Origin of the sequence: Microbacterium sp. PA5 (assembly GCF_049860775.1) — a bacterium.
Lineage (GTDB): Bacteria > Actinomycetota > Actinomycetes > Actinomycetales > Microbacteriaceae > Microbacterium.
Genome location: NZ_CP187567.1, coordinates 2,771,443 through 2,827,564 on the forward strand (window position 1 = coordinate 2,771,443; position 56,122 = coordinate 2,827,564).

At 72.0% G+C, this 56,122-nt stretch carries 50 protein-coding genes and 2 tRNA genes (2 of these 52 running past the window's edge); 26 read left to right on the forward strand and 26 right to left on the reverse strand.

All coding sequences use genetic code 11. The features are described from left to right. Window positions 1–865, forward strand: the 3' portion of a protein-coding gene (locus tag ACPWUT_RS13120; protein WP_425838358.1) for an FAD-dependent oxidoreductase. It extends 665 nt beyond the left edge of the window; 865 of the gene's 1,530 nt are visible here — the last part of the coding sequence; the start codon falls outside the window, past its left edge; the stop codon is at window positions 863–865. On the opposite strand, the gene ACPWUT_RS13125 is transcribed toward ACPWUT_RS13120, so the two are convergent. After that, the gene (locus tag ACPWUT_RS13125) at window positions 816–2,183 is read right to left on the reverse strand and encodes an APC family permease (RefSeq protein ID WP_425842287.1); all 1,368 of its coding nucleotides are present in this window, start codon (window positions 2,181–2,183) and stop codon (window positions 816–818) included. The two genes, ACPWUT_RS13120 and ACPWUT_RS13125, sit on opposite strands and share 50 nt — an antisense overlap. 62 nt (window positions 2,184–2,245) lie before the next feature. Continuing rightward, complete coding sequence (locus tag ACPWUT_RS13130; RefSeq protein WP_425838361.1) at window positions 2,246–3,571, reverse strand: cytochrome P450; 1,326 nt, start codon at window positions 3,569–3,571, stop codon at window positions 2,246–2,248. A gap of 179 nt (window positions 3,572–3,750) precedes the next feature. On the opposite strand from ACPWUT_RS13130, the gene ACPWUT_RS13135 reads away from it, so the two are divergent. Next, window positions 3,751–4,044, forward strand: coding sequence for a hypothetical protein (locus ACPWUT_RS13135; protein ID WP_284530467.1), 294 nt, complete (start codon window positions 3,751–3,753; stop codon window positions 4,042–4,044). Window positions 4,045–4,053: 9 nt separating this feature from the next. Next, complete coding sequence (locus ACPWUT_RS13140; RefSeq protein WP_425838365.1) at window positions 4,054–4,812, forward strand: DUF72 domain-containing protein; 759 nt, start codon at window positions 4,054–4,056, stop codon at window positions 4,810–4,812. 4 nt (window positions 4,813–4,816) lie between these two features. Here the strand turns inward: ACPWUT_RS13140 and ACPWUT_RS13145 are convergent, their stop codons facing one another. Further along, window positions 4,817–5,713 (reverse strand): SDR family oxidoreductase, encoded by an 897-nt coding sequence (locus ACPWUT_RS13145; RefSeq protein WP_284530462.1) that lies wholly within the window; start codon window positions 5,711–5,713, stop codon window positions 4,817–4,819. Between the two features lie 192 nt (window positions 5,714–5,905). Between ACPWUT_RS13145 and ACPWUT_RS13150 the strand changes: the two genes are divergently transcribed. Continuing rightward, on the forward strand, window positions 5,906–6,181 hold the full coding sequence (locus ACPWUT_RS13150) for a hypothetical protein (RefSeq protein WP_284530461.1): 276 nt from the start codon (window positions 5,906–5,908) through the stop codon (window positions 6,179–6,181). A 70-nt stretch (window positions 6,182–6,251) separates the two neighbouring features. Next, complete coding sequence (locus tag ACPWUT_RS13155) at window positions 6,252–7,148, forward strand: zinc-ribbon domain-containing protein (RefSeq protein WP_425838370.1); 897 nt, start codon at window positions 6,252–6,254, stop codon at window positions 7,146–7,148. A 13-nt stretch (window positions 7,149–7,161) separates the two neighbouring features. Here ACPWUT_RS13155 and ACPWUT_RS13160 read toward each other — a convergent pair whose 3' ends face one another. After that, window positions 7,162–7,611, reverse strand: a complete 450-nt coding sequence (locus ACPWUT_RS13160; RefSeq protein ID WP_425838373.1) for a GNAT family N-acetyltransferase — start codon at window positions 7,609–7,611, stop codon at window positions 7,162–7,164. Between the two features lie 174 nt (window positions 7,612–7,785). Between ACPWUT_RS13160 and ACPWUT_RS13165 the strand changes: the two genes are divergently transcribed. Continuing rightward, window positions 7,786–8,130, forward strand: coding sequence for a protein-L-isoaspartate carboxylmethyltransferase (locus ACPWUT_RS13165; RefSeq protein ID WP_425838376.1), 345 nt, complete (start codon window positions 7,786–7,788; stop codon window positions 8,128–8,130). A gap of 129 nt (window positions 8,131–8,259) precedes the next feature. Here the strand turns inward: ACPWUT_RS13165 and ACPWUT_RS13170 are convergent. The 5 genes from ACPWUT_RS13170 to serS all read right to left on the reverse strand — a co-directional run bounded on the left by ACPWUT_RS13170 (window position 8,260) and on the right by serS (window position 12,306). Continuing rightward, a tRNA-Ser gene (locus ACPWUT_RS13170) sits at window positions 8,260–8,351 on the reverse strand. Between the two features lie 173 nt (window positions 8,352–8,524). Further along, complete coding sequence (locus tag ACPWUT_RS13175) at window positions 8,525–9,841, reverse strand: LCP family protein (protein ID WP_425838379.1); 1,317 nt, start codon at window positions 9,839–9,841, stop codon at window positions 8,525–8,527. Between the two features lie 35 nt (window positions 9,842–9,876). Beyond that, a tRNA-Ser gene (locus ACPWUT_RS13180) sits at window positions 9,877–9,961 on the reverse strand. A 135-nt stretch (window positions 9,962–10,096) separates the two neighbouring features. Further along, a complete protein-coding gene (locus ACPWUT_RS13185; RefSeq protein WP_284529150.1) occupies window positions 10,097–11,026 on the reverse strand; it encodes an HAD family hydrolase in 930 nt (309 codons plus the stop codon). After that, entirely contained in the window at window positions 11,023–12,306 is a 1,284-nt protein-coding gene (gene serS, locus ACPWUT_RS13190; protein ID WP_284529148.1) for a serine--tRNA ligase, read from the reverse strand. Before serS ends, ACPWUT_RS13185 begins: the two co-directional genes overlap by 4 nt. Before the next feature lie 144 nt (window positions 12,307–12,450). Between serS and ACPWUT_RS13195 the strand changes: the two genes are divergently transcribed. The 4 genes from ACPWUT_RS13195 to ACPWUT_RS13210 all read left to right on the forward strand — a co-directional run bounded on the left by ACPWUT_RS13195 (window position 12,451) and on the right by ACPWUT_RS13210 (window position 16,598). Continuing rightward, window positions 12,451–13,035: a hypothetical protein gene (locus ACPWUT_RS13195; protein WP_425838384.1), complete on the forward strand. Its 585-nt coding sequence runs from the start codon at window positions 12,451–12,453 to the stop codon at window positions 13,033–13,035. Between the two features lie 17 nt (window positions 13,036–13,052). Beyond that, window positions 13,053–13,490 carry a hypothetical protein gene (locus ACPWUT_RS13200; protein WP_425838387.1) on the forward strand — a complete coding sequence of 146 codons (438 nt, stop codon included), beginning with the start codon at window positions 13,053–13,055 and terminating at the stop codon, window positions 13,488–13,490. 578 nt (window positions 13,491–14,068) lie between these two features. After that, window positions 14,069–15,238, forward strand: coding sequence for a diacylglycerol/lipid kinase family protein (locus ACPWUT_RS13205; protein WP_425838390.1), 1,170 nt, complete (start codon window positions 14,069–14,071; stop codon window positions 15,236–15,238). Between the two features lie 10 nt (window positions 15,239–15,248). Further along, entirely contained in the window at window positions 15,249–16,598 is a 1,350-nt protein-coding gene (locus ACPWUT_RS13210) for a cryptochrome/photolyase family protein (protein WP_425838393.1), read from the forward strand. Between the two features lie 179 nt (window positions 16,599–16,777). On the opposite strand, the gene ACPWUT_RS13215 is transcribed toward ACPWUT_RS13210, so the two are convergent. The 5 genes from ACPWUT_RS13215 to ACPWUT_RS13235 all read right to left on the reverse strand — a co-directional run bounded on the left by ACPWUT_RS13215 (window position 16,778) and on the right by ACPWUT_RS13235 (window position 23,157). Beyond that, entirely contained in the window at window positions 16,778–17,671 is an 894-nt protein-coding gene (locus ACPWUT_RS13215; RefSeq protein ID WP_425838396.1) for a carbohydrate ABC transporter permease, read from the reverse strand. Next, entirely contained in the window at window positions 17,668–18,633 is a 966-nt protein-coding gene (locus ACPWUT_RS13220) for a carbohydrate ABC transporter permease (protein ID WP_284529139.1), read from the reverse strand. The genes ACPWUT_RS13215 and ACPWUT_RS13220 overlap by 4 nt, the downstream gene beginning before the upstream one ends. Before the next feature lie 188 nt (window positions 18,634–18,821). Next, window positions 18,822–20,192: an ABC transporter substrate-binding protein gene (locus ACPWUT_RS13225; protein ID WP_284529138.1), complete on the reverse strand. Its 1,371-nt coding sequence runs from the start codon at window positions 20,190–20,192 to the stop codon at window positions 18,822–18,824. Between the two features lie 52 nt (window positions 20,193–20,244). After that, window positions 20,245–21,897 carry an alpha-amylase family glycosyl hydrolase gene (locus ACPWUT_RS13230; protein WP_425838401.1) on the reverse strand — a complete coding sequence of 551 codons (1,653 nt, stop codon included), beginning with the start codon at window positions 21,895–21,897 and terminating at the stop codon, window positions 20,245–20,247. Window positions 21,898–22,149: 252 nt separating this feature from the next. Then, complete coding sequence (locus tag ACPWUT_RS13235) at window positions 22,150–23,157, reverse strand: LacI family DNA-binding transcriptional regulator (protein ID WP_284529136.1); 1,008 nt, start codon at window positions 23,155–23,157, stop codon at window positions 22,150–22,152. A gap of 111 nt (window positions 23,158–23,268) precedes the next feature. Here ACPWUT_RS13235 and ACPWUT_RS13240 point away from each other — a divergent pair, with 111 nt between their 5' ends. Together ACPWUT_RS13240 and ACPWUT_RS13245 are read left to right on the forward strand one after the other, a co-directional pair. Continuing rightward, window positions 23,269–25,593: a hypothetical protein gene (locus ACPWUT_RS13240; protein WP_425838404.1), complete on the forward strand. Its 2,325-nt coding sequence runs from the start codon at window positions 23,269–23,271 to the stop codon at window positions 25,591–25,593. A gap of 61 nt (window positions 25,594–25,654) precedes the next feature. Then, on the forward strand, window positions 25,655–26,716 hold the full coding sequence (locus tag ACPWUT_RS13245; RefSeq protein WP_284529180.1) for an LLM class flavin-dependent oxidoreductase: 1,062 nt from the start codon (window positions 25,655–25,657) through the stop codon (window positions 26,714–26,716). A gap of 23 nt (window positions 26,717–26,739) precedes the next feature. Here the strand turns inward: ACPWUT_RS13245 and pheA are convergent, their stop codons facing one another. Both pheA and ACPWUT_RS13255 read right to left on the reverse strand, forming a co-directional pair. Then, window positions 26,740–27,693, reverse strand: a complete 954-nt coding sequence (pheA, locus tag ACPWUT_RS13250; RefSeq protein WP_425838407.1) for a prephenate dehydratase — start codon at window positions 27,691–27,693, stop codon at window positions 26,740–26,742. 118 nt (window positions 27,694–27,811) lie between these two features. Next, window positions 27,812–28,717 (reverse strand): EamA family transporter, encoded by a 906-nt coding sequence (locus ACPWUT_RS13255; protein WP_425838410.1) that lies wholly within the window; start codon window positions 28,715–28,717, stop codon window positions 27,812–27,814. Between the two features lie 73 nt (window positions 28,718–28,790). Between ACPWUT_RS13255 and ACPWUT_RS13260 the strand changes: the two genes are divergently transcribed. Next, window positions 28,791–29,711 carry a LysR family transcriptional regulator gene (locus ACPWUT_RS13260; protein WP_284529131.1) on the forward strand — a complete coding sequence of 307 codons (921 nt, stop codon included), beginning with the start codon at window positions 28,791–28,793 and terminating at the stop codon, window positions 29,709–29,711. 146 nt (window positions 29,712–29,857) lie between these two features. After that, on the forward strand, window positions 29,858–31,555 hold the full coding sequence (pgm, locus tag ACPWUT_RS13265) for a phosphoglucomutase (alpha-D-glucose-1,6-bisphosphate-dependent) (RefSeq protein WP_425838414.1): 1,698 nt from the start codon (window positions 29,858–29,860) through the stop codon (window positions 31,553–31,555). A 171-nt stretch (window positions 31,556–31,726) separates the two neighbouring features. On the opposite strand, the gene ACPWUT_RS13270 is transcribed toward pgm, so the two are convergent. The 5 genes from ACPWUT_RS13270 to ACPWUT_RS13290 form a co-directional block, all read right to left on the reverse strand. Beyond that, window positions 31,727–33,241, reverse strand: coding sequence for an alpha-N-arabinofuranosidase (locus ACPWUT_RS13270; protein WP_425838417.1), 1,515 nt, complete (start codon window positions 33,239–33,241; stop codon window positions 31,727–31,729). 1 nt (window position 33,242) lies between these two features. After that, complete coding sequence (locus tag ACPWUT_RS13275) at window positions 33,243–35,018, reverse strand: glycoside hydrolase family 35 protein (RefSeq protein WP_425838420.1); 1,776 nt, start codon at window positions 35,016–35,018, stop codon at window positions 33,243–33,245. 108 nt (window positions 35,019–35,126) lie between these two features. Then, window positions 35,127–36,476, reverse strand: coding sequence for an ABC transporter substrate-binding protein (locus tag ACPWUT_RS13280; RefSeq protein ID WP_284529125.1), 1,350 nt, complete (start codon window positions 36,474–36,476; stop codon window positions 35,127–35,129). A gap of 67 nt (window positions 36,477–36,543) precedes the next feature. Continuing rightward, a complete protein-coding gene (locus ACPWUT_RS13285) occupies window positions 36,544–37,455 on the reverse strand; it encodes a carbohydrate ABC transporter permease (protein ID WP_425838424.1) in 912 nt (303 codons plus the stop codon). Beyond that, window positions 37,452–38,387, reverse strand: coding sequence for a carbohydrate ABC transporter permease (locus tag ACPWUT_RS13290; protein ID WP_425838427.1), 936 nt, complete (start codon window positions 38,385–38,387; stop codon window positions 37,452–37,454). Before ACPWUT_RS13290 ends, ACPWUT_RS13285 begins: the two co-directional genes overlap by 4 nt. A 132-nt stretch (window positions 38,388–38,519) precedes the next feature. On the opposite strand from ACPWUT_RS13290, the gene ACPWUT_RS13295 reads away from it, so the two are divergent. Further along, complete coding sequence (locus tag ACPWUT_RS13295) at window positions 38,520–39,596, forward strand: LacI family DNA-binding transcriptional regulator (RefSeq protein ID WP_425838430.1); 1,077 nt, start codon at window positions 38,520–38,522, stop codon at window positions 39,594–39,596. Further along, the gene (galE, locus tag ACPWUT_RS13300) at window positions 39,593–40,570 is read left to right on the forward strand and encodes a UDP-glucose 4-epimerase GalE (RefSeq protein ID WP_284529120.1); all 978 of its coding nucleotides are present in this window, start codon (window positions 39,593–39,595) and stop codon (window positions 40,568–40,570) included. The genes ACPWUT_RS13295 and galE overlap by 4 nt, the downstream gene beginning before the upstream one ends. A 153-nt stretch (window positions 40,571–40,723) precedes the next feature. On the opposite strand, the gene ACPWUT_RS13305 is transcribed toward galE, so the two are convergent. Continuing rightward, complete coding sequence (locus ACPWUT_RS13305; protein ID WP_284529178.1) at window positions 40,724–41,695, reverse strand: LacI family DNA-binding transcriptional regulator; 972 nt, start codon at window positions 41,693–41,695, stop codon at window positions 40,724–40,726. A 137-nt stretch (window positions 41,696–41,832) separates the two neighbouring features. On the opposite strand from ACPWUT_RS13305, the gene galT reads away from it, so the two are divergent. From galT to ACPWUT_RS13325, 4 genes are all read left to right on the forward strand, one after another. Then, window positions 41,833–43,008 (forward strand): galactose-1-phosphate uridylyltransferase, encoded by a 1,176-nt coding sequence (gene galT, locus ACPWUT_RS13310; RefSeq protein ID WP_425842292.1) that lies wholly within the window; start codon window positions 41,833–41,835, stop codon window positions 43,006–43,008. Continuing rightward, on the forward strand, window positions 43,005–44,189 hold the full coding sequence (galK, locus tag ACPWUT_RS13315) for a galactokinase (RefSeq protein WP_425838434.1): 1,185 nt from the start codon (window positions 43,005–43,007) through the stop codon (window positions 44,187–44,189). Before galT ends, galK begins: the two co-directional genes overlap by 4 nt. Before the next feature lie 150 nt (window positions 44,190–44,339). Then, window positions 44,340–45,188: an alpha/beta fold hydrolase gene (locus tag ACPWUT_RS13320; protein ID WP_284529118.1), complete on the forward strand. Its 849-nt coding sequence runs from the start codon at window positions 44,340–44,342 to the stop codon at window positions 45,186–45,188. A gap of 4 nt (window positions 45,189–45,192) precedes the next feature. Continuing rightward, entirely contained in the window at window positions 45,193–45,873 is a 681-nt protein-coding gene (locus tag ACPWUT_RS13325; RefSeq protein ID WP_284529117.1) for a YdcF family protein, read from the forward strand. A gap of 86 nt (window positions 45,874–45,959) precedes the next feature. Here the strand turns inward: ACPWUT_RS13325 and ACPWUT_RS13330 are convergent, their stop codons facing one another. The 3 genes from ACPWUT_RS13330 to ACPWUT_RS13340 all read right to left on the reverse strand — a co-directional run bounded on the left by ACPWUT_RS13330 (window position 45,960) and on the right by ACPWUT_RS13340 (window position 48,935). Further along, window positions 45,960–46,907 (reverse strand): DNA-methyltransferase, encoded by a 948-nt coding sequence (locus tag ACPWUT_RS13330; protein WP_425842295.1) that lies wholly within the window; start codon window positions 46,905–46,907, stop codon window positions 45,960–45,962. Between the two features lie 65 nt (window positions 46,908–46,972). Then, a complete protein-coding gene (locus ACPWUT_RS13335) occupies window positions 46,973–48,022 on the reverse strand; it encodes a lipoate--protein ligase family protein (RefSeq protein ID WP_425838439.1) in 1,050 nt (349 codons plus the stop codon). A 46-nt stretch (window positions 48,023–48,068) separates the two neighbouring features. Next, entirely contained in the window at window positions 48,069–48,935 is an 867-nt protein-coding gene (locus ACPWUT_RS13340) for an alpha/beta hydrolase (protein WP_425838442.1), read from the reverse strand. Window positions 48,936–49,104: 169 nt separating this feature from the next. On the opposite strand from ACPWUT_RS13340, the gene ACPWUT_RS13345 reads away from it, so the two are divergent. From ACPWUT_RS13345 to ACPWUT_RS13365, 5 genes are all read left to right on the forward strand, one after another. After that, window positions 49,105–49,491, forward strand: a complete 387-nt coding sequence (locus tag ACPWUT_RS13345) for a MarR family winged helix-turn-helix transcriptional regulator (protein ID WP_425838445.1) — start codon at window positions 49,105–49,107, stop codon at window positions 49,489–49,491. Between the two features lie 5 nt (window positions 49,492–49,496). Next, window positions 49,497–50,828: an MFS transporter gene (locus ACPWUT_RS13350; protein ID WP_425842298.1), complete on the forward strand. Its 1,332-nt coding sequence runs from the start codon at window positions 49,497–49,499 to the stop codon at window positions 50,826–50,828. 239 nt (window positions 50,829–51,067) lie between these two features. After that, window positions 51,068–52,675: a carboxyl transferase domain-containing protein gene (locus ACPWUT_RS13355; RefSeq protein WP_284529111.1), complete on the forward strand. Its 1,608-nt coding sequence runs from the start codon at window positions 51,068–51,070 to the stop codon at window positions 52,673–52,675. A 59-nt stretch (window positions 52,676–52,734) separates the two neighbouring features. Next, window positions 52,735–54,795, forward strand: a complete 2,061-nt coding sequence (locus tag ACPWUT_RS13360) for a biotin carboxylase N-terminal domain-containing protein (protein WP_425838449.1) — start codon at window positions 52,735–52,737, stop codon at window positions 54,793–54,795. Then, on the forward strand, window positions 54,792–55,295 hold the full coding sequence (locus ACPWUT_RS13365; protein ID WP_284529109.1) for a MaoC family dehydratase: 504 nt from the start codon (window positions 54,792–54,794) through the stop codon (window positions 55,293–55,295). The genes ACPWUT_RS13360 and ACPWUT_RS13365 overlap by 4 nt, the downstream gene beginning before the upstream one ends. Window positions 55,296–55,420: 125 nt before the next feature. Here the strand turns inward: ACPWUT_RS13365 and ACPWUT_RS13370 are convergent, their stop codons facing one another. Next, a complete protein-coding gene (locus tag ACPWUT_RS13370) occupies window positions 55,421–56,002 on the reverse strand; it encodes a TetR/AcrR family transcriptional regulator (protein WP_284529106.1) in 582 nt (193 codons plus the stop codon). Between the two features lie 103 nt (window positions 56,003–56,105). Here ACPWUT_RS13370 and ACPWUT_RS13375 point away from each other — a divergent pair, with 103 nt between their 5' ends. Beyond that, on the forward strand, window positions 56,106–56,122 hold the start of the coding sequence (locus ACPWUT_RS13375) for a hypothetical protein (protein WP_284529101.1). Its footprint extends 133 nt past the window's final position; the window shows 17 of its 150 coding nt (coding positions 1–17); it begins with the start codon at window positions 56,106–56,108; the stop codon falls past the right edge of the window.

Below are 56,122 nucleotides of genomic sequence, written 5' to 3' on the forward strand. Positions count from 1 at the left end.
GACCGAGCGCGGCGATATCGTCGCCGAGCGGCTGATCCTCGCCACGGGCACGCCCATCCTCGACCGCTCACTGCTGTTCGCGGCGCTCGTCCCGCAGCGGCAGGCCGTCGTCGCCTTCCGGCTGCCCGCCGGTCCGGGCGGCGGCTCCCCCGACGGCATGTACCTGTCCGTCGACCCGGTCGGCCGCTCGATCCGCACCGCGGTCGACCGCGACGGCGCACCGGCGATCGTCGTGGGCGGCGGCGGGATCGTCACCGGCCGCGAGGACGGGATCGGCGACCTGCGCGACGGCATCCTCACGTGGACCGCGGAGCACTTCCCCGGCGCGACGCCCATCACCTGGTGGGCGGCGCAGGACTACCGGATGACCACGCACCTCCCGTACGCCGGCGCCATCCACGGCGGGCACGACCGCGTCTTCGCGATGACGGGCTTCGCCAAGTGGGGCATGACCAACGCTCCTGCCGCCGCGCTCGCGGTGGTGGGCGAGATCACCGGCGAGACCCCGGCCTGGCACCGCACCCTGCGCGATCAGCGCCCCGGGATCCGCGATCTCGGCGAGACGGCCACGGCCAACGCCGAGGTCGGCGCCCACCTGGTCGCGGGGTGGGTCGCTCCGCGCAGCCACTCCGACAGCGGCCGCGCCGAGATCGTGCGCAGCGGCGTCCGCCCCGTCGCGCAGTCGCGCGTGGACGGCGCGCTCTGCCGCGTGTCCGCCGTCTGCACCCACCTCGGCGGCATCGTCCGCTGGAACGACGCCGAGAGCACGTGGGACTGCCCGCTGCACGGATCCCGTTTCGCCGCGGACGGCCGCGTCATCGAGGGGCCGGCGACGCAGGACCTCGCTCCGGTCGACGCCGACTGACGCGGCGCCGTGCGACGGTGGCGACGAGGTGCAGCACGACGCCGACGGCCAGGAGCGCGGCGCCGAACAGCCAGACCGTCGCGCTCTGCTGGCTGAGGAGCAGGACGCACGATCCGATGCCGAGGACCGGGATCGCCGTCCAGACCCGGAAGTGCTCGTGGGCGACCCGGTCGCGGCGGAGGACCAGGACCGCGATGTTCGTGCTGAGGAACACGAACAGGAGGAGCAGGACGACGGTCTCGGCGAGCAGCTGGAGATCTCCGGCCAGCGTCAGCAGGCACGCCACCGCGGTCGTCGCGAGGATGGCGACCCACGGCGTCCTGCGGTTCGGGAGCACCCGCGACAGCACCGACGGCAGGAGTCCCTGATCGGCCATCCCGTAGGCGAGGCGGCTGGCCATGATCATCGTGAGGAGCGCCCCGTTGGCGACGGCGATGAGGGCGATGAGGCTGAACAGCCAGGACGGGACCGCGACGCCGCTCGCCTCGACGACCGCGAGGAGCGGACCGGACGACTCGGCGAGGCGTTCGGGCGGGAGGGCGATGGAGCTCGCGAGCCCGACGAGCACGTAGACGGCCCCGGCGACGATCAGAGCCCCGAACAGCGCGACCGGATAGCTCTTGCGCGGCTCGCGCACCTCCTCGATGACGTTCGCCGAGGTCTCGAACCCCACGAACGAGTAGTAGGCGATGATCGCGCCGCCGAGGACGGCGGTGGCGACACCCGCATCGGGGTTCGGGGAGACGACGCGCGACAGCTCGCCACCTCCCGAGCCGACCAGGACCGCGACCACCACCACGACGATGACCAGTCCGCTCACCTCGATCACCGTCATGACGACGTTCGCGGCGAGCGACTCGCGGATTCCGCGCATGTTCAGCGCGCCGATCACGAGGAGGAAGACGATCGCGACCGGCACGGCGGGCAGCGCGATGAAGGTCTGGAAGTACTCCCCGGCGAAGGCCAGCGCGAGTCCCGCGGCGCTCGTCACCCCCGCGGCGAGCATGCTGAAGCCCACTAGGAACGACACGAGCGGGCGCCCGAACGCGCGCTGGGCGAAGACGGCGGCGCCGCCGGCCCGCGGATACTTCGTCACCAGCTCCGCGTAGGACCCGGCGGTGAGCAGGGCGAGCAGGAGCGCCACGACGAGCGGGGCCCACAGCATCCCGCCGACCTCTCCCGCGAGCACCCCCATGAGCGCGTAGATGCCCGCGCCGAGGACGTCGCCGAGGATGAAGAAGAAGAGCAGGGGTGTGGTGATGCTCCGCTTCAGTCGGTCGGACTGCGGGGGTGCCCCGAAGCTCTCGCTGGTCGCCATGGGGCCGGTCTTCTCTCTGTCGGGCATGAATCTGGTCCTGCGGGTCCGCGGTCGCGGGCCCGTCAGCGGCGGCGGTGGAACGGGCACCTGCCGCGCTCGTCGGCATCCTCCCGGCGACGCACCCGCGCGCCCGAGGCGGGCTTGGTCGGCAGCCGGCGCCGGTTGACGTCGAGGCCGTCGCCGAGGATCGCGAGCCGCGGATCGCTCAGCACGCCGATCGCCGCCGCGAGCCCCGCGATGGCGAGCTTCTCGCCCGGGCAGCGATGGCCCGTGCGGACATCCGCACCGCCGTGGGGGATGAACGCGGCGAGTGCCTCGTAGTCGTCGACGCCGACGAACCTCTCGGGCTCGAACGCGTCCGCGCGCTCCCAGGACGCCGCATCGGTGTCGGTCCCGAGGATGTCGAGCACCACGCGACCACCGGTGTCGACGCGCTGACCGTCGAGCTCGACCGGCACGAGCGCCCGCGCCGGCAGCACGGGCACGAACGGCGCCGTCCGCCGCACCTCCTGGGCGAACGCCGTCGCGAGGGGACCGCCGGCGAACGCGCCGCGCGCTTCCACCTCGTCGGCGATCCGCTCCCGCCAGTCCGGCCGCTCGTGCAGCTCGCGCGCCGCGAAGGCCACGAACCGCGCGACGGCGATCATCGGCCGGAGGACGTTCTGCAGCTCCACCCCGGCGAGCCGGGCGGGGAGGAGGTCGCCCCGGGGGTCGCGATGCCAGGCCCAGGCGTGCAGGGCGGTCCGCCGGGCGGGCTGGAGCCGCCCCTCCCGCACCGCGGTGATCAGCCGCTCCGCGTGACGATCCGACCACCAGCGATGTGCACCGGCCAGGACGAACTCCGGGGAGTACGGCACCCCGAACCCGTCGACGATCTGCGCGAGACGCGCCGCCCAGCGCGTGCGCGCGTCGGCGGTGCCGGGAAGTCCGGCCCAGCGCATCACCGCGCGGCCGAGAGCGCCGACGGCGGCGTCGTAGGCGGTGCGGGTCCCGCCGGCCAGCCAGGCATCGCGCTCGCTGCGCCACTCCTCGTCGAGCAGGGGGAGCAGGCGCTCGACCTCCGCGTCGCGATAGGCGACGTCGACGAACGTCGCCTTGCGGTGCCGATGCTCGCCGCCGTCGAGGCTGTGCACCGAACCGTGCCCGAAGAGGGTCTCCTGCACGAGCGCGGGCATGGCGCCGTGCCGGGCGACGCGCGACTCGTCGTAGAAGAGCGCCACGCCCTCCGGGCCGCGCACGAGCATCGCGTCGTGCCCGAGCAGCCGCAGCGGAGCCGATCGCGCGCCCTCACGCACGCGACGCCAGATCCGGTCGGCGAAGCCGTAGCCCTGGGTGAGGAGCGTCGGGGCGTCGTCGGCGAGGAGGCGAGGGGAGATCTGCGGGGTCATGCGGCCACGCTGTCAGGAGGACCCCGGTACGCGCACCGGGGCAGACGCGGGCGAGGCGGTGTGGTAGACCCGCGGCCGGAACGCAGGCGCGCGGCGGCTTGTCAATCCCCTGCGCATCCTTCCCCGTGGGCCGCAGGGTGGGGTGAGGGCGCTCTCGAGGCTCCCGGAAAGCACCACACATGACCTCCCCCCACCGGCTCACGCTGGATCCCCTCACCGATACGACCTGGCGTCTGCGCGACCGATCCACGGCGGACGGCGACCCGGACGGTGTCGTCGTCGCCTGCATCGAGCTCAGGCCCGACGGGCGCTATGCGGTCACCTGGGTGGCCCACGGCATCGCGTCGGCGACCTTCGCCACCCTGGGCGAGCTGCTCGACAGCGCCTCCGCCGTCCTCCACCCGCGCCCGCGCCACCCCGCGAGCAAGCCGATCCCGATCGCCCACCGCCCGCCGCCGCTGGGCTCGGCGTAGGAGGGTGCGGTGACCGGCGTGCCAGGGCTGAGTCCCGGCGACGTGCGCATCGGGACCTCCGGGTGGAGCTACGACCACTGGCGAGGTCATCTGTACCCGCCCGGCACGGCCTCGTCCCGCCGGCTGGCCGCCTATGCGGCCGAATTCGACACCGTCGAGCTCAACACGAGCTTCTATCACTGGCCGCGGGTCGACACCTTCCGCGGCTGGCGCGCGCAGCTGCCGCCCGGGTTCCTCGTCTCGGTGAAGGCCCCGCGCGGCCTCACCCATGCCGGGGCGCACCTCGACCCCGCCCGGTGGACCGAGCGACTGGCGGACGGGCTGTCGGGGCTGGGCGACGCCGCCGGTCCGCTGCTCCTCCAGCTCCCGCCCGGCGCGGAGCGCGACGACGAGCACCTGGCGCGCCTGCTGGCGGCCGTGCCCGAGGGCCGGCACGCCACGGTGGAACTGCGGCACCGGTCCTGGGTCGACGACAGCGTGTTCGCGGTGATCGAGGCGTTCGACGCCTCGTACTGCGTCGTGAGCGGCGCGGGCATGCCGTGCGTGCTCCGCGCCACCTCCGACGTCGTCTACGTGCGCTTCCACGGTCCCGATCCCGACGTGCTCTACGCCGGGGGCTACTCCGACGCCGACCTGGACTGGTGGAGCGACCGCATCCGCGAATGGCAGGCCCTGGGCACGGCCGTGCTCTGCCACTTCAACAACGACGGCGACGGCCACGCGGTGCACGACGCCCGGCGCCTGCGCGCCCGGCTCGCATCCGGGTGAGCGCCTACGGCGTCGGCATCCCGCCGTTGACGTTCAGCGTCTCGCCGATCACGTAGCTCGACTCGGCCGAGGCGAGGAACACGTACGCCGGGGCGAGCTCGGCCGGCTGGCCCATCCGCCCGAGCGGGGTGTCCTCGCCGAAGACCGCGATCTTCTCCTGCGGCTGGCCGTCGGTGACCTGCAGCGGCGTCCAGATCGGTCCCGGTGCGACCGCGTTCACGCGGATGCCCTTCGGTGCCAGCTGCTGGGCGAGCGCCTTGGTGAACGCGTTGATCGTCGCCTTGGTCGAGGCGTAGTCGACCAGGATGTCCGACGGCGAGTAGGCCTGGATCGACGTCGTGTTGATGATCGCCGAACCGCCGGGAAGGTGCGGGACCGCCTCCTTGGTGATCCAGAACATCGCCGAGACGTTGGTGGCGAAGGTGTCGTCGAACTGGTCGTCGGGAAGCGTCGTGATGTCCTCGTTGAAGACCTGCTTGCCGCCGTTGTTGACGAGGATGTCGAGACCGCCCAGGCCCTCGACCGCCTCGGCGACGAGCGCGCGGCAGTACTCCTTGTCGCGCAGGTCGCCCGGGATGGTGAGCACCGTGGCACCGGCCTCGCGCAGGATGCCGGCGATGCGCGCGGCGTCCTCCTCCTCTTCCGGGAGGTACGACATCGCCACGTCGGCGCCCTCGCGGGCGAACGCGATCGCGGTGGCCGCGCCGATGCCGGAGTCGGCGCCGGTGATGAGGGCCTTCCGGCCGGCGAGCCGGCCCGTGCCGCGGTAGGTGTCCTCGCCGAGGTCGGCCTTCGGCGCGAGCTCGGCGTCGAGGCCCGGCTCGGGCTGATGCTGCTTCTTCGGATCGATGTCGGCGTAGAGGTCTGCGGGGTTCACGAAGGTGTACTGGTCACGGGACATGCCGCCAGTCTGCGGTGCGCGCACACGGATGCCGAGGGGCGTTGACAGCGGTCGCCGGTCTGTGATCTCCTGGCCGCGACCGGGATCGCGACGCGGGCGGCGCGCTGCACGAAGAGGCAATCCATCCGGTCACAGTGACCCGTCGCTGTCAAGACCCCTCACGATGCGAGCGGATGGACGTAACGTCTCCTCATGGACACCGATGAGCCGACAGGAATCACGCGGATCTTCATCAACGACAAGAACTTCGAGCTCTCGCCGACGGTGGATATCCCCGAGCTGAAGGCTGCGATCGAGACCGCCGTGAAGACCTCGGGGACCTTCGTCGAGTTCACCGTCGCCGACGGCAGCAGGGTGAACGCCCTCGTCGGCTCGCCGTGCAACGTGTTCATCTCGCAGAGCGCCGGCTCCGCCGACGCGAACGGCATCCGCCTCTACGCCGTGGATCTCCCCGAGTTCGACTTCTGACGCGTCCGTCGCCGGTCGGCGATGTCTCCCGCGGCGCGGCGATGTCCGCGGCGGGCCGTATTCTCCCGGCATGGCGGAGCGGGTCGAGGCGTGGTGGGCGCGGCGCCAGTGGTCGAAGGGGCGGAGCGAGCCCTACGCCGTGGGAACCTACCGCGAGGCGTGGGCCGCCTACCCGGCGCTCATCCGTCAGTACCATCCGGAGCTCAACGCCGGGATCACCCTCACCCAGATCCCCCCGGCGGCCGACGTCCTGCTGCTGTGGGAGTGCGAATCGGGGCACCGGTTCGCCGCGACTCCAGCCGAGCAGCGCGCACGACCGGGCCGGGAGCGGCGCCGGAGCGCCTGGTGTCCGGAGTGCGCCGAGCGCGCGAACCCGACGCGGATCCTCCCGCTCCCCCAGCGCGAGACGGTGCTGCCGCCCGGCGCGCTGCTGAGCGGGCCGCCGGCCGCCGAGCCCGGCGTCCTGCGTGAGCGCCCCGCGCGGCGGCCGCGGCCGCCCGCACGGATCTGCGACAAGACCCCCGCGGTGCCGATCGGCGAGGCGTTCGTCTCCGCCTGCGCACCCGTGCCCGCCTCCGCTGTCGAGGACCGCGTGCGCGCCGACCTGTTCGCCCGGCTGGATGTCACCCCCGGACGCAACGCGGTGCGCGTCGCACGCCCCTTCTTCCAGCATGTCGAGGTCTGGCCCGACTTCCTGCTCCCCGAACTGCGGATCGCCGTCGAGTACGACTCCATCGGGCGCCACGGCCTCGAGCACGTCGGCGCGAGGGAGGAGGCGGATCGCCGCAAGGACCGCACGCTGCGCGCCAGCGGCTGGGAGGTGGTGCGGCTGCGCACCGGCAAGCTCCTGCCGCTCGGACCGCACGACATGCAGCTGGCCGCGTGGAACGCGCGCGCCCTCGACCGGCTCATCGACGTGCTGCGCGACCTCCGGGGGCCGCTGCTGGTCGACGCCTACCTGCGGTGAGTCCGCCGCGGGGCTAGCCGATCATGAAGACCTGCGTGCTGCCCTCGCGGAACCCGAGGCCCCGGTAGAAGTCGAACGCGGGCACGTCGCGATCGGTGAGGAGGGTCAGGTCCGCCGCGCCGATCTCGGCGGCCGCGTCGCGGATCGCCGCGACCAGGGCGCGCCCGACGCCGCGGCGCTGCGCATGCGGGAAGACGAAGAACTCGTCGATGTAGATCTCCGACCCGTCCTGCCACGTCCGCGCGTGCAGGTACGCCGCACCGACCACGCGGTCCCCGAGGTGTGCCACCAGAGCGATGGCCCGCGGCATCGCACGGAACTCGGCCAGGTACTGCGCGGCCGTCTCCGGCACCCAGGCGTCATTCCACGGCTCGCCGTTGTAGGTGTCGATGAAGCCCGCCACGACGGCTTCCTCGTCGCCGGGCGCCCACCGGCGCACCTCGGGGTCGACAGCAGCGGTCATGACGCCCTCACTTCCTCGCCGATGCCCGGTGCTCGACACCGCGTCGGTCGGTGTCCGGTGGCCTCGGCGGCCCTGCCATCGTGTCATGTTCCCCGGCGCGCCGCGGGCGCGGATCGTTTCGGGATCCGGATATCCGGCCCCACGACCCTGTCGCTGGTTCTACACTCACCTTCGATGCCGTACCGTGATCGCGCCCACGTCGAACGCTGGCTCTCCGATTTCTGGGACACGCACAGCGTGTTCGCCGGTGAGCTGAGCGTCGTCGACAACGACTTCGTGCCTCACACCGACAGCGGTCTCGTGGTCGCGCACCTCGACAACTCCCCCGGCATCGCCTACATCAGCGTGCAGATGATCGACGACCGACCCCGCTGGATGGTGACCTTCGAGCCGCGCCCCGAGGCGATCGACCTCGACGCCGCCGGCGTGCGCGGCCTCGCCGACGAGGTCGGCGCCCTCGGCGTCCTGTGCGCCTACCTGCAGACGCGCACCGACGAGGCCATCGCGCAGCTGCGCTGACCGCGCGGCGGCTATGGGATCCGGGGCCGCCGGCTCCGGTGCGGCCGGGCAGCTCCACACGCCCGAGACGCAGGATCCGCGCCCGATCCTTGCCCGTGAACGCCGAAAGCCCCGGATGACCGGGGCTTGTGGCGGAGACGGAGGGATTTGAACCCTCGGTCCCCTTGCGAGGACTCCACCTTAGCAGGGTGGTGCACTAGGCCTGACTATGCGACGTCTCCAGGGTGTTCACGCGAGACGGCGCGAACACACCCGGCAATCATAACCGTTCCTTCACCCGATGCCGAACCCGCGGTGCCCACACGGTGGAGCGCCCGAGAAGGTGGCGCAGATGAGCGCTATGGATGCCGGGAGGCCACCGGATGCGCCACTTCGGCGCGGCGGCCGGCGCGGGTCAGCGCTCGGCCTGGGTGCAGGTGACGTCGGCGGCGGTCGAGCCCGAGATCGTCGAGGGGAGGTCCACGGCGGTCTCGGTCGGCTCGGGGGTCTCGCCGGCGTCCGGCGTTCCCGAGGCGTCCGGAGTGCCGGTCGCCGACCCGGTCGGGGTGGGCGTCGGCGACGCTTCGGCCTCCGCCTCGCCGATGACCTCGACGCCGTAGCCCGAGCTCGCGCTGCCGGTGATCTTGATGGGCTGGTTGTCCTCCAGCGCCTGGAAGAGCACCGACGCGGCGTCGGTCACGGGCAGCACGCGGCCGCCGCCCGGCGCGTAGACCGTCGGGTACTGCACGAAGACGATGTCCTTGTACGGCACGCTCTTGACGGCCATGGCGATCGACACCATGCGCTGGGGGTTCGTGAGCGAGTCGCTCAGCACGAGCTGCTGGGACTGCACCTGCGCGACCGCCGTCGTGGCGAGGTTGAACAGCACGGACGGGTTCGCGAGCACGCCGTCGGACTGGAGCTTGCGCACCATCGAGCTCATGAACTGCTGCTGGTTGGAGATGCGGCCGAGGTCGGAGCCGTCGCCGATGCCGTGACGGATGCGCAGGAACTGCAGCGCCTCGGCACCAACGAGCGTGTGCGTGCCGGCCTTGAGGTCCAGGCCGGTGTGCTTGTCCTTGATGTCGTCGGCCACGCACACGTCGACGCCGCCGATGGCGTCGGACATGTTGATGACGCCGGTCCAGCGGATGGCGGCTGCGTACTGGATGTCGATGCCCGTCAGCGCCTCGACCGTCAGCACGCTGCACGGGAGCCCGCCGTACATGTACGAGGAGTTGATCATCTGCGCGCTCATGGCGGAGTAGCTGCCGCCGTCGCCGGTGGGGCACGACGGGATCGGGACGATCATGTCGCGGGGGAAGGAGACGACGGTCACGCGACGCGGGCTGTCGCTGATGTGCACCAGCATCGTCACGTCGTTGCGCTCGCCCCCGGCGTCGTGGGCGCAACGGGGGAAGAGCTTCAGATCCTGGCCCTCGCAGGAGTCGGTGCCGACGACGAGCATGTTGACCCCGCCGTCGATCTCGCCGATGGCGGGGAGCTGGTCGACGTCGTCGCCGATGTCGACGCTGTTGTCGGAGAGGGCGCGGGCGGCGTCCCACACGTAGAAGGCGCCGACCGCGCCGACGCTCAGGACGACGACCGCCACGACCGCGCCGAGGATCGTCAGGATCTGGCGGAACGGGCGCGGCGAGGACTGGATGCCATGGCGCGCCAGGGGCTGACGGCGGCTGGCCGGCGGGGCGTCAGGCGTCTCGCTCACGGACATCTCTTTCTGAGGGCGGGTACGGGGCTCCCACGATGCGGAGGGTGTGGGATTCGAACCCACGGGACATTGCTGCCCACCGGTTTTCAAGACCGGATCCTTCGGCCGCTCGGACAACCCTCCCGAGCAGACGCACACGGCATCCACCCGACGAGCGTTGATTCTAGTGGACGGGGGTGCTCCCATTCTGGCCGAGCCCGCCTGTGGACCGGCTGTTAACCGCGTCTGACCGGGGATGCAGCCCCGACGCCACCCGGCTCAGAGGTCGCGGAGGATCTCTGCGACGCCCCCGGCGTGCACCGACGACGTCGTCTCGGACGCCTCGCGGAGCACCTCCTCGGGGCCCTGCGCCATCGCGATCGCCCGGCCGCCGTGCTCCCGCGCCCAGCGGAACATGCCCACGTCGTTGCGCCCGTCGCCCATCACGAGCACGTGCTCGGGGTCGACGCCCAGCCACGTCCGCACCCGCTCGAGCGCGGTGGACTTGTCCACGCCCTGCGGGGCGATGTCGAGCCATGCCGACCAGCCGACGGCGTACGACACCTTGTTGAGCCCGATCCGCCCGACGAGCTCGACGAAGTCGGCGTCGGTGTCGTCGGGCGAGACCACCACGACGCGGCACACCGGCTGCGCCGACAGCCGGGCGAACTCCACGCGCTCGGCGTGGACGAGGTTCCAGTCGTCCATCTCGTCGGTGTAGAGGCGGCGGCCGTCGGCGAGCTCGACCATGTAGTGCGCCTCGGGGAGGTGTTCGCGCAGGAGCTGCAGGACCTCGGCGGGGTCGAACGTCTCGACGTGGAACCGCTCGTACGCGAGCTCCTCGGCCAGATCGCCCTCGAGACGCTTCATGATGACGGCCCCGTTGGAGCAGACGACGTACTCCGGCGCGAGCTGCAGCACGCGGAGGATGCCGCGGGTGCCCTCCCACGAGCGGCCGGTCGCGAGCATCACCTCGTGCCCCGCACGGTGTGCATGGGCGATCGCGTCGACGACGCCCGGGCTGAGCGTCTCGTCCTCGAGGAGGACCGTGCCGTCGACATCGAGCGCGATGAGCAGCCGCTCGGTGGCGACCGTCGGATCCTCGGTCTCGTCGGCGATCCGCTCGACGAGCTTGGCGGCCTTCGTGGGCCGCACGACCTTCACCGACCCCGTCGGCGGCAGGTGCGGCTGACCGGCCTCGTGCGTCACGCGATCGGCTCCGCGACCTCGAGCCCGCCGAGGTAGGGGCGGAGGACCTCGGGGATCACGACCGAGCCGTCCGCGCGCTGATGGGTCTCCAGCAGCGCCACGATCCAGCGCGTCGTCGCGAGCGTGCCGTTGAGCGTCGCGACGTGCGCGGTCTTGGACGCCGGCGTGCCGTCCTCGCCCACCGGGCGGTGGCGGATGTCGAGACGGCGCGCCTGGTAGGTCGTGCAGTTGGACGTCGAGGTGAGCTCGCGGTACGCGCCCTGGGTCGGGACCCACGCCTCGACGTCGTACTTGCGGGCGGCGGAGGACCCGAGGTCGCCGGCCGCGACGTCGATGACGCGGTAGCTGAGGCCGAGGTCCTGCAGCATCGCCTCCTGCATCGCGACGAGACGCAGGTGCTCGGCCTCGGCGTCCTCGGGCGTCGTGTAGACGAACATCTCGAGCTTGTTGAACTGGTGCAGGCGGATGATGCCGCGGGTGTCCTTGCCGTACGAGCCGGCCTCGCGGCGGTAGCACGTGGACCAACCGGCGTAGCGCTTCGCGCCGCCGCTCAGGTCGAGGATCTCGTCCATGTGGAAGCCCGCGAGGGGTACCTCGCTCGTGCCGACCAGGTAGAGGTCGTCGTCGTCGAGGCGGTAGACCTCGTCGGCGTGCTGCCCGAGGAAGCCGGTGCCGCGCATGACCTCCGCGCGTACCAGCGTGGGCGGGATCACCGGGATGAACCCGGCGGCGAGCGCGCGCTCCATCCCGAGATTCATGAGCGCGAGTTCGAGGCGGGCGCCGATGCCGGTGAGGAAGGTGAATCGGGCGCCGGAGACCTTCGCCCCGCGCTCCATGTCGATCGCGCCGAGCATCTCGCCGAGGGCCAGGTGATCGCGGGGCTCGAAGTCGAACCGGACGGGCTCGCCGTGCGTGCGGAGGGTGACGAAGTCGTCCTCTCCCCCGGCGGGCACCCCGTCGATGACGATGTTCTCGATCTTGGCGAGCGCCTCGGCGGCCACGGCCTCGGCGGCGGTCACCGCCTGCTGCGCCTCCTTCACACGGTCGCTGAGGGCCTTAGCCTCGGCGACGAGAGCGGCCTTCTCCTCCTTGGGGGCCTGTGCCACCTTCTTGCCGTGCGCGTTCTGCGCGGCGCGCAGCTCCTCGAACGCGGTGAGGGCGGCCCGGCGGGCGCGGTCGGCGTCGATCGCCGCATCCACCGACTCGGACGACTCCCCGCGCGCCTCCTGCGAGCGCTTGACGAGGTCCGGGTTGTCGCGGAGCAGAACGAGATCGATCACCGTTCGAGTCTAGTAGCGGCCGGTTCGGGGGCCACGGGCGGGGTGGACGGCGAGTTATGCACAGATTCATCATGCTTTCCCGCACTCGCATAAATGAGCGCTAGCGTGTGGTTCTCCCCCTCTTCACATCGAAGGGAAGATCACTTGACGAACCGAAAGAACGCGATCCTCGCCACCGTTGTCGCCTGCGCCCTCCTGCTGAGCGCGTCCCCCGCGTGGGCCGCGGGCGCACCGACCGAGCGCCTGGCGACGGCAAGCGCCGAGAGCGCGTCGCTCACGGCGCTCTCCGTGCCGATCAAGGGCTGCAGCACATCCGCGTGGAGATACGACTCCACCTCGCGTGGTACGCGCACACTCACCCAGATCGGGCCCACCCAGGCGAATCGCAATCGCACCGCCAAGAGCATGAGAGTCACCCTCACCTCAGACGTCGGCGGCACCGTCAACGCCCAGTTCTCCGGGGCGACCAACGTCAAAGGGTCCGTGAAAGTCGCCGAGATCTCCGCGGAGTTCGGCGTCTCCGCGGGCCTCAGCGTCACGGCATCCGTCGGGAACTCCGTCACGTTCACTGTTCCCTCCGGAAAGACCGGATACGGCGACTACGGCGTCTGGAGCCTGCCCGTGAGGGGCAAGGAGTACCGCACCCTCGGTCCCGATTGCACCATTCAGTCGCGCGCCGCGAGCACATTGGCCCCCTTCCGGGTGGGCTGGGACGTGACGGTCAAGTGAGGCGGACGATGTGGGCGATGGTCGGCGCGCTGGCCGCGGCATCGCTGACCACCGGCTGCGTGGCGGGAGTCTCCGCTCCCGCCACGTCGCCGGCCTCCCCTCCCAAACCTTCGGCATCCGCCTCACCATCCCCTGCGCCTACCGAACTGACGGTCACTCCCGCGCCCGGTGAACCGCGCGTGGGAACCCTGTCTTCGATCCGCGGCGCCGCCTCTACGGAACCCGCGCCGACGAGGACAGGGCGCGTCGCCGTGTACATCCGCTGCTGGGGCGACGACATCATCACCGTCGAGATCGAGAACTCTGCGACCATCACCCAGCGATGCCTCCCCGACGTCGATGACCCGGGAACACGGAACACCCTCGACGTGGTGGGCGAAACGGTCCGCGTGATGGGTACGGCAGACGTGGCAAACCTGTGGGCGATCGCCATCACGGAGGTACCCGCCGATTGATAAGGGCATCATCGGGATCGCTGGCTGGCTACGCGCGACGCAAACTGGTTATCGGTGCCGTTCTCGCGGTCGCGGCGATCGTTCTCGGAGTCGCCGGCGCCCAGTACGGCAGCTCACTACCGGACGTCCCGAGCACAGGTCCGCGGAACTTCGCGAACCCGACGTACTCCGCGTTGATCGTGGCGGGGATCCTCGCCTGGGTGTGCGCGTTGGTGGTCCTCGACCGCGCCTGGCGGTCACTCTTCGGCGCCAGCAGCACACTGCGGATGGCGTCGACGGGACTTGCCGTGGCCCCGGTCGCCTTGTGGGGGGCTATGGCTCTCATGAGTCTCGTCGGAGGGGGATTCGTCTTTCTGGCCGGAGCATTGCTGCTCCTCGCTCTCGCCAGTCTGATCGTCGGCGTCGCCGCTGCGGCGGCGCTTGTCGCGACGCGTCGACGGTTCCCCCCAGCCGCCTGCTCGAGGCCGTCGCTCTAGGTCGATCGCACCTGCGGGTCGCGAGCTAGCGGCACGCTGACGCGCGCGCAAGCCCGCACGGTCGAGCGGCCCATCAGCGCGACAGCGCAATACTCTGTACGCATGGCGACCGACCCCGGCAAGGCCCACGGATCCGACGACGCGAAGGATCCCGAGGAGGCCGCCGCGCCCGACGGCGTGATCCGGGAGCCGGAGGACGTCTCCCCCGACACCACCGACGGAGAGACGGGCGAGGCACGCCGGGTCGACGAAGAGGGGCGCACCGAGCCGCTCCCCGACACCGACGGCCGACCGAGCCCGAAGGCCGCACTGGTCTACAACCCGACCAAGGTCGACGGCGACGAGCTGCGCGCGCAGGTCGCGGCGCGCGCGAAGGACGCCGGCTGGTCGGAGCCCCTCTTCTACGAGACGACCGTCGACGACCTGGGCGACGACGTCACGCGGCAGGCGCTGGATGAAGGGGTCGACGTCGTCCTCGTGGCCGGCGGTGACGGCACGGTACGGGCCGTCAGCGAGGCGATGACCGGCTCGGACGTGCCCCTCGCGATCCTCCCGAGCGGGACCGGCAACCTCCTGGCGCGCAACCTCCGCCTCCCCCTCGACGACGCCGACGCCATGATCGCCGCCGCGTTCGACGGCGATCGCGTCGCGATCGATGTGGGGATCGCGACGCTCGCGCGTCAGGGCGGGGACAGCGAGAAGCGCGCGTTCGTCGTCATGGGCGGCATGGGACTGGACGCCGCGATGATCGCGAACACCCGAGGCGACCTCAAGAAGAAGGTCGGGTGGGTCGCGTACGTCGACGGCGCCGCGCGCTCGCTCATCGGCGCCAAGCCGTTCCCCGTCATCTACCAGGTGCCCGGACACAAGGTGCACCGCGCCAACGTGCAGAGCGTCGTGTTCGCCAACTGCGGCTCACTGCCCGCCGGTCTCGAGCTGATCCCCGAGGCCTCCGTCACCGACGGCGACCTCGACATCGCGATCTTCCAGCCCAAGAGCGCCTTCGGCTGGCTGCTCGTCTGGCGCCGGGTCGCCTGGGACAACAGCTTCCTGCGCCGGTTCCGCGCGGGCCGGCAGATCCTGTCGCTGCGCACGAAGGACAACGCCGTGCGGTTCAGCCGCGGCGCCGGCATCGACCTCGCCACCGTCGCCGCCCAGCCGGTGCAGCTCGACGGCGACGAGTTCGGCGAGGCGACGCACGTGACTGCGCGGGTGGAGGCGGGCGGCCTCACCGTCGCCGTGCCCCGCGGACACACGGTGTCGGGGATCTGAGGGGCCTGCCGTGACCTCGCTCGTGTGGCTCCGCGACGACCTCCGGCTCGCCGACAACCCGGCGCTGCGGGCCGCCGTCGACCGCGATGAGCCGGTGGCGGTGCTGTACGTCCTCGACGAGGAGTCGCCCGGCATCCGTCCCCTCGGCGGGGCCGCGCGCTGGTGGCTGCACCACAGCCTGACCGAGCTCGCGGCACGCCTCGCCGAGCGCGGCGGGTCGCTCGTGCTGCGGCGCGGCCCGGCGTCGCAGGTGGTGCCGGCCGTCGCCGACGAGATCGGCGCCGACGCGGTGTTCTGGAACCGGCGGTACGGCGGTCCCGAGCGGGAGATCGACACCTCGCTGAAGGCGCGGCTGCGCGAGGAGGGCCGGGAGGTCGGATCCTTCGCAGCGAGTCTGCTCTTCGAGCCGTGGACGATCCGCACCGGCTCCGGCACGCCCTACGCCGTGTTCACACCTTTCTGGCGTGCATGCCAGGAGCAGCCGCCGCCGCGCGCACCGCTTCCCGAGCCACGGACGATCGAGGGGGCGGAAGCACCGGGTGACGACCTCGCCGACTGGGAGCTGCTCCCCACCCGGCCGGACTGGGCCGGCGGCCTGCGCGAGGCGTGGGAGCCGGGCGAGCGGGCCGCACGGCAGCGGCTGCGGACGTTCCTCGCCGACGACCTCGGCGACTACGACCGCGCCCGCGACGAGCCCGCCGCCGGTGCCACGTCGCTGCTCTCTCCGCGACTGCGGTGGGGCGAGATCAGCCCCTACACCGTGTGGCACGACACGGTCGAGGCGGCGGGCACCGGCGCCCACGCGGCATCGGCTCACCGCTTCCTCTCCGAGCTCGGGTGGCGCGAGTTCGCCTGGCACACCCTCTTCCACTTCCCCGACCTCGCCACCCGCAACTGGCGCTCCGCGTTCGACGCGTTCCCCTGGCCGCGGCTCAAGCCCTCGCACCTGCGCGCCTGGCAGCGGGGCGAGACCGGTGTGCCGCTCGTGGACGCCGGCATGCGCGAGCTGTGGGCGACCGGGTACATGCACAACCGGGTGCGGATGGTCGTCGCGTCGTATCTGACGAAGAACCTGGCCATCCACTGGCAGCGGGGCGAGGAGTGGTTCTGGGACACGCTCGTCGACGCCGACGGCGCGAACAACCCGTTCAACTGGCAGTGGGTCGCCGGGTCGGGCGCCGACGCCTCGCCCTACTTCCGCATCTTCAACCCCGAGCGCCAGGCCGAGAAGTTCGATCCGCAGGGGCTGTACATCGCGCAGTGGGCGCCCGACAGCGCCGAGCGCGAGCCGCTGGTGGACCTCGCGGCGTCGCGGCGGGAGGCGCTCGACGCCTACGAGCACGTCAAGCGCGCGCGCTGACGGCGGGTCCGGCGGCGGCGGGTTCGGCGTCGGCGGGTCCGGCGGGTCCCGCGTCGGCGGGTCCGGCGGCCGCGGCGTTCACAACTCCGGAGATCTGCGCCGACCGGGAGCGGGCGCCCGCACGATTCCGCGGCCCGCTCCCGGTCGACGCGGCCGATCTTCCGGAGTTGCGAACCGGGTCAGCCCTTGACCGCGCCGCCGAGCCCCGCGGAGCGCAGGAACACCGACTGGAACAGCAGGAACATCGCGATCGGGATGAGCGTCGCGATGGCGAGCGCCGCCAGGAACACGTCGAGCTCGGTCTGGCTGGCGACGTCCGGCAGGCGCACCGACAGCGGCTGGACGGCCGGGTCGGGCAGCACCAGCTTGGGCCAGAGGTAGTCCTTCCAGGCGGCGATGATGGCGAACACCGACACGACCCCGAGGATGGGCTTGGACATCGGCAGCACGATCGACCAGAACAGCCGGAACGCGCCCGCGCCGTCGGTCTTGGCCGCCTCGAAGACCTCCCGCGGGAGGGAGTCGAAGAAGCGCTTCACGAGCAGGATGTTGAACGCGTTCGCCGCCATGGGCAGCCACACGGCGAGGTAGTTGTTGAGGAGCGAGACCTCCAGCAGCGGCGGCCGCACGATCGTCAGGTACAGGGGCACGAGCAGCACGATCCCCGGGATGAACAGCGTCGCCAGCACGAGGCCGCCCAGAATCGGCGCGTACTTCGGCCGCAGCACCGACAGCGCGTACCCGGCGGTCGTCGCGACCAACAGCTGCGTGAACCAGGCACCGACGGCGATGACGATCGTGTTGAAGAAGAACTGGTCGATGTGGATGTCGGTCCAGGCCGTGGACAGGTTCTCCCAGTCCACGCCGTTCGGCCAGAGGGCGAACGGGGCGGTGATCGTGTCCTGCGAGGGGGTGATCGCGGCCTTCATGAGCCACAGGATCGGCCCGAGCCCGGCGACGACGAGCGTCGCGAACAGGAACACGTGGACGAGCCGCATGCCCAGCCGCGTGCCGGGCCGCCGGCGCTCGGAGGCCGAGATGATCGAGCGTTCGGCGAGGTCGTCGACCTTCATGAGGTGCTCCAGCGGTTGGTGAGTCGGAAGTAGAGCCAGGACAGGATCGCCAGCACGATCGCCAGCAGCACCGACACCGCGGTCGCCTCGCCGTAGTCGCCGCCGAGGCTGTTGCGGAACGCCTTGTCGTAGATGTAGAGCAGGACGGTCTTGGTGGCCCCTGCCGGCCCGCCGCCGGTGAACAGGAACGGCTCGAGGAACACCTGCGCGGTCGCGATCACCTGCAGGATCAGCATGATGAAGAGGATGCCGCGCAGCTGCGGCAGGGTGACGTGCCAGATCTTCCGCCAGATCCCGGCGCCGTCCACCTCGGCGGCGTCGTAGAGCTCGGGCGGGACGCTCAGGAGAGCGGCGAGATAGATGATGATCGAGCCTCCCGCGGCAGCCCACGTCGCCTCGAGCACGAGCGAGGGCATCGCCTGCGCGGCCGAGGACAGCCACGGCTGGGGCGGGATGCCGACCCACCCGAGGACCGTGTTGAACACGCCGTTCGGCGACGCGTCGTAGAAGAACTTCCACAGCAGCACGGCCACGACCGGAGGGATCACGACCGGCAGGTACGCGAGCGCCGAGTACAGGCCCTTGCCGCGCTTCACCTCGCTCATGAGCACGGCCATCAGCAGCGGCAGCGGGAAGCCGAGCACGAGCGCGAGCACGGCGAAGTACAGGGTGTTGACCACGGCGCGGCCGAGTTCGGGATCGCTCAGCACGGTGGCGTAGTTGTCGAACCCGACCCACTCGGAGACGATCAGGTTCGTCTTCTGCAGGCTCATGATCACCGACTGGACGATCGGCGACCACGAGAAGAAGAAGAACACGAACAGCATCGGGAGCACGAACAGCAGGTTCGTGAGCCCGCCGCCGCGCAGCCACGTGAGGGGCGTGCGGCGGGCGCGACGGCGCGCGGGGGCGGGGGGCGGGGCGGATGCCGTCACGCGGCGCTCCGGGACTGTCGTGGTCATGAGTGGCCTTTGCGGTGGAAGGGGGGCGTTTCGCCTGTGCGTTTCGTCTCGCTCCGCTCGCTCAACGACCGGCGTCACACACCGGCCGTTGAGCGAGGAGCGAAGCGACGAGACGAAACGCAGAGGAGCGCAGCGACGAGACGAAACGCAGAGGAGCGAAGCGACGAGACGAAACGCCCCGGGGGGGCTCAGCCGTCGAGCTTGGCCTGCGCGTCGGCCTGGGCCTGCGCGAGCAGCGCGTCGATGTCGGCGTTCTCGTCGGTGAGCACGGTCTGCACCACCGCGTCGAGCAGGGCGTAGACCTCCTGGGTCTGCTTCTTCGGCTCGCCGACCGGCGTCTGGTCCCAGATCGAGTCGATGAACGGCGTCATCTGGTCGCGCGGCACGTTGATGTACGGCTCGATCCAGCCGAGCGACTCCTCGTACAGCTCGCGGCTCAGCACGGGCAGCACCGGGGTGCCCACCGCCTGTCCCGATTCGTTGAGGGTCTTCGCGTCGAGGATGGCGGCGTCCTTGTCGAGCAGCTTCTGCATGTAGTACCAGTCGATCCAGGTGACCGCGGCGGCCTTGGTCGCGTCGTCGACGGTGGGGCTCACCACCGCGATGTCGCCGCCGCCGAGCGTGCCGGGCTCGGCGCCCTCGGTCGGCACGACGGTCAGGCCGTACGACTCGGGCTTCAGGCCGAAGTCGCGGACGAGCGCGGTGTAGACGTCGGAGCCCGAGGTGTACATGCCGATGTTGCCCGCGGCGAACTCCTGGTTGATGGTCCCCCAGTCGAGGTCGACCTTGGCACCGAACGAGTCGTCCTCGAACCGGAGGGCGTGCAGGAACTCCAGGGTCGCCTTCGTGCCCTCGTTGTCGATCGTCGACTGCGCCGTGCCGTCGGCGTTGTCGACCTGCGTGCGCCCGCCGCGGGCGACGGTCTGCGCGGTCAGCTGCCATCCGCCGGTGTTGTTGATCGCCATCTGCGCGTACCCGGCCTTGCCGGTCTTGTCGGCGATCTGCTTCGCGTACTCGCGCACTTCGTCCCACGTGGTCGGCGGAGCATCGGGGTCGAGCCCGGCCTGCTCGAAGAGATCGCGGTTGTAGTGCAGGCCCATGGCGTAGGCCTGGCGCGGGAAGCCGTAGATCCGGCCGTCGCCGTCGGTCACGCCGTCGAGGATGATCGGGTTGAAGCTGTCGGTGTAGCCGAGCTCGTCGATCTCGTCGGTGACATCCATCAGCTGCCCGTTCTCGAGCAGCGTCTTCGAGTCGGTGAACGGGACGGTGAACACGTCGGGCAGGCTGCCGCCGGCCAGCTGCACGGCGAAGGTCGGGCCCTCCCACTCGTACTCCACCCCGATGATGTCGATGTCGGGGTGCTCGTCCTCGAACTGCTTCTCCTGGGCGGCGAAGGCCTCGTACGCGGCGGCGTCGGCGCCGGGCGGGAAGGTGGCCACCCGCAGTTCGAGCTTTCCGCCGGCCGTCTCCTCGCCGGTGCCGGCCGAGCATCCGGCGAGGGCGCCGATGGTCGCCGCGGCGGCGAGGCCGGCGATCAGGACGCGTCCTGGTGACTTCATTGTCTTCTTCCTTTCGTGCTGTGTGGTGCGGAGGTCCGAGGAGCGGCCGGGCTCAGAGGTCGAGCCAGACCGTGGTGTCAGGAGGCAGCGCACCCTCCTCGAGGGGCGCGCTGCAGAGGACCACCCCGCGGTGCGGGGGGAGGCTGATCGGCTCGGAGCCGAGGTTGGTGATCGACGCCAGCCGGTCGCCACGGCGGAATCCGAGCGCGTCGGGGCCGACGTCGAGCCACGCGAGCGCGCCGGTGCGCAGGTCCGCGGACTGGCGGCGGAACGCGAGGGCATCGCGATACAGGCTGAGCATCGAGCCGGGGTCGGCCTCCTCGGCGGCGACCGTGTAGGCCGACCAGTCCGCCGGCTGCGGCAGCCAGCTGCCGCCCGCCCCGAAGCCGAACGGCGCGGCGGCGCCCGCCCACGGCAGCGGCACGCGGCATCCGTCCCGCCCCGGATCGACCCCGCCGGAGCGGAAGTGCATCGGGTCCTCGATGACCTCCCGGGGCAGCTCGACCTCGGGCAGGCCCAGCTCGTCGCCCTGGTAGACGTACATCGTGCCGGGGAGGGCGGCCACCAGCAGCGCCGCAGCACGGGCGCGCCGGGTGCCGACGGCGAGGTCGGTGGGAACGCCGAAGCGCTTGCGGTCGAACGCGAACCCGGAGTCCTCGCGGCCGTACCGCGTGACCGGACGGGTGACGTCGTGGTTCGACAGCACCCAGGTGGCGGGAGCACCGACCGGCGCGTGCTCGGCGAGGGTGCGCGCGATGGAGCGGCGCATGGGCTCCGCGCTCCACGGCTGCGACATGAAGTCGAAGTTGAAGGCGGTGTGCATCTCGTCGGGGCGGAGGTAGCGCGCGAACCGCTCCGCATCCTCCAGCCAGACCTCACCCACGAGGATCCGCGTGCCGTCGTACTCGTCGGCGACGGCACGCCAACCGCGGTAGATGTCGTGGAGCTCGTCGCGGTCCAGGTGGGGATGGGCGCCCGGTGCGGGAGCGGCGGGGAGCTCGGGAAGGGCGGGGTCCTTCACGGGCAGGGCGGCCGAGTCGATGCGCACGCCGGCCACGCCCCGGTCGAACCAGAAGCGGAGGATGTCCTCGTGCTCGCGCCGCACGTCGGGGTGGTTCCAGTTGAGGTCGGGCTGCTCGGGGGTGAACAGGTGGAGGTACCACTCGCCGGGAGTGCCGTCGGGGTTCACGGTGCGGGTCCAGGTGGATCCCTGGAAGCTCGAGACCCAGTGGGTGGGCATCTCCGACCCGTCCTCGCCGCGGCCCGGATGGAACCAGAACCGCTCACGTTCGGGACTGCCGGGCCCGGCGGCCAGCGCCGCCTGGAACCACGGGTGCTGATCGCTCACGTGGTTGGGGACGATGTCGATGATCGTGCGGATGCCGAGGGCCAGCGCCTCCTGCACGAGCGCCTCCGCCTCGGCCAGCGTGCCGAAGGGGGCGTGGATGTCGCGGTAGTCGGCGACGTCGTAGCCGCCGTCGGCGAGGGGGCTCGGGTACCAGGGGTTGAACCAGATGGCGTCGACGCCGAGGGCCTTCAGGTACGGCAGGCGGGCACGGACGCCGGCGAGGTCCCCGGTCCCGTCGCCGTTCCCGTCGGCGAAGCTCCGCACGTAGACCTGGTAGATCACGGCGTGCCGCCACCACGTGGGGTCGGTCTGCGGTGCCGCCGGCGCGGCGGCGCGGGTCTGGACCTCGGTGTCCACGGTGCTCCTCGTCGTTCCCGCCGGGTGTGGCTCCGGCGCGACACCGAATGTAGCCATATCGATCATCTATTGCAAGAACCTGCGTGATGATTGCAATTTCATGATTACGCAAGTGCCCGCAAGATCGCGCAAGCCGCCCCCTCCGCCGGGTTGTCCCACTTTCGGCGGCTGATGTCCCACTTTCCGCTGCTCAGGGGCGCAGGAACCGACCGAATGTGGGACATGGCCCCGGCCGGCGGGGTGCGGGCGGTGTCAGGCGGAGAGCGGCGCGGTCGACGCGCGCAGGACGAGCTCGGGCTCGAAGAGGAGCTCGTCGCCGGCCTCGGCGCCGCCCTGGATCTGCGCGAGCAGGAGCTCGATGACCGTGCGGCCCATCGACTCGATCGGCTGGCGGACCGTCGTCAGCGGCGGCTCGGTGCAGCTCATCAGCGCCGAGTCGTCGAAGCCGACGACCGACAGGTCCGCCGGCACCGACCGGCCGCTGCGCCGCGCGGCGCGGACCGCCCCCAGCGCGAGCAGGTCGCTCGCGCACACGATCGCCGTCGCGCCGGCGGCCATCAGCCGGGTGGCGCCCGCCTGTCCGGACTCGAGCGAGTACAGCCCGCGGACCAGCAGATCGTCCGGCAGCGGGGCGCCCAGCCGGTCGAGCACCCGCCGCGCGGCAGCGAGCTTGCGCTGGGACGGCACGTGATCGGCGGGGCCGAGGAGCAGGCCGATCCGCCGATGCCCGAGCTGGTGGAGGTGGATGACGGCCTGCTCGGCGGCGGCCGCGTCGTCGGTCGAGACGGTGGCGAACGGCAGCGCGTCGATGCGGGCGTTGACGAACACCGTCGGCAGCTTCACCCGGCGCAGGCGCTCGTAGTGCTCGTGCGCGGCGTCGGTCTGGCTGTAGTTGCCGCCGAGGAAGATGACCCCCGACACCTGCTGCTGGAGCAGGAGGTCGACGTAGTCGGACTCGGTGATCCCGCCGGCGTTCTGCGTGCACAGCAGCGGCGTGTAGCCGTTCTGCGTGAGCCCTCCGCCGACGATCTCGGCGAGCGCGGGGAAGATCGGATTCGTCAGCTCGGGGAGCACGAGGCCCACGAGACGGGCGCGCTCGCCGCGCAGCTTGGTCGGCCGCTCGTAGCCGAGCACGTCGAGCGCGGTCAGCACGGCCTGGCGCGTCGCCTCCGAGACGCCCGGCTTGTCGTTGAGCACGCGGCTGACCGTGGCTTCGCTCACCCCGACCTTGCGGGCGACCTCCGCGAGACGCTTCGACATGCGCGTCATCCTACGCAAGTGCTTGCAGGATCGCGCAAGTGCTTGCAGGCCTCTTGTCGGGCGGGCGAGGCCGCAGTACTGTGCCCGGCAAGGCGCGGGAAGGGGAATCCGATGCGTCGCTGGGGGATCTTCGCCGTCTCGATGGCATTCACGGTCGCCGCGGGAGCATTGCTGGGCGGGTGCGCCGCAGCCGAGCCCGCGTCAAACGGCGAGAGCCCGCCGGCCACCGTCTGCGACGCGGCCGCTGCCTTCGTGGAGGACGGCGATCCCGAAGCGGCGATCACCCTCATCGACCGCTACCGTGCGCCGGCGATCGCGCGCCTCGAGGCCGGCGCCGGGATCGCGGGCGACGCCACCCGCGCCGTCGCATGCGAGGCGCAGAGGGACGAGGCCCTGCTGACGGCTCCGAAGCCCGACGAGCCGACCCCACCCGTCGGCGCGGTGGACGCGTGGAACGCGACGCTGAAGTCCTGGCTGACGCCGCTCGGCACGCTCCTCGCCTGGGCGCTCGGGCTCACGGCCGCCCTGATCGTCTTCGCCCGCCTGCTCGTCTTCGTGGTCCCCTGGCCGTCGCTGCCGCCACGGTGGCGCCGCTCGGCGCCGTTCACCTTCCCGGGATCGTGGTGGCCGCTGCCGCTCCTCCTCGCCGGCTCGCTCGTGCTGGTGGGGGCGTGGGGGTTCCTCGCCGGTAACCCGGCGCAGTGGCCGGTCGCCGTCGCGGGCGGCCTCGTCGCCGCCTTCGCCACGTGGCGCACCGTGCACTGGTTCGGCGGCAGGCCGCGGGTCGTCGTGGCCGCCGTCGACAAAGAGGGGAACCCGTCGGCGGTCCGGTCGGCGCAGGTCGCCGCACTCACGGTGGAGCTCGGGGCGGGCGGCCCGGGCAGCGTCGACTCCGGGTCGAGCGACCTCAGCCAGCTCACCGACGCCACCGCGAAGGTGTCCGACAACGCGCTGGTCTCGTTCCTCACGGGCGTCGCGGACTTCGTCGTCAACGTGTCGCCGTGGCATGTGGGCGTGACGGAGATCGACGACACGACCTCGCTGGTGGACATCCGCTGGAACGGCCGCCCGGTGGGGGCGGCGACGATCCGCTCCTCCGCCGTGCTCGACGGCGTCGCAGACGCCCCCGCCGATCTGATGCAGCGGCTGCAGGCGGCGGTGGTGGCAACGACACTGGCGGCGCACTACTCCGACATGCGCGGGCTCTACGGCGCGACCAACTGGCGCAGCGTCGGGCTGGCCTTCGCCGCGACCTCCGCGAGCGGCGCAGCCGGTCTCCCCCTCCTGACACGTGCCGTGGAGATCGATCCGGCGAACGCGCTCGCTCGACGGCAGCGGGACAACCTGCTCTACGCCGACCCCGAGGACATCGCCGCCACCGACAGGTACCTGCGTGCACTCGAACGCGAGGCGAACCTCGTCGCCCCGCTCTCGGGCGACCGCGGGCCGTTCCCGTTCGCCTCGGATTGGTCACCGACCGGCACTCCCGGCGGAGCCGCGGCAGAGGCCGACTACCCCGCCCCCGGTCACCTGCTCGCCCGGACGCTCCTGCTGTGGGCGACCGCGCTGTGCAACCGCATCGCGCTGGCAATGGCGGACCCGACCACGTCCGCCGACACGCCCCCTGCGACGGCCGCGGCGCACGCCCGCGTGCTCGGCCAGCTGGTGGACCTGGTCGCACGTCTCCGGTCCGACAACACCGCGAATGCCGACCCGTCCTCGGTGTCCTCGTTCCTCGGGGCGATGCACGGCCGGACCGCCATCGTCCTGCGACGACTCCACGACAACCCCTCCTACCGCGCGCACGTCGCGCACCTGCTGCCGCCCACTCAGGGCTGGTACGACACCGCGGCGGCATCCGGCGACCCCGGGATGAGCTACCGGCTCGCCTGCCGCGCGGCCATGCGCGGGCAGCCCGTCGACGATCTTCTCGCCGTCGCCTTCCTCCGGAAGACCTACGTCGAGTGGGCGCCCAAGGATCCCGAGCTGTATTCGCTGCGCGACGCGCGCTGGGCGCTCCTGCACCCGGACGCACCGGTCGACGTGTGGGAGATCGAGCCCCTCGCGACCCATCGCGACAGGCTCGCCGAGATCGGCATCCGCACCGCCGCCGATCTCGCCGACGCCGGGCGCGACGCGCGCAAGGCGCTCGCGCTCGATGCGGCGTCGTTCGCGCACCTGCGCCGGGTCGCCCGCTTGGCGAAGCGGCTCGAGGAGCGGACGCCGGCGCCGTGGAAGGAGCGCGTGCCGCTCATCTTCGCCGCCCTGGTCGCACAGGACATCGACACCGTGGCGCTCCTGCGCGCCACCGGGCCGGGCGAGCTCATCGCCCCGCTGACGGATGCCGTCCGCGGGGTTCCGAGCCCCGCCGCGCCCGGCTCGTTCGTGCCCCCGGAGGAGGCCGTCGCGACGCTGTACGCCGCGTGGACGAGCTGACCGGCCGTCCCCGCCACGCCGAGGAGGAATGACCACCGGCCGCCCGGCGTTGTCGGTGGTGATGAGCACTCCCCCGCCTCCCGCCCTGTCCGTCCTCGACCTGGTACCCGTCCGCACCGGTCAGACCAGCTCCCAGGCGGTGACGGCGTCGCTCGACCTCGTGCGCCGGGCCGACGAACTCGGCTACCGGCGGTACTGGTTCGCCGAGCACCACAACATGCCGGCGGTCGCCTCGACCACGCCGCCGGTGCTGGCCGCCGCGGCTGCGGCGCGCACGACGCGGATCCGCGTCGGCAGCGGCGGCGTCATGCTCCCCAACCACGCCCCGCTCGTCGTGGCGGAGCAGTTCGCCGCCCTCGAGGCCATCGCGCCGGGACGCGTCGACCTGGGCATCGGGCGCGCCCCCGGAAGCGATCCCGTGATCACGCAGCTGCTGCGGATGACGGGCACCACGAGCGATGTCGACCGCTTCCCCGAGCACATCCGCGACATCCTGGGGCTCGTCTCCCCCGAGGGCGCGAGCGTCCGGCTCGTGAGCCGGCCGGGCGGATCGGGCGAGCCGTACGCGGTGCACGCCACGCCGTCGGCGACCACGTCGCCCGAGGTGTGGCTGCTGGGCTCCAGTGACTACTCCGCCGGGCTCGCCGCGGCCTTCGGCCTGCCGTACGTCTTCGCCAACCACTTCTCCGGAGAGGGCCTCGAGCGCGCGCTCGACCTGTACCGGTCGCAGTTCACCCCGAGCGAGCACCTGGACGCGCCGCGGACCTTCGTGACCGCCAACGTGGTCGCCGCCGCATCCGACGAGCTGGCGCAGGAGCGCATGCTGCCCCAGGCGCGGATGATGGCGCGACTGCGCGGCGGACGACCGCTCGTCGCGCTCGAGACCGTCGAGCAGGCGGCCGCCGCCGAGGCGGAGGACCACCTGGCGTCGGCGATGCTCGACACCCTCCGCAGCCGCTGGTTCGTCGGCGCGGGCGACGACGTCCGCGCCCGGGTGGCCGCGTTCGCCGCGCAGCACGGCGTCGACGAGGTCATGGTGTCGCCGGTGGCCGCCGCCTACGACGGCGAGCCGATGGACGCCGCGGCCGGACGCGCCGAGACCCTCGAGCTGCTCGCAGCCTGACGGCGCGGGCCCAGGCCCCCGCCTCAGGCCTCGGGCTCACCGGAGATGAGAGCGCGCAGCCAGTCCCGCGCCTCGACGAACACGTCGTCGGAGTAGCGGTCGGGGTAGTGCACGATGGCGCGGTCGGCGCGGGGGTACGACCCGAGGTAGATCACCTTCGGGCTGAAGCGGCGCAGGCCCAGCAGCGCATCCGCCATCCGCTCGTCCTCGATGTGGCCGTCGGCGTCGATGACGAAGCGGTAGCGTCCGAGCGCATCGCCGATCGGGCGCGACTCGATGAGCGACAGGTTGATGCCCCGGGTGGAGAACTGCTCGAGGAGCTCCAGCAGGGCTCCCGGATGGTCGTCCGGCAGCTCGGCGATGAGCGACGTCTTGTCGGCGCCGGTCGGGGCGGGCGGGGCTACGGTGCGGCTCACCAGCACGAAGCGGGTGACGGCGTTGCGGTTGTCGCCGATGTCGGACGCCAGCAGCTCCAGGTCGTAGTGCTCCAGGATGCCGGGAGGGGCGATCGCGGCCTGCGCGGCGCTGTCGCCGTCGACGATGCCGACCGCCGATGCGACGTTGCTCGCGGCGGGGAGGTGGGCGTGCTCCGGAAGGTGGGTCGACAGCCACTGCAGGCACTGCGCATAGGCGACGGGATGCGCGGCGACGAGCGACACGTCCTCCAGCCGGGTGCCGGGACGCCCGACGAGCACGAAGTTGACCGGCACGAGGTATTCGCCCACGATGCGCAGTCCCGGCATGGTGGCCAGGGCGTCCTGCGCGGTGGACACGCCGCCGTCGATCGAGTTCTCGATCGCGATCATCGCCGCGTCCGAGCGGCCCTCGACGACGTCCGTCAGCGCCTCGCCGACGTTGCGCACCGGGCGCCAGACCTGGTCCCGCGCCTCGGCGACCTGTCCGAGGGCCGCCTCGGTGAAGGTGCCGGCCGGCCCGAGATAGCTGTAGGTGCGGCGCGGGGCGGGGTCGACGGTCACGGGGGCAAGCCTAGTGCGCTGGACTCGGCGCGACGCCGATGCGCACAACTGCTTCGATCCGGCCGGCGGCGGCGCGGATCCCGGGTGGTTGCGGCCCGCTCGGCGGGTGTCGAGGGAGTCACGCCGGTCCGGCGGCGGCGACCTCCCGCACCCGGATGCCACGGCGGATGCCGGTGACGAGCACACCGACGACGAGGATCGCGCCGCCGATCGTCTCGGCCGCGTTCGGGATCTGCCCGAGGAGGAGCGCCGCCGAGATCATCGCCACGACGGGAGCGAGGAGCACCCAGGGGACGACGGCTGCCGGTGGGTTCCGGGCGAGGAGCCCGTTGAAGATCGCGTAGCCGATCACCGTGCAGAGGATCGCGGTGTACAGAGTGGACAGGGCCGCCGCCCACCCGAACGATGCCAGGCCGGCGCCGACCGCCGCGGACCCCTCGACCGCGAGCGACAGCGCGAACGCGGGGACGGGCACCACGAGCGCCGACCACACCGTCAGCGACAGCGCTCCACCGCGTCCAGGACCCCGGACGTCGCCGGCGCGGCGGGCGATCACGTTCCCGACGCCCCACGACAGGGCGGCCGCGAGCGCGAGCACGACCGCGATCGCCGGCGCGTCTCCCCCGCGTCCGAGCGCGACGATCGCGAGTCCGGCGCAGCCGAGCAGGACGCCCACGATCTGCGCCGCCGTGGGACGCTCCCGCAGCACCCCTGCGGCGATCGCGATCGTGAAGACCACCTGCGCCTGCAGCAGCAGCGCGGCGAGCCCGGGCTGCAGGCCGAGTGCCATGGACGTGTAGAGGAGACCGAACTGGCCCAGGCTCATGAAGATGCCGACCCCGACCACGACACGCCATCCGGTGGCCGGGCGCGGGACGACCACGGCGAAGAGCGCGACGACGCCGAACCGGATCGTCACGAACAGGAGCGGGGGGATGCCGGTCATGCCCCACGCGATCACCACGAAGTTCACCCCCCAGAGGGAGGCCACCAGGGCGGCGAGGACCATGTCGCGTCGGCTCATGGCCTCCATCCGACCGCTGTTGGAGGTGAAGCACAAGCGATTGTTTTCGCGTCGAATTCGGTAGCATCGCTACATGATGGATCTGGATGCCGTCGTCTCCCTCCGCACCATCGCGACCGAGGGCAGCGTCGCCCGCGCCGCCGCCATGCTCGGCTTCACGCCGTCCGCCGTGTCGCAGCAGGTGAAGCGCCTCGAGCGGGAGACCGGCGTGGTGCTGCTCGAACGCGCCGGCCGCGGGGTCGTCCTGACCGACGCCGCCACGCGTCTGGTCGTCGCCTCGACGCCGGTGCTCGCCGACATCGAGCGCATCCGCGCCGACATCCAGTCGCTCGCCGAGGCGCCCGACGCGCTCGTCGGGGAGATCCGGATCGCCGCCTTCTCGACGGTGGTCCGGGGCCTCCTGCTTCCGGTGCTCTCCGCGCTCGGCGATCGGCATCCCGCCCTCCGGCTGCCGCTGCGCGAGAGCGAGCCGTGGGAGACGATCGCCCTCGTCGCGTCCGGCCAGCGCGACCTGGGCGTCGTGCACCGCTGGGGCGGAGTGGCCCTCGCGATGCCCGACCATCTGATCGAGACGCCGCTGTTCACCGATGTCGCGGACGTCATCCTCCCCCGGACCCATCGCCTCGCCGACCGCACGTCGCTCCGCCCGGAGGACCTCGCCGACGAACCGTGGGTGGCCACGTTCGACTCGACCATCTGCCGCCAGTGGCTGCGACGCCTCTTCGACGGGGTGAGCGGTGCTCCCCGCATCGTCCACGAGTCGATGGAGTTCCAGAACCACCTCGAGCTCGCCCGGGCCGGCCTCGCGGTCGCCCTCGTCCCCCGTCTCGGCCGCGGCGATCTCGGCGACGACCTCGTCGCGATCCCCACCGAGGGACCGGCGTCGGTCCGTGCGGTCAGCACCGTGCATCGCCGCACCCAGGCGGACTCCCCCGCGCTGCGCGCCGTGCTCGACGAGGTGGCCACGCGCGCGATCGACCTCGGCCGTTCGTAACTCCGGAATCCCGCACGCGTCCGGGGCCTCGGGGCCTCATCCCGTCCCGTCGACGGGCGGTCTTCCGGAGTTGTGGACGCGCGCCGGACGCCACGGAGTCTGTCAAGACCGATGCATCCCCGTCGCCGGGAGGGCAGACTGGACCCATGAGCCGCGCAGGACAGCCCGCCGAAGCATCCGACCTCATCGACATCGACGATCTGATCGCCGCGTACTACGACCGAAAGCCGGATGCCGGGGTGCCCGAGCAGCGGGTCGCCTTCGGCACGAGCGGTCACCGCGGCTCGTCGCTGTCGACGAGCTTCAACGAGGACCACATCCTCGCCACCACGCAGGCGATCGTGGAGTACCGCGCCGCACAGGGCATCACCGGCCCTCTCTTCCTCGGACGCGACACCCACGGGCTCTCCCGCCCGGCCGAGCGCACCGCGATCGAGGTGCTCGTGGCGAACGGCGTCGACGTGCGCGTGGACTCCCGCGACTCGTGGGTGCCGACGCCGGCGCTCAGCCACGCCATCCTCACCTACAACCGCGCCCTCCGAGAGGCCCAGGGATCGGATGCGGCCCAGGGATCGGATGCGGCCCAGGGATCGGATGCGGCCCAGGCGGGCCTCGCGGACGGCATCGTGGTGACCCCGTCGCACAACCCGCCGCGCGACGGCGGCTTCAAGTACAACCCGCCGCACGGCGGTCCCGCCGACACCGATGCCACCGGCTGGATCGCCGACCGGGCCAACGCCCTCATCGCAGAGGGCCTGAGCGGCGTGCAGCGCGTGCGCTTCGCCGACATCGCCGCCGGCCACGTGGGCTCCTACGACTTCCGCGAGGGCTACGTCGGCGATCTCGCGAACATCATCGACGTCGAGGCGATCCGCCGCGCCGGGGTGCGCATCGGCGCCGATCCGCTGGGCGGCGCCTCGGTCGAGTACTGGGCCCTGATCGCCGAGCGCTACGGGCTCGACCTCACGGTCGTGAACCCCGAGGTCGATCCCACCTGGCGGTTCATGACGCTCGACTGGGACGAGAAGATCCGGATGGACCCCTCGTCGCCCTCGGCGATGGCGTCGCTGGTCGCGCGCCGTCACGAGTACGACATCCTCACCGGCAACGACGCGGACGCCGACCGGCACGGCATCGTGACGCCCGACGCGGGGCTCATGAACCCGAACCACTACCTCGCCGTCGCGATCGACTACCTCTACTCGCACCGCCCGGGGTGGCGCGCCGACGCCGCCGTCGGCAAGACGCTCGTGTCGTCGATGATCATCGACAAGGTCGTCGCCGCGCTCGGACGCCGGCTCGTCGAGGTGCCCGTCGGCTTCAAGTGGTTCGTGCCCGGCCTGCTCGACGGCTCGGTCGCCTTCGGGGGTGAGGAGTCGGCCGGCGCGTCGTTCCTGCGGACCGACGGGGAGGTGTGGACGACCGACAAGGACGGCATCCTGCTGTGCCTGCTGGCGTCGGAGATCCTCGCCGTCACCGGCAAGACCCCGTCGCAGCGGTACGCGGAGCTCGAGGCGGAGTACGGCGCCTCGGCGTATCAGCGCGTCGATGCACCCGCCACGCCCGCGCAGAAGGCGGCGCTCGGCAAGCTCGCCCCCCAGTCGGTGTCGGCGACGACGCTGGCCGGCGAGCCGATCACGGCAAAGCTGTCGCACGCACCCGGCAACGGCGCGGCGATCGGCGGCCTGAAGGTGCAGACCGAGCACGCGTGGTTCGCCGCCCGCCCGTCGGGCACCGAAGACGTCTACAAGCTCTACGCCGAGTCGCTGCGCGGCCCCGAGCACCTCGTCGAGGTGCAGGCCGAGGCGCGCGCCGTCGTCAGCGAAGCCCTCGGCGACGCCTGACCCCGGCCCCGGGCCCGGTCAGGGACGGCGGTCAGGGACGGTGGTGGTGGCAAAAGCAGGGCCATCCGGGGCTGGCCACGGCTGACCGCCGCTCGCGGGACGCTTCAGCCTGCTTTCGCCACGCCACGCCTACGCCACGCCACGCGGCCGGCACCCGAAGGTCCCGCCGGGTCAGCTCAGACGCACGGCGGCCCACGACACGGCGGGAAGCGGCAGCACGAGGACGCCGTCCTCGACCCTCACGCCGTCGAGCGCGCGGGGCGCGACGCGGCCCGGGTCGCCGAGGGTGTTGGCCGCGTCGGCGTCGTCGTCGTGCAGGAGATGGGCCTCGGTCACGGTGAGAGCACGCCCACCCACCGCAGCGGACAGATCGAGGCGCACCTCGGTGGCGTCGGTCGTCGAACGGTGGGCGACGAACACACTGATCCCGGCATCGTCGACGGTCGCGACGGCGTTGACGGTCGGCACCACGCCGAACCGCGTGCTCTCGAACGTGGCGGATTCGACCGCGATCCGCCGCACCTGCTCCCCCGCAAGGCGGGACGTCAGGGCGAACGGGAAGAACGTCGTCTGCCGCCAGGCGGGGCCGCCCGGCTCGGTCATGATCGGGCCGATGACGTTGACCAGCTGCGCCAGCGACGCCGACCTCACGCGGTCCGCGTGCTGCAGGAGCGTGATGAGGAGGTCGCCGACGACCACGGCGTCGCGCACGGTGTACACGTCCTCGAGCAGGCGCGGGGCGACCGGCCACTCGTCGCGCGGCTGCGAGCCCTCGATCGCGTTCCACCGCGACTGGTACCACACGTTCCACTCGTCGAACGAGATCATGATGCGCTTGTCGCTGGACCTCTCGGCCGCGACCTCGTCGGCGATGCGCACCACCTCCTCGATGAAGAGGTGCATGTCGACGGCCGAGGCCAGGAACTCCTGCGCATCGTCGCCGATCGGCTCGTAGTACGCATGGCAGGAGATGAAGTCCACGTCGTCGAACGTGTGGGCGAGCACCTCGCGCTCCCACGCGCCGAAGGTCGGCATGGTGCGCGACGACGAGCCGCACACGACCAGCTCGAGGTCCGGATCGAACCGGCGCATCGCCTTGGCGGTGCGGGCCGCGAGCTTGCCGTAGTCCGTGGCGCTCCGGGCGCCCACCTGCCACCAGCCGTCCATCTCGTTCCCGAGGCACCACATGCGCACCCCGAACGGCTCGGTGCGGCCGTTGGCCGCGCGGGCCCGGGTGTGCGCGGTGTCGACCTCGGCGTTCGCGTACTCGAGGAGGTCCAGCGCCTCCGCCGTGCCGCGCGTCCCGAGGTTCACGGCGAGCATGAGGTCGGAGCCGACCTTCTCCAGCCACGCGGCGAACTCGTGGAGTCCCACCTCGTTGGTCTCGGTCACGTGCCAGGCGAGGTCGAGCCGCCGCGGACGCTCCTCGCGCGGCCCGACGCCGTCCTCCCAGCGGTAGCCCGAGACGAAGTTGCCGCCCGGGTAGCGGATCGTCGAGACGCCGAGCTCCCGGACGAGCTCCACGACATCGGTGCGGAACCCGTCGGCATCGGCCGACGGGTGGCCGGGCTCGTGGATCCCGTCGTAGATGTGCCGGCCGAGGTGCTCGACGAAGCCGCCGAACAGGCGCCGGTCGAGCGTGATGCCGGGGCCTGCGTCGACGGTCCCGATCGCGGGGCTGGTCATGTCAGTGCTCCGTGTGTCCGAGGGCGAGGTCGTCGAGGAACCGGAGCGCGTCGATGTCGAGCGCTTCCAGTTCCAGCACCGTCAGCGTATTGGCCCCCGCGCGGGTGAGCGGAGCGGGGATGTACAGGGAGGCCTGGGGGCCCTTGCGCCAGTAGCGGCCGAGGCAGGTGTCGCCGATCCACACGAGTCCCTTGCCGAGCCCCGCGGTCGAGAGGGAGAGGTCGGCGGGCCCGTCGAGGGCGAACGTCGCCTGCCAGACCGTCGCGCCCACGCCCGGAGCGCCGAGGGCACCGTCGCCGCCCGCCGGTTCCGCGGCGGGGACCGCGTCGAGCGCGACGGCGGACACCTCCCAGGCGCTCAGCGGCGAGCCGTCGAGCGTCGCCGGTCCGATCAGGCCCTTCGGCTCCCCGATGCGGGGGCCGTAGTTCACGCGGCCCTCGTCCTCGACGAGGATCTCCAGCAGGCCCCGTCCGGAGGGGAGGGTCAGCGTGCGCTCGTGCGCTTCCCGTGCGAGGGAGCCTACGGGCGCCCCGTCGAGGAGGACCCACGCGCGGTCGCGCACCTCTCCGACCGAGAGGACCGCCGGGCCGGCGGCGCCGGCGAGCGCGGTCCGGTAGCGCGCGAAGCCGCGCCAGATGCCGACGGCGTCCATCGTGGGAAGCCCGTCGTGGGTCGTCCACACCGCCGGGGCGACCTCGGCGAGGGTGCCGATCGGACGCAGCGGCGCAGGCTCGGGCACGACGAGAGCGGTGCTCGCCGTGCGCTCCAGCGGCGGCACGGGCGCGTAGCGGGAGATGACCTCGCGGAAGGCCCAGAACTTCTCGGTCGGGCGCCCGGCCTCGTCCAGCGGGGCGTCGTAGTCGTAGCTCGTGACGGTCGGCTGGTAGACGCCCTTGTCGTTGGCGCCGTTGGTCAGCCCGAAGTTCGTGCCGCCGTGCAGCATGTAGATGTTCACCGATGCTCCCGCCGCGAGCAGCGCGTCGAGCTCGTGCGCGGAGGCCGCCGGGTCGGTCACGTGATGGTGGGCGCCCCAGTGGTCGAACCAGCCGCACCAGAACTCGCTGCACATGAGCGGACCGCTCGGCTGCTGCGCGCGCAGGGCCGCCAGGCGCTCCGGCACGCGTGAGCCGAACGAGCCGGTCGTGAGCAGCTCGGGGAGCGTGCCCGCCGCGAGCATGCCGGGGTGCGGCTGGTCGACGGTCGTGAGCGGCACCGTCACGCCGCACGCACGGTAGAGGTCGGTGAGCGCGCGCAGATAGTCGTGGTCGGCGCCGTAGGCCCCGTACTCGTTCTCCACCTGCATCAGGATCACCGGCCCTCCGCGATCGATCTGCAGCGGCACGACGATCTCCATCACGCGCCGGAGGTACTCCGACACCGCCGCCATGTACTGCGGCTCGAGGCTGCGGACGCCGACCGGTCGCGCCTCATCGGCGGCGCGGAACAGCCAGGCCGGCAGGCCGCCCCCATCGAACTCGGCGCAGATGTAGGGGCCGGGGCGGACGATCGCGTGCATCCCCTCCTCGTGGACCGTCTGCAGGAACCGCGCGAGGTCGAGGCGACCGGTCGTGTCCCACGTCCCCTCCTCGGGGGCGTGCTCGTTCCACGCGACGTAGGTCTCGATGGTGTTCAGACCCATCCGCCGCCCCCAGCGGATGCGGTCGCGCCACTGGTCCGGATGGATGCGGAAGTAGTGGAGGGCGCCGGAGATCACGCGATGGGGAGAGCCGTCGAGCAGGAAGTCGCGGTCGCCGATCTCGAAGATCGGTGCGGTCATGGGTACTCCAGAGAGGGGCCGGAGGCGGCGGCGAGGGAGGCGGGCAGAGGCGGGCGGCCGGATCCGGACGTGGATCCGGCCGCCCGTGGGACGTCCCGGGGGACGAGGTCACTCCGAGACGGTGAAGCCCTGCTCCGAGCCGTACGTCACGTTCTGCTGCTGCCATGCGGCGAGGCCGTCGGCGATGGACGTCTTGTTCAGGTAGGCCTGTCCGACGGTGTCGGCGTAGATGCTGTTGGCGTAGGACTGCCAGGGCAGGTACTGCCATCCGGTGCTGACCGAGTTGGCCGCCTCGACGAGCACCTCGTTGATCTTCTGACCGCCGAAGTAGTCCGACTCGTAGTTGAGGAAGTCGTCCGAGTTGAGGTCGGCGACCGTGGCCGGGAACCCGCCGCTCTCGAGGAACACGTCGATGGAGTCCTCGGACGAGTTGAGCCACTTGAGGAAGCCGGCCGCCAGTGCGGGGTTCTTCGACTGCTTGGTCACCGCCTCCGAGCTGCCGCCGTTCTCGGCCGTGACCGCCGCGCCGCCGTCGTAGGTCGGCATCGGCGCGACGCGCCAGTCGCCGGCGCCGTCGGCAGCGCCCGACTCGAACACGCCCGGCATCCACGCGCCGATCGGCAGCGTCGCGATCTTGCCGCTGGCCAGGCCCGCGAACCACTCGTCGGTCCAGCCGGAGATCTGGCTCATGAGGTCCTCCTGCACGAGGGTGTCCCACGTGCTCGCCCACTTCTGGGTGCCCTCGTCGGCGAGGTCGACGGTGATGTTCTCGCCGTCCGCCTGGAAGGGACGCCCGCCGGCCTGCCAGATCATCGACGTGCCGAAGCCGGCGTCGGTGCCGGAGTCGTTGGTGATGAAGTACTCGGGGTCGGCGGCCTGCAGGGCGCGGCCCGCCTCGATGTACTCGTCCCAGGTGGTGGGGACCTCGAGGCCGAACTCGTCGAAGACGCGCTTGTTGTAGAACAGCGCCATCGGGCCCGAGTCCTGCGGGAGGCCCCAGATGCCGCCCTGCTGGGCGACCGCGCCCCACGGGCCGGGGGTGTACAGGTCCTCGAGCTCGCCGAAGCCGTAGTCGGTGAGGTCCAGGAGCGAGTCGGAGAGGATGAACTGCGGCAGCGACTGGTATTCGACCTGCACGACGTCGGGGGCGCCCGACCCGGCGGCGATCGCGTTCTGGAGCTTGAGGTTGTTGTCGTTGGCGCTCGCGGTGTTGACCACGGTGACCTCGACGTTGGGATAGGCGTCCTGGAACGCCTCGACCTGGGCCTCGGCGGAGGGGGTCCACGTCCAGTAGGTGAGCTCCCCGCCCTCCTCGAGCGCCGCCTCGATGGCGTCGGCGCTGCCGGGCTCGGCGTCGTTGCCGGGGGTGGTGTCGCCGGCGCAGGCCGCGAGGCCCGCACCGATCAGGAGGGCGGCGGCGCCGGTGGCGATGCCGCGGACCAGAGTGCGCTTTCTCATTTGCTGTGTCCTTCCGCTTCTTCGGAGTCGGATCGTTGGGGAGGATGGTTCGACGGTCAGCAGTCCCCTACTGCTTGACGCTTCCCGCGCTGAGCCCCGACTGCCAGAACCGCTGCAGCAGGAGGAACGCGATCACGATCGGGACGATCGTGAGAAGTGCACCGGTGATCACCAGGTTGAAGATCGGGTCGGACCCGACGCCGGTCGCCTGCATGTTCCACTGCTGCAGACCGATGGTCAGCGGGAACAGGGCGGGGTCGTTGAGCATGATCAACGGCAGGAAGTAGTTGTTCCAGGTGGCCACGATCGCGAACATCGCGACGGTCACGATCCCGGGGGCCAGGAGCTTGATCGAGATGGTGAAGAACGTGCGCAGCTCGCCGGCGCCGTCCACGCGCGCCGCCTCGAGCAGCTCGGTGGGCACCGAGTCGACCGCGTACACCCAGATCAGGTAGAGGCCGAACGGCGAGATCAGCGACGGGATGATGATCGCCCACACGGTGTTCGTGAGGCCCATCTGGCTGAACATGAGGAATGTGGGCACCGCCAGCGCCGTTCCCGGCACGGCGATGGCACCGAGCACCACCGCGAAGATCGCGCGCTTGCCGGGGAAGGTGAACTTGGCCAGGCCGTAGCCGGCCAGGGTGGCGAGGATCGTCGCGCCGCCGGCGCCGGCGACGACGTAGAGCAGGGTGTTGCCGAGCCAGCGGACGAAGATGCCGTCGTTGTAGGTGAGCGTCTCCACGACGTTGTCGAAGAAGGCGAACGGACCCGAGAACCACAGCCCGAACGACGTGTAGAGCGATTCCTGCGTCTTCGTCGAGCTGATGACGAGCCACGCCAGCGGCAGGAACGAGTAGACGAGGAAGAGCGACATCGCGATCGTCAGGCCGACCGAGCGGCGGGGACGGTCGAGCAGCCCCGGGGAGCGGTCGAGGGCGCGCGCCCGGCGGCGCGAGACGGTGGTCGTGGCGGTCATCGCAGCTCCTGCCGGTTGCCGCGCAGCTGCACGACGTAGGCGATCACGGCCGTGACGACGCCCATGATGATCGCGACCGTGGCGGCGTAGTTGACCTGCTGTCCGAAGAAGCTGAGGTTGTAGGCGTACATGTTCGGGGTGAAGTAGGTGGTGATGAGGCTCGGCGCCAGGGGGCGCAGGATGTTCGGCTCGTTGAAGAGCTGGAAGCTGCCGATGATCGAGAAGATGGTGGCGATGACGATCGCGCCGCGCAGGGCCGGGAGCTTGATGCTCCAGACGATCCGGAACTGCCCGGCGCCGTCGAGGGCGGCGGCCTCGTAGATGTCGCCCGGGATGGCGCGCAGCGCCGAGTAGAAGATCAGCATGTTGTAGCCGACGAACTCCCAGGTGACGATGTTGCCGATCGCGACCAGGATCCACTGCTGGGTGAAGGGCGTGATGAGGTCGAAGCCGAGCAGGTTGTTGACGTTGCCCGCCAGCCCCATCCGCTCCGAGTACATGAAGCCCCACATGAGCACGGCGACGACGCCCGGCACCGCATAGGGCAGGAACAGGCCGATGCGGAACAGGGACGATCCCGCGAGGCGGCGGGAGTCGATGGCGAGGGCCGCGACGAGCGCCAGCGCCAGCATGATCGGCACCTGCACCGCGAGGAAGAGCGAGACCCGCAGCGCCCCCTCGATGAACTTCGGGTCGGTGAAGGCCTGCAGGTAGTTCTCCACGCCGACGAACGAGTTGCCGCCGACGAGCTTGTTGCGGAAGAGGCTGAGGTAGATCGAGTACGCCACGGGCGCGAGGAACGTGAGGGCGAACACGATCAGGAACGGGGCCACGAAGCCGAGGCCCGCCCATTGCCGCGTGGTGGTGCGACGTCCGCGGCGGCGGCCGGCGGCAGCCGTGTCTGCGGGAACCGCGGGAGCGATGGTCGACATCCTCGTCTCAGTCCTCTTCGTCGGGGGGTTCGGGCGCTGTCGATGTTTACGTCAACATCGTCGGGGCGAGAGTAGCATGTTCACGTCAACATCTGTCAACCCCGATTCGTCCGAAGGCCTAGAGTGAGGCTGATGTCCCTGGCCAACGAGCACCCCCGATCCGTCTCCCTGCGCGAAGTGGCGCAGCGTGCCGGTGTCTCCGGGCAGACGGTGTCGCGGGTCGCGAACAACGTGCCGAACGTGGCCGAGCCCACCCGCCGCAAGGTGCTGGCCGCCATGAGCGAGCTCGGCTACCGGCCGAACGTCGCCGCGCGCGCCCTGCGGCGCGGCTCGTTCGGCTCGATCGGCGTCGTGGTGTTCACGCTCGGCACCCTCGGGAACATCCGCACGATCTCGGGGATCGTCGCCGAAGCGGCCCGCCGCGACTACGCCGTGGAGCTGATCCAGGTGCAGCCGGCGACCGAGAACGACGCCACCGAGGGACAGGTGTCCTCCGCGCTGTCGCGACTCGGGCAGGACGCCGTCGACGGCATCATCGTCATCATCGAGTCCCACCTGATCTCCAAGTCGGCGCTCGAGTTCCCCGACGGCATCCCGAGCATCATCGTCGAAGCCGGCGCCCGTCCCGACCGGCCGTCGATCAACGGCGACCAGACCGCGGGGGCGCGCCTGGCCGTGCAGCATCTGCTCGACCTCGGGCATCCCACGGTGTGGCACGTCGCCGGACCAGCCGAGTCCAACTCCGCCCGCGAGCGCACCGAGACCTGGCGCGACACCCTCGTCGCCGCGGGGCGTCCCGTCCCCGAGCCGTTCCAGGGCGACTGGAGCGCGGAGGCGGGCTACCGCGCCGGGCTGCGGCTGGCCGAGATCCCCGAGGCGACCGCGGTGTTCGTCTCCAACGACCAGATGGCCCTGGGGCTCCTGCGCGCGCTCCACGAGCGCGGCATCCGCGTGCCCGAGGATGTCAGTGTCGTCGGGTTCGACGACATGGACGAGGCCGCGCACTTCTGGCCGCCCCTGACCACCGTGCACCAGTTCTTCGAGGATGCGGGATCCTTGGCCGTGTCGCTCATCATCGACGAGATCCAGGGCCGCGACCTCGAACCCGGGGAGCGCAAGGTCGGCATCGAGCTCGTCACCCGCCAGTCCAGCGGCCCCTACCGGGGACCGCACCCCCTACCCACCCCCATCCCGCAGGAGGATTCATGAGCTGGCTCGTCACCGGAGGCGCCGGGTACATCGGCGCCCACATCGTCCGCGCGCTCTCGGACGCCGGCATGTCGCCGGTCGTCCTCGACGACCTGTCGAGCGGGCACGCGGAGTTCGTCCCGGAGGGCGTGCCGTTCGTGCGGGGATCGATCCTCGATCACTCCCTCCTCGTCGAGACGCTCCGCAGTCACCGGGTCGCCGGGGTCATCCACGTGGCGGGCTACAAGTACGCGGGCGTCTCGGTGCAGCGCCCTCTCCACACCTACGAGCAGAACGTCGAAGGGACGCGGGTCGTCCTGGCCGCGATGGCCGAGACCGGCGTCTCCCACCTCGTGTTCTCGTCCAGCGCGGCCGTCTACGGCACCCCCGACGTCGAGCTCGTGACCGAGGACCTCCCCAAGCGGCCCGCCTCCCCCTACGGCGAGTCCAAGCTCATCGGCGAGTGGCTGCTGCGCGATCAGGCGGTCGCCACGGCGTCCTCCGACGCGCCGCTGCGGCACACGTCGCTGCGCTACTTCAACGTCGTGGGCTCCAGCGACCCGAGCGTCTACGACACGAGCCCGCACAACCTCTTCCCGCTGGTGTTCGAGGCCCTCATCGAAGGGCGCACGCCCAAGATCTTCGGCGACGACTACGACACCCCCGACGGCACCAACGTCCGCGACTACGTGCACGTCGGCGACATCGCGGCGGCGCACGTCGTCGCCGCGCAGCGCCTGCAGGCCGGCGAGCCGGTGGAGCCCGCGTACAACCTCGGCTCGCGCAACGGCCTGTCGGTGCGACAGATCATGGACGCCATGGCACGCGGCACCGGCATCGACTTCGAGCCCGAGATCGGCCCGCGCCGGCCCGGCGATCCCGACCGCATCGTCGCGACCGGCGACCTCGCCGCCCGCGACCTCGACTGGCAGAACCGCTACACGGTGGACGAGATGGTCCGCTCGGGCTGGGAGGCCCGCCGCGCCGCCGGCTGATCCCGCCTCACCCTGCTCGTCGCCGACCCCACCCTCTCGCCCCGACCCCACCCTCTCGTGCGCGCACGCACGCGGTGGGCTGGGCGGTACGGGGTGGGCTGGGCGCCGGTGGCGGGGCGGGGCGGCGGGGCTGGGCGGGGCGGGGCTGGGCGGCTACGCGGAGGCGCGGGGGACGAGCGTCGTCGGGACGACGGTGTGCGTCGCGGGGGTGTTCGCGATCGCGGCCACGAGCGCGCTGACGGCGGCCTCGCCGAGCGCGTCGAAGTCCTGGCGCACGGTGGTCAGCGGCGGGCGGAACTCCGCGGCGTCCGCCACGTCGTCGTAGCCGACGACCTGCACGTCGACGCCGACGACGCGGCCCGCCTCGGCGAGCGCCCGCAGCAGACCGAGGGCCATCTGATCGTTCGCCGCGAACACGGCGGTCACGCCGGGGCGCGCTGCCAGCTCGACACCGGCGGCGAAGCCGGAGGCGGCCGACCAGTCGCCCCGCACGAGCGGCGGCACCACCGCACCGGCGGCGACGAGCGTCTCGCGCCAGCCGCGCTCGCGCTCTCCCGCGGCGAACGAGGTCTCGGGCCCGGCCAGATGCCACACGGTGTCGTGCCCGCGAGCGAGCAGGTGCGAGGTCGCCGCGGCGGCGCCGCCGCGATGGTCGGACTGTACGGTCGCGAACGCGGGCGCGGCGGCCGGGGCGGGTCGCGGCGAGTCGACCGCGACGATCCGCAGGCCCTGCGGCAGGGCCGCCTCGCCGGCGATCGCGGTCGCCTCGTTCAGCACGATGGCGCCGTCGACACCCTGCTCCCGCAGCTGGGCGAAGGCGCCTGCCACGCCCTCCCGCCCGGCGAGGGTGACGACGGTGAGAGCGAATCCGCGACGGGCCGCGGACGAGGCGACGGCCTCGAGCATCCGCGAGTTGCCGACGGTGGCGAGGGTCGCCACGACGACCCCGATGGTGTGGAAGCGGCCGGTCCGCAGCGCCCGCGCCGTGCGGTTGAGCTGGTATCCGAGCTGAGCCATCGCATCCTCGACACGCGCCCGGGTGGCGGGATCGACGCGGGGGCTGTCGTTGACGACGCGCGACACCGTCTGCGCTGAGACGCCCGCGACCGCGGCGACGTCTCCCATCGAGACCCGACGTTCCATCGCCCCTCCCCTGCCTCGGCCGTGCCGGCACCTGTCGCCGCTCCGGATCGGCTCCCGACTCCGGAAGAACCGGCCGTGTTGACGATAACACGCCGAACGGCTACCGTGTTATCGTGAACATGCCGGAGATGCGCCCCACCGACACCACCGTTGAGACCCTCGGCGCCGGAGTGGTGAAGCGCACGACCCGCCTCGCCGACGGCCGCGAGCTCCTCTACTTCGACGATCCCGGCACCTCGCTCGGACCGGAGCGCGCCGTCGACGCCCGCGACCTCGGGCCGCGCCCCGAGACGGCGACCATGCGTCAGGACGTGCTGACCGGCGACTGGATCTCCGTCGCAGCCGCTCGCCAGAACCGCGCCTTCCTGCCGCCGGCCGAGCTCGATCCGCTCGCGCCGCAGTCCCCGACGAACCCGTCGGAGGTGCCCTCGCTCTACGACGTCGCCGTCTTCGAGAACAAGTCGCCGTCGTTCGGTCCCGCCCTGGCCGCCGCCACCGGCGACGCCCCCGCGGCCGCCGACCCGCCGCGCGGGCTCGACGACCTCGCCCACCTCGGGCTCGGCCGCACCCGCACGAGCGTCGGCCGGTGCGAGGTCGTGTGCTTCTCGCCGGATCACGCCGGCTCCTTCGGCACCCAGACGGTCACCCGCGCCCGCACCGTCATCGAGGCCTGGGCCGACCGCACCGCCGCACTGTCGGCCCTCCCGGGCGTGGAGCAGGTGTTCCCGTTCGAGAACCGCGGCGAGGCCATCGGGGTCACCCTTCATCACCCCCATGGGCAGATCTACTCCTACCCGTACATCACCCCGCGGACCACGCGGCTGCTCGAGTCCATCGATCGCACCGCCCCCGACCTGTTCGCGCGCATCCTCGCGTTCGAGCAGGAGGGCCCCCGCGTGGTGCTCCAGGGCGAGCACTGGACCGCCTTCGTGCCGTTCGCGGCCCGCTGGCCGATCGAGGTGCATCTGCTCCCCCACCGCCAGGTGCCCGACTTCGCCGCCCTCGACGAGGCGGAGCGCGACGAGCTCGCGCCCCTGTACCTGCGTCTGCTCCGCGGCATCGACGCCCTCTACGACAGCCCGACCCCGTACATCGCGGCCTGGCACCAGGCCCCCGTCCACGTCGGCCGCGACACCGTGCGTCTGAACCTGCAGATCACGAGCCCCCGCCGCGCGGCCGACAAGCTCAAGTTCCTGGCCGGCTCCGAGTCGGCGATGGGCGCCTGGATCGGCGACGTGCCGCCCGAGGTCGCCGCCGACCGACTCCGCACCGCCATCGAAGGGATCGTGCTGTGACCTCCGCCACCGACCTGTTCCGGGAGCTCACCGGCTCCGAGCCGCTCGGCGTGTGGTCCGCGCCCGGGCGCGTCAACCTCATTGGCGAGCACACCGACTACAACGACGGCTTCGTGTTCCCCTTCGCGATCGAGCACCGCACCTCGGTCGCGCTCGGTCTGCGCGACGACGGGCGCATCCGCGTCGTCTCGACATTCGATCCGGTCCCTGTCGAGGTGGCGCTCGCCGACCTCGACGCGCTCTTCCCGGCCCGCCGCGACGAGATCGTCGAGTGGGCGCGCTATCCGCTGGGCGTGGCGTGGGCCCTCCTGCGCGACCGGGTGCTGCTGAAGGACGCCGACGGCGGGACCGGCGTCACGGGCGTGGACCTGGCCTTCGCGTCCGATGTGCCGGTGGGCGCCGGGCTGTCGTCGTCCGCCGCCATCGAAGGGGCCACGGCATCCGCGCTCGACGAGATCTGGAACCTCGGCAACGACCGCGTGAGCCTGGCCCGGGCGGGGCGCCGGGCCGAGAACGAGGCCGTCGGAGCCCCCACGGGGATCATGGACCAGATGGCGTCGATGCTCGGCCGGGCCGACGCCGGCATCTTCCTGGACTGCCGCTCGCTCGAGGCTCAGGTCGTCGAGCTCGGCTTCGCCCCCGCGGGGCTGGAGCTGCTCGTGATGGACACCGGGGTGAAGCACGCCCACTCCACCGGCGGCTACGGCGAGCGCCGTGCGTCGTGCGAGAAGGGCGCGGCCCTCATGGGCGTCCCCGCGCTGCGCGATCTGTCGGTCGACGACCTCGCCCGCGCCGAGGAGCTGATGGACGACGTCACGTTCCGCCGCGTCCGCCACGTCGTCACCGAGGACCAGCGCGTGCTCGACGCCGTCGCGACCCTCCGCTCGGAGGGCCCGCGCGCCATCGGCCCGCTGCTCGACGCTTCGCACGCGTCGATGCGCGACGACTTCGAGATCTCGGTGCCCGAGCTCGACCTCGCCGTCGACACCGCCCGCGCGGCCGGCGCCGTGGGCGCCCGCATGACCGGGGGCGGCTTCGGCGGCGCCGCGATCGCGCTCGTCGACCAAGGCCTCGTGGCCTCGGTCGCCCTCGCCGTCGAGCGCGCCTTCGCCGACGCCGGCTTCGCGCCGCCGCACATCTTCGGCGTGCGCCCGGCGGACGGCGCCCGCCGGGACGCCTGACCCCGGCGCCCGAGCGAGGGCTCCCGCCGATCGCGGGTGGTGCGCCGGTGAACGCGGGATGACAGGACTGTCAAGGCCTGGATGCCGTCGCGCCCGCGTCGTAACGTCGGTGATGGCGGCGGAACCCGTCCGCGGCTGGAAGGAGCCATCGTGGCGTTCATCACCGTAGGAACCGAGAACTCGGCCGACGTGGAGCTGTTCTACACCGATCAGGGCGAGGGACCCACCGTCGTGCTCATCCACGGCTTCCCCCTCGACGGCGAGTCGTGGGGCAAGCAGCAGGCGGCGCTCCTGGATGCCGGCTATCGCGTGATCGCCTACGACCGGCGCGGCTTCGGGGCGTCGTCGAAGGCCGGATCGGGCTACGACTACGACACGTTCGCGGCCGACCTCCACGCCCTCATGGAAGACCTCGACCTGACCGACGTCACCCTGGTCGGCTTCTCGATGGGCACCGGCGAGATCGCCCGCTACCTGTCCCGCTACGGCGCCACCCGCGTCGCGCGCGCGGCGTTCCTCGGCTCCCTCGAGCCGTTCCTGCTCATCACCGACGACAACCCCGACGGCGCCGGCGACCAGGCCTTCTTCGACGGCACGTCGCAGGCCGTGCGCGACGACCGCCACGCCTTCCTCACCGGGTTCTTCCACGACTTCTACAACCTCGACGACACCCTCGGCAGCCGCATCTCGCAGGAGGCGCTCGACGCCTCGGTGGCCACCGCCCGTCAGGCCGGGAACACCGCGATCGCCGCGGCGCCGCTCACCTGGGCGACCGACTTCCGCGGGGACATCCCCGCCATCACGGTGCCCACCCTGATCCTCCACGGCACGGCCGACAACATCCTGCCGATCGACAAGACCGCCCGGAAGTTCCGCGAGCTGCTCCCCGAGGCGACCTACGTGGAGATCGAGAACGCGCCGCACGGACTCCTCTGGACCCACGGCGACGAGGTCAACGCCGCGCTGCTCGAATTCCTCGGAGCGTCGCCCGCCGAGTGACCGCGTGAACCGCGCGCCCGAGATGCAGGTGGCGCGGCGCGCGGCGGCCGTCGCGATCGCCGCGGCGGCCGTCGCCGCCTGCGCCGGCGTGGCCGCGGAGGTGCACGCGTGGGCTGCGTCGCGGAGCCGCTATCCGCGCGTCGCGGAGCACGGCCCCGCGGCGGGGCGCGACGTCGTGCTCGTGCTCGGCTACCGCTCGCGCGACGACGGCCGGATCAACGCGCTGCAGGCCTGGCGGGTGCGGATCGCCCTGCGGTCCGCACCGGCCGGAGGGCTCTTCGTCGTCTCGGGCGGCGCCGTCCACGGGGAGCACGCCGAGGCCGACGTCATGGCGGACTACGCGATCGTGCGCGGCGGCATCGCGGCGTCGGACATCGTCCGCGAGCGGACCGCGCGATCGACGCGCGAGAACATCGCGCGGTCGCTCCCCTGGCTCCGCGAGGCCCGGACGATCCGCATCGCCTCGAACACGCTCCACGCGCGACGCGCGCGAGGCTACCTGCGCGAGATCGCCCCGGACCTGTACGCCCGCCTGCGGCCGACCCGCGACTTCGTGCCCTTCGAGATCGGGCCGCTGCGCCTGCCCCTCACCGCCTACGACGCGGTGGCGTCTCTCGGCGCCGCCCGCGCCGGTCGGCGCGAGCGCCGGCGCTTCTCGGCCGGACCGGGGGCGAAAGCAGGCTGAACCGGCCCGATCCGGCTCCGACACTCTCCTCGCGCCGGTTCGGCCTGCTTTTGCCACGCCGGCGGCGGTTGACGGCCGGCGGTCGGTCAGTCGAGGCGGACGACGGCGGCGGGCATCCGCTTCCGCATGACGGCGAGCGCCTCGGGGTTGTCGTCGACGAGCACCGCGTGCCGGCCGAGGGCGGCGGCCACCGAGCCGGTGGTGCCGCTGCCGGCGAACAGGTCGAGCACCCGGTCGCCGGGCCGACTGGAGGCCTGGACGATCCGGCGCAGGATCCCCTCCGGCTTCTGCGTGGGGTAGCCGGTCTTCTCCCGTCCGCCGGTGGGGACGATCGTGTGCCACCAGACGTCGGTCGGGAGCTTGCCGCGGGCGGCCTTCTCGGGCGTCACGAGTCCGGGCGCCATGTACGGCTCGCGGTCGACGGCGTCGGAGTCGAACCAGTAGCGCGCCGGATCCTTCACGTACACCAGGATCGTGTCGTGCTTGGTGGGCCAGCGGCGCCGGCTCTTCGCGCCGTAGTCGTAGGCCCAGATGAGCTCGTTGAGGAAGCTCTCCCGCCCGAACAGGGCGTCCAGCAGCACCTTCGCGTAGTGGGCCTCGCGGTAGTCGAGGTGCAGGTAGAGCGTGCCGTCGTCGGCGAGGAGACGCCAGGCCTCGCGCAGCCGCGGCTCGAGGAAGTCCCAGTAGTCGTCGAACCTGTCGTCATAGGCGCGCAGGTCGCCGCGGAGCCGCGCGTAGGTCGTGCCCCGGAATCCGGCCTTCACGGGCGCGCCGACCGTCTCGGTCCCCGAGCCGACGGACGGGCGCTCATAACTCCGGTGATCCGTGGGGTCGCCGTCGCGGGACGCGCGGGATTCCGCGGGCGGAGGCCCGCCAGCCTCCGGTTCTGCCGGAGTTGTGTGCACGCCCCGGACGGCACTCTCGACGGCCTTGCCCTGCACGCGGCCCGTGTTGAACGGGGGATCCAGGTAGATCAGCGTGAACGACGCGTCCGGCAGCGTGCGTGCGACCGCGAGGTTGTCGCCGTGGTGGATGGTGACGGACCCCTCGACGGGCGCGGACCCCGGCGCGGGCTCGGGGACCGGGACGGAGTCGGGTATCACGGGACGCGGTGCAGCCACGCGTCGGTCGAGAACTTCGACGCGACCAGGGCCTCGGCCTCGGCGTACTCCTCGTCGGAGATCGTCCCCGGCTCGGCGGCGTAGAGCTTCGTGAACGTCTCGATGAACCGCTCGATGATCGCCTCGCGCGGCAGACCGGTCTGGCTGCGGAGCGGATCGACGCGCTTGGCCGCCGAGACCGTGCCCTTGTCGCTGAGCTTCTCCCGCCCGATCCGCAGCACCTCGGTCAGGACCTGGCCGTCCATGTCGTACGACAGCGTCGCGTGGTGGAGCACACCGCCGTTCGCGAGCCGCTTCTGGGCGGCGCCTCCGATCTTGCCCTGTGGCGAGGCGATGTCGTTGAGCGGCTGGTACACCGCGTCGATGCCGAGCGACCGCAGCGCCTGCAGCACCCAGTCGTCGAGGAAGGCGTAGGAGTCGGCGAACGTCATCCCCGCGACCAGGGATGCCGGGACGTACAGCGAGTACGTGACGATCGAGCCGGCGGCCATGAGCATCGCGCCGCCACCGGAGATGCGGCGGACGACGTCGAACCCGTGACGGGCGGCGCCATCGGGGTCGACCTCGTTGCGGTACGACTGGAACGAGCCGATGACGACGGCGGACTCGTCCCACTCCCAGATGCGGAGGGTGGGGCGGCGGCGGCCGTCGCCGACCCTCGTGGTGAGCACCTCGTCGAGGGCCAGGTTCATCCGGGGCGACACCGCGCGCTCGTGGACGACCTCCCACTCGAAGTCCCGCCAGCCGGGCGCGGTCACGAGGGCCCGGCGCACGGCCGTGCCCACCGACTCCGGCGTGAAGCCGAGCAGCTGCGCCCCCTCGGGCAGGGCGGCGCGGACGGCGGCGGCGATCGTCGCGACGTCGGACTCGACCGGCATCCCGTTCACGGCGGCATCGATGTCGAGGAGCGCGTCGTCGGGCTCGAGGAAGAAGTCGCCGGCGAGGTGGAAGTCGGCGATGCGACCGTCCCGGACCTCGAGATCGACGACGACGAGCTTGCCGCCCGGAACCTTGTACTCACCGTGCATGATCACAGCCTACGAGCCGCGGGGAGCCGCGGCGCGGGGATCCGCGTCAGCGGCGGGCGAAGCGCGCGTCGAGCCAGGCGAGCAGGTCGGCACGGACGTCGGCCTGCATGGTCTCGTTGAAGATCTCGTGACGGGCGCCGGGATAGACGAGCGTGGTCACATCGGTCAGGCCCGAGCGCGTGCGGTAGGCGTCGGCGAGCTTGTGGACGCTGCGGGGGCCGCCGACGGTGTCGTCCTGGCCGACCATGAGGAGCGCGGGCAGGTCGCGCCCGAGGTTCCGGCGCGGACGCCCGTACAGCCGCGCGGCGTCGATCACACCGAAGAGCTTCAGCAGCGGCTCGGACGTCGTCAGCGGGTCCGCCAGGAACGCGGGACCGACCTCGGGATCGCTCGAGAGCCATTCCGCGCCGTGAGCTCCGGGCGTCTTCCACGGGGCGTTGAGGTCGCCGGCGTTGAGCGTGCCGGGCCAGCGCAGCGCCGACCCCGACAGCACGAACGCGTCGTAGGCCTCGGGCCGGTCGTCGACGAGCATCTGGGTGAGGAACGACCCCCACGAGTGCCCGATGATGATGAGCGGCAGATCGGGATGGTCGGCGCGGATGATGTCGGTCAGCTGTCGGCACGCGGCCAGCGTGGCCGGCATCCCGCCCGCCCCGAGCCGGCCGAGCCGGCCGGCGTCGCCGCCGTGCTGCGCCATGCCGGTGCGGCCGTGGCCGCGGTGGTCGTCGGCGTAGACGGTGAATCCGTCGCCGGCCAGCGCGTCGATGAGGGCGCGGTAGCGTCCGGCGTGCTCGCCCACGCCGTGCAGCAGCTGCACGACGCCCCGCGGGGTGCCCGCCGCGGGACGCACGTCGTAGTAGATGACGACGCCGTGGGCGTCGGTGAAGGTCCGCTCTTCGGCGAGTTCGGGCATGCCGCAGAGTCTACGGCGGGAAGCCGCGCGCCCGGCGAAATCGCTTAGCAAGGGTAATGAGCCAGGATAATGAGCTAAGCTAATGAATTGAATGAGCACCACGACCCCCTCCCCCTCGTCCCCACCCGCGCCGTCGTCGACCGAGGCCTCTCTGGCCTCCGATTTCCGCATGGCCACCTTCCGCCTGGCCCGGCGACTGCGCTCCGAGCGCGCCGTCGACTCCATGAGCGACGGGCAGTTCGCCGTCCTTGCCGCGCTCAAGGTCCACGGTCCCCACACGCTGGGCGAGCTGGCCGACCGCGAGCGCGTCACGGCGCCCTCGATGAACCGCACCGTGAACGCCCTCGAGGAGTCGGGCTACCTCAGCCGCACCGCTGACGCCGACGACCGCCGCAAGGTCAACATCCAGCTGACCGAGGCCGGTCTCGCGGTGGTCGAGGAGACGGTGCGCCGCCGCGACTCGTGGCTGGAGCACGCCCTCGACGAGCTGACGCCCGAGGAGCGCGATGTCCTCGCCCATGCGGCCGCCATCATGCGGGAGGTGGCAGGCCGATGAGCGCCATGTTCCGCTCCTTCTCGGTCTTCAACTACCGCGTCTGGTTCATCGGCGCGCTCGTCTCGAACGTCGGCGCGTGGATGCAGGCGACCGCCCTCAGCTGGGTCGTCCTCACCGAGCTCACCGACAACGACGCCGGCGCGATGGGCGTCACCATGGCGCTGCAGTTCGCCCCGCCGCTCCTGCTCGTCGGGGTCACCGGCTGGGTCGCCGACCGCTTCGACCGCCGGCGACTGCTGATGATCACGCAGTCCGTGCTCCTGCTCCTCGGGGCGGCCATCGGCGTCCTCATCCTGTCGGGCGTCATGACCCTGCCCCTCATGTACACGTTCGCGCTGGCGCTCGGCGTGGTCGCCGCCTTCGACAACCCCGCGCGGCAGGCCTTCGTCTCCGACCTCGTGTCGCGCGAGAACGCCTCGAACGCCGTCGCGCTGAACGCGGCGTCGTTCAACGGCGCGCGGATGATCGGGCCCGCCGTCGCGGGCGTCGTGATCGTCGCGGTGGGCACCGGCTGGGTCTTCCTCGTCAACGCGGTGACCTTCCTCGCCATGATCGTGGCGCTCGCGATGATCCGGATCGACGAGCTCATCCCGCGGGTGAAGGCCTCGGGAGCGGCGCGCCTCGCCGACGGCGTCCGCTACGTGGCACGACGGCCCGACCTCGTGGTCGCCTTCTCGATGGTGTTCCTCCTCGGAGCCTTCGGCATGAACTTCCCGATCTTCGCGTCGACGATGGCGCTGGAGTTCGGGCAGGAGGCCGACGGCTACGGCCTGCTCAGCTCGATCCTCGCGATCGGCTCCCTCGCCGGCGCGCTGCTGGCTGCCCGCCGCGACCGGGCGCAGATCCGCTTCGTCATCGCCGGCGCCGGGATGTTCGCCGCGGCCGCCCTGGTGTCGGCCTTCATGCCGACGTACTGGCTGTACGCGGTGACGCTGATGTTCACCGGCTTCGCCGTGGTGACGACGCTCACCACGGCCAACGGCTACGTGCAGACCACCACCGATCCCGCCCTGCGCGGTCGCGTGCTCGCCCTGTACATGGCGATCCTCATGGGCGGCACCCCGATCGGCGCCCCGATCGTCGGCTGGGTGGCGGCGCAGTTCGGTCCGCGCGCCGCGATCCTGCTCGGCGCCGTGGCGGCCCTCGTGGCGTTCGGCATCGGCCTCACCTGGCTGCTCGTGTCGGGTCGCCTCCACCGCCACGCGTCGCGGCGGTTCGCGCTGTCGCTCGACGAGACGCGCCCGATCACGGTCGTCGCCCCCGAGGAGTTCAGCGACGAGGTGGCCTCGACCACCCCGATCCGCATGCCCGGCGACCTCCCCCGCGCCCCGCGCTGATCCCACCTCCGCTGATCCCACCTCCGCTGATCCCACCTCCGCCGAGCCGACACGCTTCGTGCGAGCCGACACGCGAGATGCGGTGCGAATCGTGTCGGCTCGCACAAAGGGTGTCGGCTCGCGAAGGCAGGAAGGTAGGAAGGGCGGCAGGGAGAGCGGCGCGTCCGCGCCCTCGACAATCCGGTTAGCGAGCGATAACCTGAATCGAGTTATCCACCGATAACCGAAGCGAGGATGCCGTGTCGACGACGACCGCCCCGGACTACCGCGCCCTGGTCGACGACCTGCGCGAGAGGCTCGACCGCGCCGCCCGCGGCGGCCCCGAGTCCTCCCGCGCACGCCACGTCGAGCGCGGCAAGCTGCTCGTGCGCGAACGCATCGACGAGCTGCTGGACCGCGGCAGCCCCTTCCTCGAGATCGCCCCGCTCGCGGCCTGCGACCTCGACGCGCCGGACGCCGAGCCCACCTGGCCCGCCGCGGGGGTCGTCGCCGGCATCGGTCTCGTCCACGGGCGGCCGGTCATGGTCGTCGCGAACGATGCGACCGTCAAGGGCGGCACCTACCATCCGCTCACGGTGAAGAAGCATCTGCGCGCGCAGGAGATCGCCGCCGAGAACCGCCTCCCCTGCATCTCGCTGGTCGACTCCGGCGGGGCCTTCCTGCCGATGCAGGACGAGGTCTTCCCCGACCGCGACCACTTCGGGCGGATCTTCTACAACCAGGCGCGGATGTCGCGCGACGGCATCGCGCAGATCGCCGCCGTGCTCGGCTCGTCCACCGCCGGCGGCGCCTACGTCCCGGCGATGAGCGATCAGACCGTGATCGTGCGGAAGCAGGGCACCATCTTCCTCGGCGGGCCGCCCCTCGTGAAGGCCGCGACGGGCGAGGTCGTGTCGGCCGAGGAGCTCGGCGGCGGCGACACCCACTCGAGGATCTCCGGCGTCACCGACCACCTCGCCGACGACGACGCGCACGCGCTGCAGATCGTCCGCGACATCGTCGCGACCCTCCCGGCACCCGCACTGTCCGGCGTGCTCGAGACGGTGGTCGGCGCAGGCCCGGTCGATCCGCCCGAGTTCGCACCGGAGACGCTCTACGACGTCGTCCCGGTCGACCTGACGACCCCCTACGACGCCCGCGAGATCATCCGCCGCCTCGTCGACGGCAGCCGGTTCGACGAGTTCAAGCGCGAGTACGGGGAGACCCTCGTCACCGGCTTCGCGCGCATCCACGGGCATCTCGTGGGCATCCTCGCCAACAACGGCGTGCTGTTCTCCGAGTCGGCGCTCAAGGGCGCCCACTTCATCCAGCTGTGCGATCAGCGCGGCATCCCGCTCCTGTTCCTCCAGAACATCACCGGGTTCATGGTCGGGCGCGAGTACGAGGCGGGCGGGATCGCCAAGCACGGCGCGAAGATGGTCAACGCCGTCGCCTGCGCCCGCGTGCCGAAGCTCACCGTCGTGGTCGGCGGATCCTTCGGAGCCGGCACCTACTCGATGTGCGGACGCGCGTACTCGCCCCGCTTCCTGTGGCTGTGGCCGGGCGCGCGGGTCTCGGTCATGGGCGGACCGCAGGCCGCGTCGGTGCTCTCGACGGTGCGCCGAGACCAGCTCGAGGCGGCCGGCGCGACGTGGTCGGCCGAGGAGCAGGCCGCTTTCGAGGCGCCGATCCGCGAGCAGTACGAACGCCAGGGCAGCCCCTACTACTCGACGTCGCGCCTGTGGGACGACGGCGTCATCGACCCCGCGCAGACCCGCGACGTGCTCGGACTGGCGCTCGGCGTCGTGGCCGCCGGTGCGGCAGCGCCCGCCCCCGACCCCGCCGGCTACGGCGTCTTCCGGATGTGAGCCCCATGCCGCCTCTGAGCCCCATGCCGCCCCTGAGCCCCATGCCGCCCCTGACCCCCATGCCGCCTCTGTTCGAGACCGTGCTCATCGCCAACCGCGGTGAGATCGCGGTGCGCATCATCCGCACCCTCCGGCGCCTCGGCATCCGCTCGGTCGCCGTCTACAGCGACGCGGATGCCGGCGCGCTCCACGTGCGCCTCGCCGACGCCGCGGTGCGGCTGGGACCCTCGCCCGCCGCGCAGAGCTACCTCGGCATCGACCGCGTGATCGACGCCGCCCGGCGCACCGGCGCGCAGGCGATCCACCCCGGGTTCGGGTTCCTCGCCGAGAACGCCGACTTCGCCCGGGCGTGCGCCGCAGCCGGGATCGTGTTCATCGGACCGAGCCCCGAGGCCATCGCGGTGATGGGCGACAAGATCTCCGCCAAGCAGACGGTCGAGGCCCGGGGCGTGCCGACCGTGCCCGGCCTCGCCCGCCCCGGTCTCTCCGACGACGAGCTCGCCGCGGCGGCGCCCGGGATCGGGTTCCCGGTGCTGATCAAGCCGTCGGCAGGCGGCGGCGGCAAGGGCATGCACGTGGTGACGGATGCGGCGGACCTCCGCCCCGCCCTCGCGGCGGCGAGGCGGGAGGCGGCGGCGAGCTTCGGCGACGACAGCCTCTTCCTCGAGCGCTACGTCGCCTCACCGCGCCACATCGAGGTGCAGGTCGTCGCCGACGCCGAGGGACGCGTGATCCACCTCGGCGAGCGCGAGTGCTCGCTGCAGCGGCGGCACCAGAAGGTGATCGAGGAGGCGCCCTCCCCGCTGCTGGAGGGTCTTCCCGACGGCGCCGAGATCCGCCGGCGACTGGGCGAGGCGGCGTGCGAGACCGCCCGCAGCGTCGGCTACGCGGGCGCCGGCACCGTCGAGTTCATCGTGTCGGCCGATGCCCCGGGCGAGTTCTTCTTCATGGAGATGAACACGCGCCTGCAGGTGGAGCATCCCGTCACCGAGCAGATCACCGGGATCGACCTCGTCGAGCTGCAGCTGCGGATCGCCGCGGGGATGCCGCTGCCGCTCGCTCAGGACGACGTCGTCCTGTCCGGGCACAGCATCGAGGCCCGGGTCTACGCCGAGGACCCGCGCGCCGGCTTCCTTCCCACCGGCGGCCGCGTCGACCGGGTCGTGCACCCCGGGGGAGAGGGCGGGGGCGAGGGCATCCGCGTCGACACCGCACTGGAGGACGGCCTCGACGTCGCGATCGACTACGACCCGATGCTCGCGAAGATCATCGCGTGGGCGCCCGATCGCGATGCCGCCCGCCGCCGCCTCGTGCGCGCCCTCGCGGACACCGCCGTGCTCGGGTTCGAGACGAACCTCGAGTTCCTGCGTCTGCTGCTCGAGCATCCCGACGTCGTCTCGGGGTATCTCGACACCGGCCTCATCGCCCGCGTCTTCGACGCCCTGCCCTTCGCCGACGCCGACGCCCGCGTCTTCGCCGAGGCGGCGCTCATCCGCGATGCCCGCCGGACGCCGGCCCCCGGCGGGCATCCCTGGGTCCGCGGCGACGGCTGGCGACTGGGCGACGCCCCCGGCGTCCCGCGCGCGGCACCGCGCCGCTACGACCTCGTCGCGGGGGCGGCGACCGCCGCCGTGCGGATCTGGGGCACCCCGGAGGCCGCTCTCGTGCAGGTCGACGGCGGGGCGACCCAGACGGCATCCGCCGTCCTCCACGGCGACGCCGCGACCATCGTGCTCGACGACGCCGGACGCACCGTCCTCGCCCGGGGCGATGCGCTCAGCGCCGACGGGGCGACGTTCCGGGTGGCCGAGCGGCGCGCCGAGCGAGCGGATCGCGATGCCGCGAGCGCGTCGCCGCAGCTGGTGTCGCCCATGCCGGGCACCGTCGTCGTGGTCACGGCGACGGACGGCGCGCACGTCGAGCCCGGCGACCCGGTCGTCGTCGTCGAGGCGATGAAGATGGAGCACGTGCTGCGCGCCGGGGTCGCCGGTACGGTACGGATACGGGTGGCCGTCGGAGACCAGGTCTCCCGCGGCGGGGTCGTCGCGACGGTCGATCCCGACGGCGGCGACACCGAGGACGGCGACGCCCAGACGCAGGGCCGACAGGAGGACCGATGAGCGACGACCGCCGCATCACGCAGCGCGGCCTCTACTTCGACGAGCTGGAGGAGGGCGTCGTGTACGCCCACAGTCCCGGCCGGACCGTCACCGAGGCCGACAACGTGCTGTTCTCGACCCTCACGATGAACCCGCAGGCGCTCCACCTCGACCAGGCGTGGGCCGAGGGCACGGAGTTCGGCGAGCGGCTCGTCAACAGCATGTTCACGCTGTCGACCCTCGTGGGACTGTCGGTGGCGCAGCTGACCCAGGGCACGATCGTCGCCAACCTCGGCTTCACCGACGTCCGGTTCCCCGCCCCCGTGCGGGTGGGCGACACCCTGTACGCCGAGACGCGCGTGGTCGGCAAGCGCCTCTCGCGGTCGCGGCCCGAGCAGGGCGTCGTCGACTTCGCCCACACGGCCCGCAACCAGCACGGCGAGGTGGTCGCCGAGGCCACCCGCACGACCCTGATGCGGCTGTCGCCCGGCGCGGCGGTGCCGCCGGCCGCAGGTTCGTAACTCCGGACACGCGTCGGGCCGCCGGTCATGCGGGGCCGGATCGGCGCGGCCGACGCACCGGGGGGCTCCGGATTTCCGGAGTTGTGCGCAGCGAGGCGGGCGCACCTCGCCCGGGCGGCGGGCGCTCAGCCGAGCAGCGCGCGCTCGGCCATGCCGGCGAGGATCGCCGCGGCGTCGGCACCCGACGCGGCGGCGCTGTGGGGCGTGGAGTTGAGGATGCCGAAGGCTCCGAGCAGGCGGGTCTCCCGCTCCGCCGCCGTCAGATCCGGCCGTGCGGCGGCGAGCACCGCATCCCACTCCGACACGTAGGTGCGCTGCAGCGTGCGCACCCGGCGGCCGACGTCGGCGGGGAGCCCGGCGAGTTCCCGGTCCTGGATGCGGATCACGTCGGGAGCGGCCACCGCGAAGCCGACGTGGAAGGCGACGAGCTCGCGCAGCACCTCCGCCGGGTCGGACGCCGCGCCGGTTCCGAGGATGCGGCGTCCTCCGGCGAGCAGTCGCTCACTGGCATCCACCAGCAGTTCGGCGAGGATCGCGTCCTTGCTCGCGAAGTGCTTGTAGAGCGCCGGGCCCGACATCCCGACCGCTTCGCCGAGCTCGGCCGTGGTGACGGCGGCGAAGCCGCGCTGCGCGAAGAGGGCGGCGGCCCGCTCCAGCAGCAGGGCGCGGCGGTTCGCCTTCTGGGTCTCGCGCCACGTCGCCGTCACGCGCCCATCGTAGCGTTCGGTGAACGCCCATTCACCGGATTACGCGCCGGGGCACCTGTCAAGGCCCCTGACCGGCACGCCGCACGGGCGTAGCGTCGCGATCATGGCACACGAGACACC

Excerpts from the sequence above, each read along its gene's own strand:
- ACPWUT_RS13160 (WP_425838373.1), bottom strand. The coding sequence starts at position 7,611 with ATGACCGCTGCTGTCGACCCCGAGGTGCGCCGGTGGGCGCCCGGCGAC.
- ACPWUT_RS13305 (WP_284529178.1), bottom strand. The coding sequence starts at position 41,695 with ATGGGAGACGTCGCCGCGGTCGCGGGCGTCTCAGCGCAGACGGTGTCG.
- galE (WP_284529120.1), top strand. The coding sequence starts at position 39,593 with ATGAGCTGGCTCGTCACCGGAGGCGCCGGGTACATCGGCGCCCACATC.
- ACPWUT_RS13235 (WP_284529136.1), bottom strand. The coding sequence starts at position 23,157 with ATGTCGAAGCGTCTCGCGGAGGTCGCCCGCAAGGTCGGGGTGAGCGAA.
- ACPWUT_RS13220 (WP_284529139.1), bottom strand. The coding sequence starts at position 18,633 with ATGACCACGACAGTCCCGGAGCGCCGCGTGACGGCATCCGCCCCGCCC.
- ACPWUT_RS13340 (WP_425838442.1), bottom strand. The coding sequence starts at position 48,935 with ATGCCCGAACTCGCCGAAGAGCGGACCTTCACCGACGCCCACGGCGTC.
- ACPWUT_RS13155 (WP_425838370.1), top strand. The coding sequence starts at position 6,252 with ATGGCGGAGCGGGTCGAGGCGTGGTGGGCGCGGCGCCAGTGGTCGAAG.
- ACPWUT_RS13365 (WP_284529109.1), top strand. The coding sequence starts at position 54,792 with ATGAGCGACGACCGCCGCATCACGCAGCGCGGCCTCTACTTCGACGAG.
- ACPWUT_RS13245 (WP_284529180.1), top strand. The coding sequence starts at position 25,655 with ATGAGCACTCCCCCGCCTCCCGCCCTGTCCGTCCTCGACCTGGTACCC.
- ACPWUT_RS13135 (WP_284530467.1), top strand. The coding sequence starts at position 3,751 with ATGACCTCCCCCCACCGGCTCACGCTGGATCCCCTCACCGATACGACC.
- ACPWUT_RS13130 (WP_425838361.1), bottom strand. The coding sequence starts at position 3,571 with ATGACCCCGCAGATCTCCCCTCGCCTCCTCGCCGACGACGCCCCGACG.
- ACPWUT_RS13215 (WP_425838396.1), bottom strand. The coding sequence starts at position 17,671 with ATGAAGGTCGACGACCTCGCCGAACGCTCGATCATCTCGGCCTCCGAG.
- ACPWUT_RS13165 (WP_425838376.1), top strand. The coding sequence starts at position 7,786 with ATGCCGTACCGTGATCGCGCCCACGTCGAACGCTGGCTCTCCGATTTC.
- ACPWUT_RS13240 (WP_425838404.1), top strand. The coding sequence starts at position 23,269 with ATGCGTCGCTGGGGGATCTTCGCCGTCTCGATGGCATTCACGGTCGCC.
- ACPWUT_RS13360 (WP_425838449.1), top strand. The coding sequence starts at position 52,735 with ATGCCGCCTCTGTTCGAGACCGTGCTCATCGCCAACCGCGGTGAGATC.
- galT (WP_425842292.1), top strand. The coding sequence starts at position 41,833 with ATGCCGGAGATGCGCCCCACCGACACCACCGTTGAGACCCTCGGCGCC.
- ACPWUT_RS13295 (WP_425838430.1), top strand. The coding sequence starts at position 38,520 with ATGTCCCTGGCCAACGAGCACCCCCGATCCGTCTCCCTGCGCGAAGTG.
- ACPWUT_RS13200 (WP_425838387.1), top strand. The coding sequence starts at position 13,053 with ATGGTCGGCGCGCTGGCCGCGGCATCGCTGACCACCGGCTGCGTGGCG.
- ACPWUT_RS13290 (WP_425838427.1), bottom strand. The coding sequence starts at position 38,387 with ATGTCGACCATCGCTCCCGCGGTTCCCGCAGACACGGCTGCCGCCGGC.
- ACPWUT_RS13225 (WP_284529138.1), bottom strand. The coding sequence starts at position 20,192 with ATGAAGTCACCAGGACGCGTCCTGATCGCCGGCCTCGCCGCCGCGGCG.
- ACPWUT_RS13335 (WP_425838439.1), bottom strand. The coding sequence starts at position 48,022 with ATGCACGGTGAGTACAAGGTTCCGGGCGGCAAGCTCGTCGTCGTCGAT.
- ACPWUT_RS13205 (WP_425838390.1), top strand. The coding sequence starts at position 14,069 with ATGGCGACCGACCCCGGCAAGGCCCACGGATCCGACGACGCGAAGGAT.
- ACPWUT_RS13275 (WP_425838420.1), bottom strand. The coding sequence starts at position 35,018 with ATGACCGCACCGATCTTCGAGATCGGCGACCGCGACTTCCTGCTCGAC.
- ACPWUT_RS13350 (WP_425842298.1), top strand. The coding sequence starts at position 49,497 with ATGTTCCGCTCCTTCTCGGTCTTCAACTACCGCGTCTGGTTCATCGGC.
- ACPWUT_RS13285 (WP_425838424.1), bottom strand. The coding sequence starts at position 37,455 with ATGACCGCCACGACCACCGTCTCGCGCCGCCGGGCGCGCGCCCTCGAC.
- ACPWUT_RS13255 (WP_425838410.1), bottom strand. The coding sequence starts at position 28,717 with ATGAGCCGACGCGACATGGTCCTCGCCGCCCTGGTGGCCTCCCTCTGG.
- ACPWUT_RS13175 (WP_425838379.1), bottom strand. The coding sequence starts at position 9,841 with ATGTCCGTGAGCGAGACGCCTGACGCCCCGCCGGCCAGCCGCCGTCAG.
- ACPWUT_RS13260 (WP_284529131.1), top strand. The coding sequence starts at position 28,791 with ATGATGGATCTGGATGCCGTCGTCTCCCTCCGCACCATCGCGACCGAG.
- ACPWUT_RS13280 (WP_284529125.1), bottom strand. The coding sequence starts at position 36,476 with ATGAGAAAGCGCACTCTGGTCCGCGGCATCGCCACCGGCGCCGCCGCC.
- pgm (WP_425838414.1), top strand. The coding sequence starts at position 29,858 with ATGAGCCGCGCAGGACAGCCCGCCGAAGCATCCGACCTCATCGACATC.
- ACPWUT_RS13270 (WP_425838417.1), bottom strand. The coding sequence starts at position 33,241 with ATGACCAGCCCCGCGATCGGGACCGTCGACGCAGGCCCCGGCATCACG.
- ACPWUT_RS13145 (WP_284530462.1), bottom strand. The coding sequence starts at position 5,713 with ATGTCCCGTGACCAGTACACCTTCGTGAACCCCGCAGACCTCTACGCC.
- ACPWUT_RS13150 (WP_284530461.1), top strand. The coding sequence starts at position 5,906 with ATGGACACCGATGAGCCGACAGGAATCACGCGGATCTTCATCAACGAC.
- ACPWUT_RS13125 (WP_425842287.1), bottom strand. The coding sequence starts at position 2,183 with ATGGCGACCAGCGAGAGCTTCGGGGCACCCCCGCAGTCCGACCGACTG.
- ACPWUT_RS13345 (WP_425838445.1), top strand. The coding sequence starts at position 49,105 with ATGGCCACCTTCCGCCTGGCCCGGCGACTGCGCTCCGAGCGCGCCGTC.